The sequence below is a fragment of the Thiomonas sp. UBA7699 genome, assembly GCF_002482605.1.
Lineage (GTDB): Bacteria > Pseudomonadota > Gammaproteobacteria > Burkholderiales > Burkholderiaceae_C > Thiomonas > Thiomonas arsenitoxydans.
In genome coordinates this window covers 56,732-113,652 of the sequence record NZ_DLGH01000021.1, presented here as the reverse complement: position 1 = coordinate 113,652, position 56,921 = coordinate 56,732, and the positions used below count along the sequence as shown (strand labels likewise).

50 protein-coding genes, 4 tRNA genes and 1 riboswitch (2 of these 55 running past the window's edge) are annotated in these 56,921 nt (G+C 63.9%); of the genes, 38 read left to right on the top strand and 16 right to left on the bottom strand.

Going from position 1 to position 56,921, the window contains the following annotated elements; translation table 11 throughout:
• Both B3H47_RS09770 and B3H47_RS09765 read right to left on the bottom strand, forming a co-directional pair.
• Nucleotides 1–589, bottom strand: the 5' portion of a protein-coding gene (locus tag B3H47_RS09770; RefSeq protein ID WP_286986854.1) for a hydrogenase. 92 nt of this gene lie to the left of the window's left edge; 589 of the gene's 681 nt are visible here — the first part of the coding sequence; the start codon lies at nt 587–589; its stop codon lies beyond the left edge, outside the window.
• Nucleotides 590–599: 10 nt separating this feature from the next.
• Nucleotides 600–1,544 carry a respiratory chain complex I subunit 1 family protein gene (locus tag B3H47_RS09765; protein WP_286986853.1) on the bottom strand — a complete coding sequence of 315 codons (945 nt, stop codon included), beginning with the start codon at nt 1,542–1,544 and terminating at the stop codon, nt 600–602.
• 41 nt (nt 1,545–1,585) lie between these two features.
• Nucleotides 1,586–1,655, bottom strand: a riboswitch (Fluoride riboswitch).
• A gap of 178 nt (nt 1,656–1,833) precedes the next feature.
• Between B3H47_RS09765 and fumC the strand changes: the two genes are divergently transcribed.
• Nucleotides 1,834–3,267, top strand: a complete 1,434-nt coding sequence (gene fumC, locus B3H47_RS09760) for a class II fumarate hydratase (RefSeq protein WP_156055126.1) — start codon at nt 1,834–1,836, stop codon at nt 3,265–3,267.
• An 8-nt stretch (nt 3,268–3,275) separates the two neighbouring features.
• On the opposite strand, the gene B3H47_RS09755 is transcribed toward fumC, so the two are convergent.
• The 4 genes from B3H47_RS09755 to B3H47_RS09740 form a co-directional block, all read right to left on the bottom strand.
• Nucleotides 3,276–4,073 carry a GNAT family N-acetyltransferase gene (locus tag B3H47_RS09755; RefSeq protein WP_276731602.1) on the bottom strand — a complete coding sequence of 266 codons (798 nt, stop codon included), beginning with the start codon at nt 4,071–4,073 and terminating at the stop codon, nt 3,276–3,278.
• Nucleotides 4,074–4,267: 194 nt separating this feature from the next.
• Nucleotides 4,268–4,783, bottom strand: coding sequence for a SixA phosphatase family protein (locus tag B3H47_RS09750; protein ID WP_156055129.1), 516 nt, complete (start codon nt 4,781–4,783; stop codon nt 4,268–4,270).
• 101 nt (nt 4,784–4,884) lie between these two features.
• Nucleotides 4,885–5,784: an AEC family transporter gene (locus B3H47_RS09745; protein WP_286986852.1), complete on the bottom strand. Its 900-nt coding sequence runs from the start codon at nt 5,782–5,784 to the stop codon at nt 4,885–4,887.
• A gap of 60 nt (nt 5,785–5,844) precedes the next feature.
• Complete coding sequence (locus B3H47_RS09740) at nt 5,845–7,182, bottom strand: hemolysin family protein (protein WP_013106074.1); 1,338 nt, start codon at nt 7,180–7,182, stop codon at nt 5,845–5,847.
• Nucleotides 7,183–7,507: 325 nt separating this feature from the next.
• Between B3H47_RS09740 and B3H47_RS09735 the strand changes: the two genes are divergently transcribed.
• Nucleotides 7,508–8,731 (top strand): cystathionine beta-lyase, encoded by a 1,224-nt coding sequence (locus B3H47_RS09735; protein WP_286986851.1) that lies wholly within the window; start codon nt 7,508–7,510, stop codon nt 8,729–8,731.
• A 67-nt stretch (nt 8,732–8,798) separates the two neighbouring features.
• On the top strand, nt 8,799–9,380 hold the full coding sequence (locus B3H47_RS09730; protein ID WP_286986850.1) for a glycine zipper 2TM domain-containing protein: 582 nt from the start codon (nt 8,799–8,801) through the stop codon (nt 9,378–9,380).
• Nucleotides 9,381–9,409: 29 nt separating this feature from the next.
• Here B3H47_RS09730 and serB read toward each other — a convergent pair whose 3' ends face one another.
• Both serB and mfd read right to left on the bottom strand, forming a co-directional pair.
• The gene (gene serB, locus B3H47_RS09725) at nt 9,410–10,291 is read right to left on the bottom strand and encodes a phosphoserine phosphatase SerB (RefSeq protein WP_286986849.1); all 882 of its coding nucleotides are present in this window, start codon (nt 10,289–10,291) and stop codon (nt 9,410–9,412) included.
• 59 nt (nt 10,292–10,350) lie between these two features.
• Complete coding sequence (mfd, locus tag B3H47_RS09720) at nt 10,351–13,833, bottom strand: transcription-repair coupling factor (protein WP_286986848.1); 3,483 nt, start codon at nt 13,831–13,833, stop codon at nt 10,351–10,353.
• A gap of 43 nt (nt 13,834–13,876) precedes the next feature.
• On the opposite strand from mfd, the gene ispD reads away from it, so the two are divergent.
• The 6 genes from ispD to B3H47_RS09690 all read left to right on the top strand — a co-directional run bounded on the left by ispD (nt 13,877) and on the right by B3H47_RS09690 (nt 19,306).
• A complete protein-coding gene (gene ispD, locus B3H47_RS09715) occupies nt 13,877–14,614 on the top strand; it encodes a 2-C-methyl-D-erythritol 4-phosphate cytidylyltransferase (RefSeq protein WP_286986847.1) in 738 nt (245 codons plus the stop codon).
• Nucleotides 14,611–15,093, top strand: coding sequence for a 2-C-methyl-D-erythritol 2,4-cyclodiphosphate synthase (gene ispF / locus B3H47_RS09710; RefSeq protein ID WP_286986846.1), 483 nt, complete (start codon nt 14,611–14,613; stop codon nt 15,091–15,093). Before ispD ends, ispF begins: the two co-directional genes overlap by 4 nt.
• A 27-nt stretch (nt 15,094–15,120) precedes the next feature.
• The gene (locus tag B3H47_RS09705) at nt 15,121–15,585 is read left to right on the top strand and encodes a DUF192 domain-containing protein (RefSeq protein ID WP_286986845.1); all 465 of its coding nucleotides are present in this window, start codon (nt 15,121–15,123) and stop codon (nt 15,583–15,585) included.
• A 113-nt stretch (nt 15,586–15,698) separates the two neighbouring features.
• Complete coding sequence (locus B3H47_RS09700; RefSeq protein ID WP_286986844.1) at nt 15,699–16,064, top strand: hypothetical protein; 366 nt, start codon at nt 15,699–15,701, stop codon at nt 16,062–16,064.
• Between the two features lie 245 nt (nt 16,065–16,309).
• Nucleotides 16,310–18,001, top strand: a complete 1,692-nt coding sequence (locus tag B3H47_RS09695; RefSeq protein ID WP_286986843.1) for a DUF1800 domain-containing protein — start codon at nt 16,310–16,312, stop codon at nt 17,999–18,001.
• Between the two features lie 90 nt (nt 18,002–18,091).
• Nucleotides 18,092–19,306, top strand: coding sequence for a DUF1501 domain-containing protein (locus B3H47_RS09690; RefSeq protein WP_276707841.1), 1,215 nt, complete (start codon nt 18,092–18,094; stop codon nt 19,304–19,306).
• 68 nt (nt 19,307–19,374) lie between these two features.
• Here B3H47_RS09690 and B3H47_RS09685 read toward each other — a convergent pair whose 3' ends face one another.
• On the bottom strand, nt 19,375–19,956 hold the full coding sequence (locus B3H47_RS09685) for a superoxide dismutase (protein WP_156055143.1): 582 nt from the start codon (nt 19,954–19,956) through the stop codon (nt 19,375–19,377).
• Between the two features lie 232 nt (nt 19,957–20,188).
• Nucleotides 20,189–21,562 carry an exodeoxyribonuclease VII large subunit gene (xseA, locus tag B3H47_RS09680; RefSeq protein WP_286986842.1) on the bottom strand — a complete coding sequence of 458 codons (1,374 nt, stop codon included), beginning with the start codon at nt 21,560–21,562 and terminating at the stop codon, nt 20,189–20,191.
• 396 nt (nt 21,563–21,958) lie between these two features.
• Here xseA and B3H47_RS09675 point away from each other — a divergent pair, with 396 nt between their 5' ends.
• From B3H47_RS09675 to hemH, 11 genes are all read left to right on the top strand, one after another.
• A complete protein-coding gene (locus B3H47_RS09675) occupies nt 21,959–22,579 on the top strand; it encodes a MotA/TolQ/ExbB proton channel family protein (protein ID WP_013106061.1) in 621 nt (206 codons plus the stop codon).
• Nucleotides 22,580–22,612: 33 nt separating this feature from the next.
• Complete coding sequence (locus B3H47_RS09670; protein ID WP_013106060.1) at nt 22,613–23,032, top strand: ExbD/TolR family protein; 420 nt, start codon at nt 22,613–22,615, stop codon at nt 23,030–23,032.
• Nucleotides 23,032–24,078: a tetraacyldisaccharide 4'-kinase gene (gene lpxK / locus B3H47_RS09665; RefSeq protein ID WP_286986841.1), complete on the top strand. Its 1,047-nt coding sequence runs from the start codon at nt 23,032–23,034 to the stop codon at nt 24,076–24,078. The genes B3H47_RS09670 and lpxK overlap by 1 nt, the downstream gene beginning before the upstream one ends.
• Nucleotides 24,059–24,280, top strand: coding sequence for a Trm112 family protein (locus B3H47_RS09660; RefSeq protein ID WP_013106058.1), 222 nt, complete (start codon nt 24,059–24,061; stop codon nt 24,278–24,280). Before lpxK ends, B3H47_RS09660 begins: the two co-directional genes overlap by 20 nt.
• Before the next feature lie 2 nt (nt 24,281–24,282).
• The gene (kdsB, locus tag B3H47_RS09655; protein ID WP_286986840.1) at nt 24,283–25,062 is read left to right on the top strand and encodes a 3-deoxy-manno-octulosonate cytidylyltransferase; all 780 of its coding nucleotides are present in this window, start codon (nt 24,283–24,285) and stop codon (nt 25,060–25,062) included.
• A gap of 76 nt (nt 25,063–25,138) precedes the next feature.
• Nucleotides 25,139–25,789: an adenylate kinase gene (gene adk, locus B3H47_RS09650; protein WP_156055153.1), complete on the top strand. Its 651-nt coding sequence runs from the start codon at nt 25,139–25,141 to the stop codon at nt 25,787–25,789.
• Nucleotides 25,790–25,805: 16 nt separating this feature from the next.
• Complete coding sequence (locus tag B3H47_RS09645; protein ID WP_286986839.1) at nt 25,806–26,564, top strand: SDR family NAD(P)-dependent oxidoreductase; 759 nt, start codon at nt 25,806–25,808, stop codon at nt 26,562–26,564.
• 63 nt (nt 26,565–26,627) lie between these two features.
• Nucleotides 26,628–28,508, top strand: coding sequence for a DNA primase (gene dnaG / locus B3H47_RS09640; RefSeq protein ID WP_286986838.1), 1,881 nt, complete (start codon nt 26,628–26,630; stop codon nt 28,506–28,508).
• 417 nt (nt 28,509–28,925) lie between these two features.
• Nucleotides 28,926–31,262, top strand: a complete 2,337-nt coding sequence (gene rpoD, locus B3H47_RS09635) for an RNA polymerase sigma factor RpoD (protein ID WP_286986837.1) — start codon at nt 28,926–28,928, stop codon at nt 31,260–31,262.
• A gap of 217 nt (nt 31,263–31,479) precedes the next feature.
• The gene (locus tag B3H47_RS09630) at nt 31,480–32,400 is read left to right on the top strand and encodes an adenylate/guanylate cyclase domain-containing protein (RefSeq protein WP_013106052.1); all 921 of its coding nucleotides are present in this window, start codon (nt 31,480–31,482) and stop codon (nt 32,398–32,400) included.
• Between the two features lie 12 nt (nt 32,401–32,412).
• Nucleotides 32,413–33,507, top strand: a complete 1,095-nt coding sequence (gene hemH / locus B3H47_RS09625) for a ferrochelatase (protein WP_286986836.1) — start codon at nt 32,413–32,415, stop codon at nt 33,505–33,507.
• Nucleotides 33,508–33,798: 291 nt separating this feature from the next.
• On the opposite strand, the gene B3H47_RS09620 is transcribed toward hemH, so the two are convergent.
• Genes B3H47_RS09620 through B3H47_RS09605 form a run of 4 tightly spaced genes read right to left on the bottom strand, consistent with a single transcriptional unit; the run spans nt 33,799 to nt 38,545 of the window.
• The gene (locus B3H47_RS09620; RefSeq protein ID WP_286728490.1) at nt 33,799–34,854 is read right to left on the bottom strand and encodes a GNAT family N-acetyltransferase; all 1,056 of its coding nucleotides are present in this window, start codon (nt 34,852–34,854) and stop codon (nt 33,799–33,801) included.
• 24 nt (nt 34,855–34,878) lie between these two features.
• Nucleotides 34,879–36,795 (bottom strand): asparagine synthase (glutamine-hydrolyzing), encoded by a 1,917-nt coding sequence (gene asnB, locus B3H47_RS09615; RefSeq protein WP_286986835.1) that lies wholly within the window; start codon nt 36,793–36,795, stop codon nt 34,879–34,881.
• A gap of 8 nt (nt 36,796–36,803) precedes the next feature.
• Complete coding sequence (moaA, locus tag B3H47_RS09610) at nt 36,804–37,940, bottom strand: GTP 3',8-cyclase MoaA (RefSeq protein ID WP_286728488.1); 1,137 nt, start codon at nt 37,938–37,940, stop codon at nt 36,804–36,806.
• A gap of 56 nt (nt 37,941–37,996) precedes the next feature.
• Complete coding sequence (locus B3H47_RS09605; protein WP_276707819.1) at nt 37,997–38,545, bottom strand: phosphatase PAP2 family protein; 549 nt, start codon at nt 38,543–38,545, stop codon at nt 37,997–37,999.
• Between the two features lie 177 nt (nt 38,546–38,722).
• Here B3H47_RS09605 and B3H47_RS09600 point away from each other — a divergent pair, with 177 nt between their 5' ends.
• Genes B3H47_RS09600 through B3H47_RS09590 form a run of 3 tightly spaced genes read left to right on the top strand, consistent with a single transcriptional unit; the run spans nt 38,723 to nt 41,989 of the window.
• Complete coding sequence (locus B3H47_RS09600; RefSeq protein ID WP_286728487.1) at nt 38,723–39,505, top strand: SDR family oxidoreductase; 783 nt, start codon at nt 38,723–38,725, stop codon at nt 39,503–39,505.
• A gap of 11 nt (nt 39,506–39,516) precedes the next feature.
• A complete protein-coding gene (locus B3H47_RS09595) occupies nt 39,517–39,954 on the top strand; it encodes an acyl-CoA thioesterase (protein ID WP_286986834.1) in 438 nt (145 codons plus the stop codon).
• Nucleotides 39,955–39,976: 22 nt separating this feature from the next.
• A complete protein-coding gene (locus B3H47_RS09590) occupies nt 39,977–41,989 on the top strand; it encodes an acetoacetate--CoA ligase (protein ID WP_286986833.1) in 2,013 nt (670 codons plus the stop codon).
• 4 nt (nt 41,990–41,993) lie between these two features.
• Here B3H47_RS09590 and B3H47_RS09585 read toward each other — a convergent pair whose 3' ends face one another.
• The gene (locus B3H47_RS09585; protein ID WP_286986832.1) at nt 41,994–42,836 is read right to left on the bottom strand and encodes a squalene/phytoene synthase family protein; all 843 of its coding nucleotides are present in this window, start codon (nt 42,834–42,836) and stop codon (nt 41,994–41,996) included.
• Between the two features lie 170 nt (nt 42,837–43,006).
• Between B3H47_RS09585 and B3H47_RS09580 the strand changes: the two genes are divergently transcribed.
• The 14 genes from B3H47_RS09580 to B3H47_RS09515 all read left to right on the top strand — a co-directional run bounded on the left by B3H47_RS09580 (nt 43,007) and on the right by B3H47_RS09515 (nt 55,501).
• Nucleotides 43,007–43,093, top strand: a tRNA-Leu gene (locus B3H47_RS09580).
• A gap of 58 nt (nt 43,094–43,151) precedes the next feature.
• Entirely contained in the window at nt 43,152–44,486 is a 1,335-nt protein-coding gene (gene tig / locus B3H47_RS09575) for a trigger factor (RefSeq protein WP_276708797.1), read from the top strand.
• 251 nt (nt 44,487–44,737) lie between these two features.
• Nucleotides 44,738–45,346, top strand: a complete 609-nt coding sequence (gene clpP, locus B3H47_RS09570; protein ID WP_013106041.1) for an ATP-dependent Clp endopeptidase proteolytic subunit ClpP — start codon at nt 44,738–44,740, stop codon at nt 45,344–45,346.
• A gap of 28 nt (nt 45,347–45,374) precedes the next feature.
• Complete coding sequence (gene clpX, locus B3H47_RS09565; RefSeq protein WP_286986831.1) at nt 45,375–46,637, top strand: ATP-dependent Clp protease ATP-binding subunit ClpX; 1,263 nt, start codon at nt 45,375–45,377, stop codon at nt 46,635–46,637.
• A gap of 112 nt (nt 46,638–46,749) precedes the next feature.
• Entirely contained in the window at nt 46,750–49,170 is a 2,421-nt protein-coding gene (lon, locus tag B3H47_RS09560) for an endopeptidase La (protein WP_286986830.1), read from the top strand.
• A gap of 75 nt (nt 49,171–49,245) precedes the next feature.
• Nucleotides 49,246–49,321: transfer RNA gene (locus tag B3H47_RS09555), tRNA-Ala, on the top strand.
• 29 nt (nt 49,322–49,350) lie between these two features.
• Nucleotides 49,351–49,426: transfer RNA gene (locus B3H47_RS09550), tRNA-Glu, on the top strand.
• A gap of 23 nt (nt 49,427–49,449) precedes the next feature.
• Nucleotides 49,450–49,526, top strand: a tRNA-Asp gene (locus B3H47_RS09545).
• Between the two features lie 261 nt (nt 49,527–49,787).
• Complete coding sequence (locus tag B3H47_RS09540) at nt 49,788–50,285, top strand: hypothetical protein (protein WP_286986829.1); 498 nt, start codon at nt 49,788–49,790, stop codon at nt 50,283–50,285.
• 140 nt (nt 50,286–50,425) lie between these two features.
• Entirely contained in the window at nt 50,426–50,734 is a 309-nt protein-coding gene (locus B3H47_RS09535) for a hypothetical protein (RefSeq protein ID WP_286986828.1), read from the top strand.
• A gap of 370 nt (nt 50,735–51,104) precedes the next feature.
• Nucleotides 51,105–53,990: a hypothetical protein gene (locus B3H47_RS09530; RefSeq protein ID WP_286986827.1), complete on the top strand. Its 2,886-nt coding sequence runs from the start codon at nt 51,105–51,107 to the stop codon at nt 53,988–53,990.
• Nucleotides 53,991–54,016: 26 nt separating this feature from the next.
• Nucleotides 54,017–54,493 (top strand): hypothetical protein, encoded by a 477-nt coding sequence (locus tag B3H47_RS09525; protein ID WP_286986826.1) that lies wholly within the window; start codon nt 54,017–54,019, stop codon nt 54,491–54,493.
• A 97-nt stretch (nt 54,494–54,590) separates the two neighbouring features.
• Nucleotides 54,591–54,917: a hypothetical protein gene (locus B3H47_RS09520; RefSeq protein ID WP_286986825.1), complete on the top strand. Its 327-nt coding sequence runs from the start codon at nt 54,591–54,593 to the stop codon at nt 54,915–54,917.
• Nucleotides 54,914–55,501: a DUF6036 family nucleotidyltransferase gene (locus tag B3H47_RS09515; RefSeq protein ID WP_286986824.1), complete on the top strand. Its 588-nt coding sequence runs from the start codon at nt 54,914–54,916 to the stop codon at nt 55,499–55,501. Before B3H47_RS09520 ends, B3H47_RS09515 begins: the two co-directional genes overlap by 4 nt.
• Here B3H47_RS09515 and B3H47_RS09510 read toward each other — a convergent pair.
• Entirely contained in the window at nt 55,498–56,751 is a 1,254-nt protein-coding gene (locus tag B3H47_RS09510; RefSeq protein WP_286986823.1) for a hypothetical protein, read from the bottom strand. The genes B3H47_RS09515 and B3H47_RS09510 overlap by 4 nt on opposite strands.
• A 105-nt stretch (nt 56,752–56,856) precedes the next feature.
• Here B3H47_RS09510 and B3H47_RS09505 point away from each other — a divergent pair, with 105 nt between their 5' ends.
• On the top strand, nt 56,857–56,921 hold the 5' portion of the coding sequence (locus B3H47_RS09505; RefSeq protein WP_286986822.1) for a type II toxin-antitoxin system HicA family toxin. 190 nt of this gene lie beyond the right edge of the window; 65 of the gene's 255 nt are visible here — the first part of the coding sequence; the start codon lies at nt 56,857–56,859; its stop codon lies off the right edge, out of view.

Genomic DNA, 56,921 nt, shown 5'->3' with positions numbered 1-56,921 from the left:
TCAGCAAGTCGAACAGAATCACCATTTCCAGTAGCAAGGGCATGCCCGGCACCAGAATCTGCGAGCCTAGAAAGATGCCGTTCTCGATCACCAGCAGCCCGAGGATGGAACTCACCGCCTCTGCCCGCAGCACCAGCATGAGAAAGCCGATGAGCTTGAGCGAGAACATGGCGGTGAGCGCCAGCACCGCGATGTTGTCCACCAGATTCATACGCACGCCCAGCTTGTGCGCAAGCGCATAGGAAAACAGCACCAGAAAGCCGCCCAGCACGATGCTCGACGCCGGTTGCAGCAGCGGGGTGAATTCGCGGTTCTGCCCCAGCCCGTTGACGATGCGCACCAGCAGATAAGGCAGCAACGTGCCGCGAAACAAAGCGGTGAGCGCGGCGATGAACACCAGCTCGGGGTAATGCCCGCTGATACCGATGGCCGCCGACAGCGCCGCGATCACCCACGACTCTGCGGCGAACGCCAGAATGTGGTTCTTGATCCAGTGCGAGCCCAGCATGACGAACGCCAGGATGAGCGCGACGATGGTCAGCAGGCTGAAGAGTGAAGCCTGCACGCCGCCGAGGTGGAAGATCAGCATGGTTGGCCCCTCACACCTGCCGCGCCACGATGGCGAGAATCGCCATCAGGAAAGACAGCGCCAGCGGCTCCTGATAGCGGTAGAAGCGCAGGCGCGACTGCGCGGTATCGACAAACACCATGATGAGCGCGACCGCCGCCCATTTGGCCAGCAGCGCAAGGGTGGCGCCCAGAATGCCCAGCGCCGTGCCTTTGATGGACAGCCCCCAGGGAATGGTGAGCACGTTGAGAAAAATGGTGTAGAGAATGGCCTGCTTCATCCACGACGCCCACTTCAGTAGCGCAAGCAGCGGGCCGGAGTATTCGAGGATGCGGGCCTCGCCGATCATGTAGATCTCGTAGTGGATGCTCGAATGGATGGGCAGGCGCTCGGTTTCCACCGTCAGCAAAATGAAAAAAGCCGCAACCAGGAACAAATGCGCCGGGCTCCAGAACACCGCCGCGCTGGCCACCAGCAGATGGTTGACCACGAAGGGCAGCATGGCCTGCGCCAGCAGGGTGATGCCGACGAACACCATGATCAGCGTGGGCTCGGCCAGAATGGAGAGCATGGCCTCGCGGCTCGACCCCAGTCCGCCGTAGGGATGGCCGCTGTCCAGCCCGGCGAGCATGATGGCGAAGCCACCCAAGGTGAGAATGAGACCGCCGCCGAGAATGTCGCCCATGTCGGAGAGCGGCAGCGGATAGTTGGTCAGCACCGGAATGAGAATGGGCACCGTGAGCATGGCCGAGAACGCCACGATGGGCGCGGCCCAGAAAATCCACGAAGCCGTCTGCGGCACCACGATCTCTTTGCGCAGCAGCTTGAACAGATCGCGGTAAGGCTGAAAGAGGCTGGGGCCGCGGCCGCGCTGCACCTTCTCTTCCATCGTGACGATGAAACCGTGCAGCAAAGGCGAGAGCAACACAATGGCCAGTAACTGGCACACTTGCTGCAAGATGACGTCACCGCGCATAGCTCCTCCCTGTCGTGAAACGCAAGCGATTGCATGGCTTGCGGCAGGTAGGAGTCATTAGCTTGGGGGCAGCCCCACGCGGTTTTGGCGAACTCCATCGCCTTAATGGTTGCTGTGCAGTCTAGGAGTTCAAACCGAAAAGGGTCAAGCTGACATCCGTTTCAAAACGCAAATCGGACGACCAAACTTTACCCCAGCGAGATGGCTGAATGATGCGGTCACAACCTCGCCACTGGCAATGCTGGGCCGCAGGCGCTACAAACTTAGAAATACACGCGGGAGACGACGCATGAACCGTAACGGCAACACTACCCAGCAGTTGATCGAACCCAGCGAGGGCAACCGGATCGAGACCGACTCGTTCGGTCCCATCGAAGTCTCCGAGGCGCATCTGTGGGGGGCGCAGACGCAGCGTTCGCTGCAGCATTTCGCCATTTCCACCGAGCAGATGCCGCGCGAGTTCATCCGCGCGTTGGCGCTGGTCAAGCGGGCCTGCGCTGGCGTGAATGCCGAGTTGGGCAAACTCGATCTGCGTACCGCGCAGGCCATCATCGAGGCGGCCGATGAGGTCATTGCCGAGCGCTATCCCGACGAGTTTCCGCTGGCGGTCTGGCAGACCGGCTCGGGCACGCAGACCAATATGAACATGAACGAGGTGCTGGCCAACCGCGCCTCGGTGCTGCTGGGCGGTGGCGTGGGTCTGGCGCGCAGCGTGCATCCCAACGATCAGGTCAATATGGGGCAGTCGTCGAATGACATTTTCCCCACGGCCATGCATGTGGCCGCCGCTGCGCAGACCGTGCAATATCTGCTGCCCGCACTCATCGCCTTGCGCACCACCCTGCAGACCAAGGCGGAATCTTTCGCCGACATCGTCAAAATCGGCCGCACCCATTTGCAGGACGCCACGCCGCTCACCCTCGGGCAGGAATTTTCGGGCTACGTCGCCCAACTCGATCTGGCAAGGCGCGCCGTCGACGCCGCGCTGGGGCCGGTCTATGCACTGGCCGTGGGTGGCACCGCGGTGGGCACCGGGCTCAACACCCATGCGTCTTTCGGCGTGCGCGTGGCCACCGAGTTGGCGCGGCAGACCGGGCTGCCGTTCACCAGCGCCGAGAACAAGTTCGCCGCGCTCGCCGGGCATGAGGCGCTGGTGTTCCTGCACGGTGCGCTCAAAACGCTCGCGACGGCACTGATGAAAATCGCCAATGATGTGCGTTGGCTGGCGTCTGGGCCGCGCAGCGGGTTGGGCGAGATTCGCATTCCCGAGAACGAGCCGGGCAGTTCCATCATGCCGGGAAAGGTTAACCCCACGCAGTGCGAGGCGCTCACCATGGTGTGCGCGCAGGTGTTCGGCAACGATGTGGCGATCAATATCGGCGGGGCTTCCGGCAATTTCGAGCTCAATGTATTCAAGCCGCTGATCGCGCACAACGTGCTGCAAAGCCTGCGGCTGCTGGCCGATGCGATGAACAGCTTCGATCATCATCTGGCGCGCGGCATCGAGGCCGACCGGGCGCGCATCACCGAGTTGATGCAGCGTTCGCTGATGCTTGTTACCGCGCTGGCGCCGCACATCGGCTACGACCAGGCGGCGGCCATTGCCAAGTCGGCCCACCACAGCGGCAGCACCCTGCGCGAAGCAGCGCTGGCCTCGGGGCTGGTGAGTGCGGAAGACTATGACCGCTGGGTGCGGCCGCAGGACATGGTGAGAACGAGTTGACGCGGCGCTTACTCGCCGAGGAAATGCCGCGCGTAGCGCCGGTTGACCTGGCTCAGACGCAGCAGTAAGGCGAAATCGGCCACGCCGAAGTCCGGATCCCAAGCGGGCGCGCCGCACACTTTGGCGCCGACACGCAGATAACCCTTGAGCAGCGGCGGCGGCTCCACCGCGAGGTCTTGCCGCAGGTGCTGCACCGGCAGGGCAAGTCGCGGGTGCACCCGGTCTTCGATCGCGGCCAGATGGCTTTTCTGCAGTTGCGCCCAGAGGCTGGCGGCGGTATGTCCGCCGCAACGCATCGACATGCTGGCGCAGCCGATCAGCGCATCGAGCCCGTGGCGTTGCATATAGTTGGCGATGCCGCCCCAAAGCGCCATGATGACGGCGCCGCTGCGATAGTCGCGGTGCACGCAGGAGCGACCGATTTCAAGCAGGCGGGGCTTGAGGTGATACAGGCGGGTGAGATCGAATTCGGTTTCGGTGTAGAGCGTACCCACGCGTTTGGCCTGATGCGGGGGCAGGGCGCGGTAGGTGCCGATCAGGCGTCCGTCGCCGTCGCGTACCAGCAGGTGGTCGCAGTAGGCGTCGAACAGATCGATGTCGAGGCCGGGCTCGGGCGTTTTGATCTGCGCGCCCATTTCTTCGACGAACACCTTGTAGCGCAGGCGCTGCGCCTCGCGCACTTCGTCGCCATGACGCGCCCAGGCGACGCTGAGACTCTGCGAGGCTTGTCCGGCTGCGGCGTTCAGGCCCGCCGCGTTGTGCTCAGTGCGCCTGTCCAGCGGACGCGCGTGTTCGTCGTCGAACATGGTCTTTCCTCCATATCGGATAGGAGCCCCCAGGGCAGGGCTAGGCCCAGCCCGCCCCCCGTGGGGGTCAAGAAAACTTGGGTCGGCCCTGCGCTTTCTTGAGTGAAAGATAAGAACGTGCCGTGACAGTTCAGTGAAGGTCTCGTGAATTTGGTGTGACAGTGCAAGCAAGCTGACGAGTTGTGAGCAGGGCCTCAATCGCCCAGCAAATCCGCGCTGACGCAGGCGCGCAGACTGCGCTGGATGCCGACTTCGCGGCTGCGTTCCACCGCCCAGAGCAGGCCGCTTTTGCGCAATGAGAACTGCTGGTCGCAGCCGGTGATCCAGTAAAGCCCGGCGCGGCCGAGGATGGGTTGATGGCCCACAAGCACCAGCGCACCGCCTTCGCGCGGAAATTCGGACACCACCGAGAGCAGTTCCTCCATCGACGATTCCGGGCGCAGGCGCGGGTCGATCACCGGATAGTCGTTGAGATGTTGCGCAGTCTGGCGCGCGCGCTGGGCGGGGCTGGAAATCACCGTCCAGGGTTTGGGTAACTGCGATTTGATCCAGCCGGCGACCTGGGCCGCGTCGCGTCGGCCTTGCTTGGTGAGGTTGCGGCGCAGATCGACCTCGTCGCCCTGCGCAGAGCCCGCGGCGTCTTCGGCCTCGGCGTGTCTCCAGAAAATAACGTGGAAATTCGGCATGTTAGACAGGGAAGTGAGTGTCATTTCAATCCTTGAAGGATACATGGCAAAAATGTCATCTCACTGTAAACCACACTGAAACACTCAGTATGCGTTACATCACAAGGCTGAAAATCGGAAATAAATCAATGCTGCATCACGGCGAGAAAGACCGGAATGGAGAAGGCGCCGAGTACGGTGGACAGGCTGACCAGGCCGGCCACGTAGGGGCCGTCACCGCCCATGCGGGCCGCCAGCACGTAGGCGCTCGACGCGGTGGGCATGGCGGCGAACAGCACCAGCACCAAGGCCTGCAGCGGCGGCAGTGCAAACGCCCAAGCCAGCGCCATCGCAGACAGGGGCAGCAGCAGGTGCCGGATGCTCAAAAACCACAGGCCCACCGGCAATTCCCGGTGCAGGCCGCGCCATTGCAGACCGGCGCCCACGGTCATCAGCCCTAGTGCGATGGAGGCATGGCCGAGCCGATCCAGCGCGGGCACGATGGGCTCGGGCAGCGACAGGCCGAGGCTGTGCACCGTCAGCCCGGCCACGGTGGCGATGAGCAGGGGGTTGCGCAACAGTTCGCGCCAGACATTGCTTTGCGCATGACGCGCCAGCGCCCACACCGCCGCGACATTGCACAGCGGCACCCCCACGGCGATGAGCACCGCGACCAAAGACACCGCGGGCGGGCCGCCCACCCGATCGGCGACGGCCAGGGCAATGTAGGAATTGAAGCGAAAGGCGGTCTGCACACCGCTGGCCACGCAACGCCGGTCGGCCTTGCGCGACCAGAAGGCCAGATACGACAGGCCGATGCCGATGAGCAGCATGGCCGCTCCCGCGATGACGAAGTCCCGCGTGTCGCCCAGACTGGCATGGCCGCGGCTGGTGGTGGAAAACAGCAGCGCTGGAAACAGCACGAAATACACCAGCCGTTCCACCCCGTCCCACACGTTGCGGTTGAGCGCGGTGAAGCGCACGAGCAGCAGCCCCAGCACGATCAGGATGAAGTCCGGCAGCAGGAGCAGGGCGTCGTGCAGCATGGGGTGAGATCAGAAGCAGCACGGGTGCGGTGTCCGCGGTGGCGGGAGCCGCACCTATATTCAAAGCCGCGAGTCGCGTCCTTCGCCGGGGTCGGAGAATTCGTCTGCGGCTTCGGTGGGGCGGCGCTGCACCAGCACCTTGTCGATGCGCTTGCCGTCCATATCGACGATCTCGAAAGTCCAGTCGCCCCACTGCACGATGTCGCCAGTGGCCGGCAGCCGTGCGAGCAGTAGCATGAGCATGCCCGATAGGGTGTTGTAGCGCTGCTTTTCCTCGTCGGGCAGACGGGCCAGGCCCAGGCGGGTCTTGAGGTCTTCCACGGTGATGAGGCCGTCCATCAGCCAAGAGCCGTCTTCGCGCTGTATCGCCCAGGGTTCTTCGGACGGATGCGACTTGAACTCGCCTGCAATGGCCTCCATCAAGTCCTGCACGGTCACGATGCCCATGGTCTGACCGTATTCGTCGATCACCACGGCGGTGTGCTCGGGACTCTGGCGGAAGGTCTGCAGCAGCTCCAGCCCGGTCAGGCTTTCGGGCACGAAGGTCGCGGGTACGGCGGCCTTGCTCAGATCGTCGATACCCTCGCGGCGGATGAAACGGCCCAGCAAATCCTTGGTCGAGACGATGCCGACCACTTCCTCCAGCCCGCGTTTGACCAGCGGAAAGCGCGAATGCGTCGACTGCGCGATTTTGTTCAGGTTTTCGCTCAGCGGCTGATCGACGTCGAGATATTCGATCTCGTTGCGCGGCGTCATCAGCGAGGCGATCTGCCGGTCGTCGAGGCGGAACACATTGCGCACCATCTCGTGCTCCTGCTCCTCGATCACCCCGGCGTCCGAGCCTTCTTCGAGCACCTCGTTGATCTCGGCCTCGGTCATCTGCGGCATGGTGTTGTGGCGCACGCGCAGCAAGGTCAGCAGCAGGTCGGTGGAAATGGACAGCAGCTTGACGAAGGGCGCCGCGCCGCGGGCGATCCAGGTCATGGGCCGCGCCATCACCATGGCGATGCGCTCGGGCGCGAGTTGCCCCAGCCGCTTGGGCACCAGCTCGCCAATGACGATGGAGGCGAAGGTGATGATGAGCACCACGATGGCCGTGGCCGACACCCCGGCAAACTTGGGCAGCAGACCCAGCGAGATCAGCCAGTTGGCCACCGGCTCGGAAAACGCCGCCTCGCCCAAAATACCGTTGAGCACACTGATGGAGGTGATGCCGATCTGCACCGTGGACAGCAGCCTCGTGGGTTGCTCGGACAGATGCAGCGCGGTGCGGGCGTTTTCATTGCCGGCCTCCGCCAGCGCGGTCAGGCGAGCACGGCGCGCCGTGACCAGCGCGATCTCCGACATGGCGAACAGACCATTGAGCAGAATCAGACCGAACAGAATCAGCACTTCCATGACGGGCGCTCCAGAGCGGACGAAACACGGAAAAAAGCAGTCGCCTGTGCTGCGGCCCAGCGAAGATGCAAAGAGGCACAGGGCAAGATCGGGCAGGCGGGGCGGCGGGTGCGCAAGGGCTGCGCAGAGCGCTGGGCGGTGGTTGCAAACCCGGCACAGAGCTTAGGGAACAAAGGGCCGGGTAACAAAGACGCAGGGTCAGGATCCAAGGAGTGGGTGTCGGAGCGGGCTGGCATTCGGCCTATGCTTCACGTTGGTTTGCGCCGCGGGCTTATCGCCTACGCAAACCCGCAAAACAAGATCCAAACATCGCGGAGCCCATTCCATGTCGAGTCAACAAGAGCCCCAATTAGACCAAAAACCCCAGTCGCCCTCCGAAATGCAACATTTGTCCACCCGTTTGCAACATCACCCGTATCAACCTCCAGCCGGTTTTGGTGCGGTGGAGCCCGGCGTGCACCATGCCTCCACCGTGATCTTCCCGGATGTGGCGACGATGCGCGCGCGCGACTGGCGCAGCAAGGCCGGTTATACCTACGGGCTGCACGGCACCCCCACCACGTTCATCCTGGAAGAGCGTCTGGCCGCGCTCGATGGCGGGCGCCACTGCGTACTCTGCCCCTCGGGTCTTTCGGCCATCGCCTTGGTCGATCTCGCTTTGTTGAAGCAAGGCGACACGGTGCTGTTGCCGGGCAATGTGTACGGCCCGAGCCGCGAACTGGCCGAGCGCTTTCTCGGGGCTTGGGGCATTCAGCACCAACTCTACGAAGCCACTTGCACCCCTGAAGAACTCGCCAAGCTGATCACGCCGCAAACCCGGCTTCTCTGGCTGGAAGCGCCGGGTTCGGTCACGATGGAAATGCCCGATCTGCGCGGACTCATTGCCGTGGCACGGCAGTACGGCATCCTCACCGCCATCGACGCCACCTGGGCTGCCGGCATCGCGCTGCAGCCCTTCGATCTCGGCGTGGACGTGGTGATGCAGGCCCTCACCAAATACCAGAGCGGCGGCGCCGACCTGCTCATGGGCAGCGTGACCACCCGCGACGATGCCCTGCACGAGCGCCTGCTGCTCACCCACATGCGGCTCGGCTTGGGCGTGGGCGCAGACGACGTCGCCCGGGTGCTGCGCGGCCTGCATACCCTGCCGCTGCGCTATGCCGCGCACGACGCCAGCGCGCGGCGCATCGCGTTGTGGATGCAAGACCAGCCCCAGGTGGCGCAGGTGCTCCACCCGGCGCTGCCCGGCAGCCCCGGCCACGCGCACTGGCAGCGCGACTGCACCGCCGCAGCCGGGTTGTTCAGCGTGGTGTTCGATGCGCGCTACACCGCCGCTCAGGTCGATGCCTTCGTCGACGCCTTGCAGCTCTTCAAGATCGGCTATTCCTGGGGCGGCCCGGTCAGCCTGGCCGTGCCCTACGACGTGCAACTGATGCGCCCGTCGACCCACTGGTCACACGCTGGCGGTCTGGTGCGACTGGCCATCGGCCTCGAAGACCCGCAAGACCTGATCGACGACTTGCGGCAAGCGATGCAACAAATGTTCTAAGCGTTGTCACCCAACAGCGCCCAAACTCCGTTGAGGCTGCATAACCTAACTTTACGGGGAACCCATCATGTTTCGGCCAAGTCTGTTGATGAGCGGCGCAGTGTTGTTGTCACTACTGGGCGGTTGCGCTGTCGTACCGCCGTCCTATTCCACGGCGTATGCGCCTGCGCAGCAGCCGAGCTATCAGCAACCTGTTTATCAGCAGCCGGGTTATGTGCCTTATGCCCAGCCGGGGTATGCCGGCGGGTACGCGGCGGCGCCGCCCGAGTATGTGCAGCAACCGGCCTATGTGCAGCAACCCGCCTACACGGCGCAGCCGGGCTACGCACCCGCACCGGTGGCGCAATCGGCCTTGCCGGGGGCGGCGCTGGGGGCAGTGGCGGGCGGGTTGATCGGTTCGCGCTTCGGTGCGGGCAACGGCCGCACGGCCATGGCGGCCACGGGCGCGGCGCTGGGCGCGGTGGTGGGGGCCAATGCGGCCAATCCCTATGCCACGCAGATCACGCCGGGTACGGTGATCGGCGGGGTGGTCGGCGGGCTGGTTGGATCACGCTTCGGCCACGGCAATGGCAAGACTGCAGCGGCAGCGCTGGGCGCGGCCGTGGGGGCGATGGCGGGATCGCAGTATCCGGCAATCAGCCTGCCGTGATGCTGCCGTAATGCGGCTTTGAGGCGCGTTTATTCAAACCAGTGCAGCAGGCTGTCGAGGCCGCCATGGTCGATGGCAGCGGTGGCCGCTTCGCGCACCTTGGGTTTGGCGTGGTAGGCCACGCTGATGCCCACCGCGTTCATCATGGGCAGGTCGTTGGCGCCGTCGCCTATCACCAGCACTTCGCCGGGATCGCAGCCCAGGTCGTCGCAGAAGGCGAGCACGGCCTTTTTCTTGGCTTCGCCGTCGATGATGTCGCCGATGAGTGTGCCGTCGAGTGCCTCGCCCTTCACGCCCAGCACATTGGCGGCCACGCGGTCGAAGCCCAGGCGCTGTTTCAGCCGGTCGGTGAAGTGGGTGAAGCCGCCGGTGACGAGCTGGGTTTTCAGCCCGGCCGCCTGGGCTGCGGCCAGCAGAGTTTCGGCGCCGGGGTTCAGGCGCAGGGTGTCGGTGTAGAGCTTGTCGAGTGAGGCAAGCGGCACCCCGGAGAGCAGGGCGACGCGCTGGCGCAGGCTGGTGGCGTAGTCGGCGATCTCGCCGCGCATGGCGGCCGCGGTGATGGCGGCGATCTCGTCTTTCTTGCCGACGGCGGCGCCGATTTCGTCGACGGTCTCGATGTTGATCAGCGTGGAGTCCATGTCCATGGCCAGCAGCTTGAAGTCGCCCAGATGCAGCCCGGCGGGGATGATGGCCCAGTCGATATGGTGCTCGCGGCAGTAGCTGTCGAGGGTGCGGCGCATGCCGGGGCCGGCGCTGCGGATGTCGCGCAGCCGGGCGCCGTTATGGCCGCGGTTGGGGCCGCGGTCGTCGGCAAATTTTTCCAGACTGATTGGCGCGGCGATGTGGCAGAGATGGTCGAGGTTGTCTTGCGAGAGCGGGGCGGTGTGGCGCTGAATGACGAGGTGGTACATGGTGTGTGCGGATGCGATAGGGCTGTTGGGAGGTTTACGTCGGACTTTACGCCAGCGCCTCAGGCAATCGCCACCTCGGCCCGCGGCGCGCCGAGTTGCTTGAGCGTGTCGCGGATGAGCTGGGCGCGCTGCGTGGCGTCTTTGGTCGGGCGTTCGATGCGTAGGCGGTCGTTGCCGGTGAGCTTGATGTGGCGGTTTTTCTGGATGAGGTCAATGATGCGGGCGGCGTCCACCGGGGCGTCCTTGCGGAAGTGCAGGATGGCCACTTCTTCGGCAGCGTCGATCTTGGTGATGCCGTAGCCCTGCGCGATCAGCCGCAGACGGTGCGTGTCCACCAGCGCCTGCGCGGGTGGCGGCAGGCGGCCGAAGCGATCGACGATTTCCTCGGCCACGCTGTCGAGCTGGGCGCTGGTGGCGGCGCTGGCCAGACGCTTGTAGAGCGAAAGCCGGGCATGCACGTCGCCGCAATAGTCGTTCGGCAGCAGGGCGGGCACATGCAGATTGATCTCGGTGGTCACGCCCAGCGGGTTGAGCAGGTCGGGCTCGCGGCCTGCGCGCAGCGCCTTCACGGCCTCGCTCAGCATGTCGTTGTAGAGCTGGAAGCCGATCTCCTGCATATTGCCCGATTGCTGCTCGCCCAGCACTTCGCCGGCGCCGCGAATCTCCAGGTCGTGCATGGCCAGATAGAAGCCCGAGCCCAGTTCTTCCATCTGTTGAATGGCTTCGAGCCGTTGTCCGGCCTGCTTGGTCAGGCTCTGCACATCGGGCACCAGCAGATAGGCGTAGGCCTGGTGATGCGAACGCCCGACGCGGCCGCGCAACTGGTGCAGCTGCGCCAGGCCGAACTTGTCGGCCCGCGCCATAACGATGGTGTTGGCGCTGGGCACGTCGATGCCGGTTTCGATAATGGTGGTGCACAGCAGAATGTTGAAACGCTGGGCGTGGAAGTCGCGCATCACCCGTTCCAGATCGCGCTCGTGCATCTGGCCGTGGGCGATTTCGATGCGCGCTTCGGGCACCAGTTCTTCGAGCTGGCGACGGCGGTTTTCGATGGTCTCGACTTCGTTGTGCAGAAAGTACACCTGACCGCCGCGCTTAATTTCGCGCAGGATGGCCTCGCGCATCACCGCGCCGCTTTCGCTGCGCACGAAGGTCTTGATCGCCAGGCGCTTTTGCGGCGCGGTGGCGATCACGCTCAGATCGCGCAGCCCTTCGAGCGCCATGCCCAGGGTGCGCGGAATGGGCGTGGCGGTGAGGGTGAGCAAATCGACCGAGGCGCGCATGGCATTGAGCGCCTCTTTGTGACGCACGCCGAAGCGGTGCTCCTCATCGACGATGACCAGGCCGAGCCGGTGGAACTTGACCGTGGGCGACAGCAGCTTATGGGTGCCGATGACGATGTCCAACGTGCCGCGCGCCAAGCCGTCGAGCGCGGCGCTGATCTCCTTGGTGCTGCGAAAGCGCGACATCTCGGCAATGCGCACAGGCCAGTCGGCGAAGCGGTTGCGAAAGGTCTCGCAGTGCTGCTCGGCGAGCAGGGTGGTGGGCGCGAGCACGGCCACCTGCTTGCCGCCCATCACCGCCACGAACGCGGCGCGCAGCGCGACTTCGGTCTTGCCGAAGCCGACGTCGCCGCAGACCAGGCGATCCATCGGCTTGGGAGAGATCATGTCCTGCACCACCGCATGGATGGCCGCGGCCTGATCGGGCGTCTCCTCGAAACCGAAACTCGCGGCGAAGGCCTCGTAGTCTTGCGGCGAATAGCGGAAGGCATGGCCCTGATGTGCGGCGCGGCGGGCGTAGATGTTGAGCAGCTCGGCGGCGGCGTCGCGTACCTGTTCGGCAGCTTTGCGCCGGGCCTTGTCCCACTGGCCCGAGCCGAGGGTGTGCAGCGGTGCGTCTTCCTGCGCCGCGCCGCTGTAGCGGCCGATGAGATGCAGTTGCGACACAGGCACGTACAGCACCGCATCGTTCGCATAGACCAGATGCAGAAACTCCGCGGGGCCGTCGCCCAGATCGAGCTCGGCCAGGCCCTGATAGCGGCCGATGCCGTGGTTGGCATGCACCACCGGGTCGCCGGGCTGCAGCTCGGCGAGGTCGTGGATCAGGGCATCGACATTGCTGGCCTGCTCTTGCTTGCGGCGCCTGCGCTGGGCCGGGTTGAGGGCGAACAGCTCGGTCTCGGTGAGCACGGCCAAGCGGTCGGCGGGCAGCGCGAAGCCCCGCGCCAGCGGCCCGACGGCCAGGGCGAAGCCGGTGGTGCCCTGTACGAATTCGTCCCAGCTTTCCGCAGGCTGGGCCGACAAGCCGGACTCCTGCAACAGCTCGCGCAGGGTTTCCCGGCGGCCGGCGGATTCGGCCAGCAGCAGCGCGCGCCGGTGTTGCGGGCGGCCCTCTTCCAACCATTGCGCCAGGCGCGCCAGCGGGCGGGTGGCGCGGCGGTCGGCGCTGATGTCGGGTAGCTCGGCGCTGGTGGGTTTGTCGGTCTGCGGCGCATCGGCCTTGGGCCGCAGCGCAAGCTGGGCGAGGGGCTTGATGCGGCTGAAGAACGCCTCTTCACTGAGGAAGAGCTGGTCGGGAGCGAGGGCGGGGCGCTCCGGGTCGTGCCGCAACAGACGGTGGCGCTCCTGCGTATCGGCCCAGAACTTCTGGATGGCGGTGGAAATTTCGCCATGCAGCACGACGCGGGTACGTTCGCCCAGATAGTCGGGCAGGGTGGCGGTGTGCTCGAAGAACAGCGGCAGGTAGTACTCGATGCCGGGCCCGGCTACGCCGCTTCCCATGTCTTTGTAAAGCGGGCTGCGGCTGGGGTCGCCCTCGAACACCTCGCGCCAGCGGGCGCGAAAGCGCTTCTGCGCCGCATCGTCGAGCGGAAATTCGCGGCCCGGCAGCAGTCGCACTTCCTTGACCGGGTAGAGGCTGCGCTGGGTGTCGGGGTCGAAGGCCTGGATGGCGTCGATGGTGTCGCCGAACAGATCGACGCGGTAGGGCACGGGCGAGCCCATGGGATGCAGGTCGATGAGGCCGCCGCGCACCGCGTATTCGCCCGGGGCCATCACCTGGCTGACGTGGTTGTACCCGGCCAGAACGAGCTGGGCGCGCAGCGCGGCTTCGTTGAGCGCCTCACCTTGGCGGAAATCGAAGGTGTAGGCCGCGAGGAACTCGGGCGGGGCCAGCCGCTGGATGGCGGTATTGGCCGGGGCGATGACCACGTCGATCTGCTGGTTGTGGATGGCCCAGAGCGTAGCTAGCCGCTCGGAGATCAAATCTTGGTGCGGCGAAAAGCTGTCGTAAGGCAGGGTTTCCCAGTCGGGCAGCAAGCCGACGCGCAACTGCGGGGCGAACCACTGCAACTCGCCGAGCAGACGCTGGGCATCGGCTGCGCCTGCGGTGACGACGAGCCAGGGCGCGGCGTCATCGCGCGGCGCGCACAACTCGGCCAGCAGCAGGGCATCGGCACTTCCGGCGGGAAGCGGCCAGCTCACACGCTGGCCGGGCTTGAGCGCGGGCACTTGCGCGCGCAGGGCATGGACAATAGACATTGTTCAAATTTTCGCCCAAAGTCGTGGGCGCCCGTGTGTCTTGATGCAAATATCGCCCGCCTCCCCCGCCCGACCCTCCCGTTGCCATGCCGTTATTCCGAGCGCCGGCAGCGGTTCGCGCCTGCCTGGCGATGCGCCCAAGCAATACCGGCGTCTGCTGGGCGAGTCGGTGGTGCAGCACACGGTGCGGGCTATTCTGCAGACGCCGCGCATCGCCTCGGTATCGGTGGTGGTGCAGGAGGGCGACGTTTGGGCGGCCGACGCCCTGCAGCCCGATCCCCGGCTGCATCTGTTGCCACGCGGCGGCGCGACTCGGGCGCACAGCGTGCTCGGCGGGCTGGAGGCCTTGCTCGCTTCCGGCGCCGACGTGAGCGACTGGGCGCTGGTGCACGACGCCGCGCGCTGCTGCATCACCCCCGAGCTGATCGACCGCCTGATCGATGCCTGCCTGGAGGATGACGTCGGCGGCCTGCTGGCGCTGCCCCTGCCCGATACCCTCAAGGCCGCCGATTCCGCAGGCCGCGTGGCCTGCACCGAGCCGCGCGAGGGCCGTTGGCTGGCACAGACGCCGCAGATGTTTCGCATCGGCGCGCTGCGCGAGGCGCTGCGGGCGGCGATCATTGTCAACGCGCCACCTACGGACGAATCCGGTGCGATGGAGCGCCAGGGCGCGCATCCGTTGCTGGTCACCGGCGCGTCGTGGAATTTCAAGATCACCTATTCCCCCGACCTCGAACTCGCGCAGGCCTTGCTCGCCGCGCGCGCAGGAGCCAACCCATGACGCAAATCCGTATCGGCGAGGGCTATGACGTCCACGCTCTCGTTCCCGGCCGCAAACTCATCATCGGCGGCGTGACCATCCCCCATCCCCTCGGCCTGCTCGGCCATTCCGATGCCGACGTGTTGCTGCACGCCATCACCGATGCCTTGCTGGGCGCGGCCGGGCTGGGCGACATCGGCCAGCATTTCCCCGATACCGACGCGCGCTACCAGGGCGCAGATTCGGGCGAACTGCTGCGGCAGGCGCGCCAGAGCGTGCTGGCACAAGGCTGGGCGATCAGCAATGTGGACTGCACCGTCATTGCACAGGCACCCAAGCTTGCGCCCTACCGCGACGCCATCCGCCAGCGCATCGCCGCGCTGCTGGAACTGGACGCGGCGCAGGTCAACGTCAAAGGCAAGACCACCGAGCGTCTGGGCTTTGTCGGCCGGGGCGAAGGCATCTCCGCCAGCGCGGTGTGCCTGTTGCAGCGCGATTGACGAACGCCACCGAACAAGGACCGAACCATGCACAAGTCTCGTTTCATTCACCGCATCGCCTTGGCTTTTGTACTGGCCAGTTCCAGCGCGGCCTGGGCCGCGCAGCCCGAGGTCAATACCGGGCTGCCGCTGGTGCGCCTGCAGATCGGCGGCCACACCCTCACCGCCGAAGTGGCTTCTACCCCCGAGCAGCAGCAGACCGGGCTGATGAACCGCCGCAGCCTGCCCACGAATCGCGGCATGGTGTTTGTGTTTGCCGAGTCTCAGCCGGTTTGCATGTGGATGAAAAACACGCTCATTCCCCTTTCGGTCGCCTTCATCGCCACGGACGGCCGCATTGTCAACCTCGCCGACATGCAGCCCCAGACCGAAGACGTGCACTGCGGCCAGACCGATGTGCGCTATGCGCTGGAAACCCCGCTGCACTGGTTTGCGCAGCACGGCATCCGGCCGGGTGCGCGCGTGCTGGGGCTGCCCGCAGCAAGCCGCTGACGCGATACAAGCGGTGACAACTGCGTGCGGTGCAGTTGTCACCGGGCAGGCAGGACTTTCGTTGATTCGACACGGCCGCCATCCTTCTCGTCGAATTTCAAAGGAAGTCCATCATGCATTCTTTTCTGCATCATTCCCAACAAAACGCCGGGCACTGGAAGCCGTTGGCGCTCGGTCTGCTGGCTGCCAGCGCTTTGCTCACTGCGCCGTTGGCCATGGCCGAAACACCCTGGCAGGCCGCCCATCCGGCGCGTGCCGAAGTGCTCCAACGCGCCAATCATCTCGATCAGCGCATTGCCTACGCAAGATGGACCGGCGCCCTCACACCCTGGCGGGCCGCCGCGCTGCAGCATCAGGTGGCGCAGGTGCGCTGGCGGCAGGACGTGCTGGCGCGAGCTCAGGGCGGCGCGCTGGTGCGTTCCCAGTATTGGGCGCTGAACCGTCAGGAAGACGCCATCAGCCGGGAGATCACACCATGACGCGCGCCATGAAAGCCTTGGGGCGCGCCGTACGCTCGCGCCGCCTGCAACTGGTTTCAGTGGCGGTCGCAGGGAGTCTGCTGCTCGGTGGGTGTTATGTGGCGCCTCTTGCCCCGGCGAGGGTTTCAGGGGCGGTAATCGTTCGGCCGGAAGGCGGCGGCTGTTGGCACCCCGGCTGGCGCGGCCCTTATGGCGCTTGGCATCCGGGCCATTGGGGCGTGTGCGGCTGAACGGGAGCGCTGATCATGGAACATCGTTTGCACGCTGCCGGGCGGCTTTCGCGCCGCCGTTTCATCGGGGGGCTTGGCGCTGCGGGACTGGGCTTGTGGGGTTTGGCGCCGGCTGCGCTGTCGCAAACCTTGCAGACCGCAAGCGAGGCTGGCCCTGCTGCGCTGGACGCCGCTGCGCAAGCCGATCCGGTGACCTTTCTCGACCGGGTGAGCTGGGGCGCCAGCGCGGAGCAACTGCAGGCGTTGTCCCGCCTGGGCGCCACGGCCTATCTGGACCTGCAACTGCGCGTTCAGCCCGGTACTGCGCTGCCATCCGAGCTGGCGGCGCGGCTTGCCGCCTTGCCGGTGAATCAGCCGCTCGAAGCGCTCATTCCGCCCATCGTGCGTGAACAACGCGCCTTGTTCCAGGCCCGCAAGAATGACCCGCAGGCCGCTGCCGATACCGAGGCCCGGCTGAAGGCGCTCAACCGCTTCAAATATGCGCTGGCGCAACAGGCCGCGGCGCAACAGGTGTGGCTCGGTCTGTACGCCCCCAATGCCCTGCAGCAGCGGCTGAGCTGGTTCTGGCTGAATCACTTTAATGTGTTCCGCAGTGGCAATATCGGCCCGATGATGGGCGATTACACCCAGCGCGTCATCGCTCCGCACGCGCTGGGGCGCTTTCGTGATTTGCTGCGCGCCACGATGTTTTCGCCGCAGATGCTGCTGTACTTGAACAACGCGCAAAACGCCCGCGGCCATGTGAACGAAAACTATGCGCGCGAAGTCATGGAGTTGCACACCCTGGGCGTGGGCAGCGGCTACACCCAGACCGATGTGACCAACCTCGCCCGCGCACTCACCGGCCTGGGCGTCGACCTGATGGATCAGCCGGTGCGGGTGCGCCCGGCCCTGCGCGCCGATGTGTGGCGGCAAGGGCTGGTGGTGTTCAACCCCGCGCGGCACGACCCCGACCCCAAGACGGTGCTGGGCTACACCCTGCAAGGCCACGGCCTGGAAGAGATCGACGAGGTCATCACCCTGCTGGCCGACCACCCCGCCACCGCGCGGCATGTCAGCACGCAACTGGCGCAGTACTTCGTCGCCGACCCCGTTCCGCCCGCTTTGGTCGATGACATGGTGCGGCGCTGGCAGACCAGCGGCGGGCAGATGGCCGAAGTGCTGCGCGCGATGTTCACCAGCGCGGCATTCGCCGCCAGTCTGGGCCAGCCGCAGTTCAAAGACCCGATGCGCTATGTGCTGTCGGCGCTGCGCGCCAGCCTGGGCGACGAACCGATCCGCAACCCGCAGCCGGTGCTCGGCATGCTGGCCCGCCTGGGCGAGCCGCTGTTCGGACGCCAGACGCCCGACGGCTACCCGCTGAACGCGAGCGCCTGGGACGGCTCGGGCCAGCTCACCGCGCGCTTCGAAGTGGCGCGGCAGATCGGCAGTGGCGCGCCGGCGATGTTCGAGCCGCCGCCTGCCCTCCTGCGGCAGAGCGCGCCGCTGGTGACCGCAGAACCTGACGAAGCAATGGCGGCGATGACGGCTCCCCAAACCGCGGCCAAGCCACCCCACCGTCCCCCGCCCGATCTCGCGCGCAGCCCGGTCTATCTCGCCCAGCAAGGCCAGCTCAGCATCGCCACCTTGCGCGCGCTGGCGCAGGCCGACAACCGCCTGCGCTGGAACACGCTGTGGCTCTCATCGCCCGAATTCATGAACGCGTGAATGCCCCCCGAAGCCTCGCCGCACTCGGCTCTCCCCCCAGGGGCGAGAAATTCTTGGTGCGGCCCGGTGAATTTCTCAGGAGAAACTGCCATGCAACGCCGCCATTTCTTGCAAACCGCCACCGCCGCCGCGCTGGCCACGCCGATGACCCGCCTGTGGGCCGCGCCCGCTGCACAGGGGCAGCCCAAGTTCGTGCTGGTGTTCCTGCGCGGCGCGTATGACGCCACCAATCTGCTCGTGCCCCATGCCAACAGCTTCTATTACGAGTCGCGCCCGCATATCGCCGTGCCCCGGCCGGGCGAGGGCGCCGACGCGTCCATCGCGCTGAATGCCGACTGGGCGCTGCATCCGGCGCTGCGCGAATCCCTGCTGCCGCTGTGGCAGGCCGGGCAACTGGCTTTCGTGCCCTTTGCCGGCACGCGCGACCTGACCCGCAGCCACTTCGAAACGCAAGATCACATCGAACTCGGCCAGGGCCCGCAGACGCACAATTTCAACGACGGTTTTCTCAACCGTCTGGTGCAGCAGCTCGGCGCGCGCGCCCAGCCCATGGCCTTCACCGCGCAGCTGCCGCTTTCGCTGCGCGGCGCCCAGCGCGTGCCCAATCTCGCCATTGCCCAAGCCGGGCACACCGGCATAGACGACCGCCAGCGCGCGCTGATCGAAAGCATGTGGAACGGCTCGTCGCAGGGCGCGGCGGTGCGTGAAGGCTTCGCCGTGCACCAGACCGTCGCCGACGATATGCAGGCCTCCGGCTGGCAGGCCGAGATGGTGGCCGCCAGCCGCGGCGCGGTCGCGCCCAAGGGCTTCGTCGCCGAGGCCGTGCGCATCGGCGGATTGATGCGCGACAGCTTCAACGTCGGCTTCATCGACGTGGGCGGCTGGGACACGCATGTCAACGAAGCCACCGACAACGGCGCAAAAGGCCAGCTTGCCGACAAACTCGCCGCGCTCGGCCAGGGGCTGGCCGGCATGGCGCAGGCGCTGGGCCCGGCCTGGCAGCAGACCACCGTGGTCGTACTCAGCGAGTTTGGCCGCACCTTCCGCGAAAACGGCAATCGCGGCACCGATCACGGCCACGGCACCGTGTACTGGGTGTTGGGCGGCGCAGTGCGGGGCGGGCGCATCGCGGGTGAGCAGATCGTGCAATCGCCCTCTACCCTCAACCAGAACCGCGACGACCCGGTGCTGACCGACTACCGCGACTTGCTCGGCGGCCTGTTCCAGCGGCAGTGGGGGTTGAGGTCATCGCAAATTCAGACCATTTTTCCGGGGGCTCGGCCAGTCGATCTGCGGCTGGTGTGAGGCGCGCGCGTCGCCCAAAAAGAAAAGCCCGCACTGCGGGCTTTTCTGCGACACGGGTTCTGGCGCGATCAGCCGAAGTTCTTTTCGGCGAAGTCCCAGTTGGCCAGGTGGTCGAGGAAGGTGGTGACAAAGTCGGGGCGACGGTTGCGGAAGTCGATGTAGTAGGCATGTTCCCACACGTCGATGGTCAGCAGGGCCTTGTCGGCGGTGGTCAGCGGGGTCTGACCGTTGGCGGTGTTGACAATGTCCACGCTGCCGTCGGCCTTTTTCACCAGCCAGGTCCAGCCCGAGCCGAAGTTGCCGACGGCGGATTTGTGAAAGGCTTCCTTGAACGCGGCGTAGCTGCCCCATTTGGCGTTGATGGCCGCAGCCAGCGCGCCCTTGGGTTCACCGCCGCCGCCTGCTTTCAGACAGTTCCAGAAGAAGGTGTGGTTCCACACCTGGGCGCTGTTGTTGAACAGGCCGCCGCTGGATTTTTTGATGATGTCTTCCAGCGACATGTTCTCGAACTCGGTGCCCTTGATCAGGTTGTTGGTGTTGTTGACATAAGCCTGATGGTGCTTGCCGTGGTGGTATTCCAGCGTTTCGCGCGACATATGCGGCGCGAGCGCGTCGGGGGCAAAGGGCAGGGGGGGGAGTTCGTGTTGCATGGGCTTCTCCTTGAGTGAGTGGCGGTTGCATAAATCAAACCAAGGCCATTCTAGGAACAGCCGTTTGACTTTGCTCACTCAAGGAAACGCAGGGCCGCCCCAAGTTTTCTTGTCCACCTCGCAGCTTGCAAGCTGCTCGGATTCGGCTCCGTCCAAGCTGCCGCAGGGCAGCTTGGAGCCGCGGGCCTCATCCCCCACGGGGGGCGGGTCGGCGAGCCGACCTTGGGGGCGCTCAATTCGGCGGGATGTCCGCTTCGAGAGGATGGGGCTGCGCGTCGATGCGGCTGATGTCGATCCGCACCGCGCGTTGCGCGTCGGCCAGCAGCAGGGGCTGCTGTGGCGCGAGTTGCGTGAGGTCGCGCAGCACTTGGCCGTTCGCGTTCATGCCCAGCAGGTAGCCGCGCGCGAGGGTGGCGCGCGGGCTGAGGAGTTGCAGGTGCTGCGCAGCGCGGTCGAGCCGGAGTTGGGCGTTTGAGATTTGGCGCGACAGCGTTTCTGGCAGGCTGCGCTCGTATCGGTTCAGGCGCTCGCGCTCCCGCGGCGCGCGCTGGCGCAGCGCATGGGCCAGGCGGTGCTGTAAGAGTTGCAGCCGTTGCGCGTGCAGCCTCGGCAGGTCGTTCAAGGCCTGCCGCAGTCGCCACTGCAACTGCGCGAGGTGGCGCTGCGGTGCGGCCAGCAGCGCGGCAGGTTGCGGCCAGCGCAGGGCGAGGCGGTCGCAGCGCTGCTGTTCGCGCTGCAGATGGCGGCTGAGTGCACTGCTGGCGCGGTGCGCGGTATGGGTGAGCGCGTCGAGCAACGCGGCCTGGGCGGGCACGCCGAGTTCGGCGGCGGCGGTGGGGGTGGGCGCACGCAGATCGGCGACGAAATCGGCCAGGGTGAAGTCGGTCTCGTGGCCCACGCCGCTGATCACCGGTAGGGTGCTGGCGGCAATCGCCCGGGTCAGCGCCTCGTCGTTGAAGGCCCAGAGGTCGTCGAGGCTGCCGCCACCGCGTACCAGCAGAATGAGATCGACTTCGCGCCGCGCCTGTGCGCGCCGCAGGGCGGCGAGCAGCTCGCCGGGCGCCGCGGCCCCCTGCACGCTGGCGGGATAGACCACGACGCGCACCTGCGGGCTGCGCCGCCGCAGGGTGGTGAGCACGTCGCGCAGGGCTGCGGCCTGTAGCGAGGTGATCACGCCGACGGCTTGCGGCAGGGCCGGGAGCGGGCGTTTGCGCTCGGGGTCGAACAGGCCCTCGATCTGCAGTTTGGCCTTGAGGCGCAAAAACGCTTCGAGCAGCGCACCCTCGCCGTCGGGCTGCACGCTCTCAACAATGAGTTGCAGGTCGCCGCGGGGTTCGTAAATCGCCACGGTGGCGCGCAGCCGCACGCTCATGCCGTCGCGCAGCGCGATGGCAGCAGAGCCTGCGCGCTGGCGGAACCAGACGCAGCGCAGTTGCGCCGCGCCGTCCTTGAGGTTGAAGTACTGGTGGCCGCTTGCGGCCCGAACCAGGCCCGAGATTTCGCCACGCACGCTCAGGCTGTTGAAGCGGGCGTTGAGGGCGTCCGAGAAGGCCTGAACCAGCGCGGAAACTGTCCACACCAGGACGCCGTTAGTTGAAGTTTTCAAGGTGGATATCGAGTTGCCAGGTGCGAAACGTCAAGAGGATGTGCACACTTTGCCTGCAGATGCTTTCGCCGCCAGAATGCGCCCGAAGGTAACGTGATTGCATGCCAAGTTATTGAAAAACAATGAGAAGTTATTGATTAAAAAAGCGTCACATTAAGCCGGGTGCTTGATTTTGCGCGATTTGGCGCTGCCGTTCAGCGCTTTCCCACAGAGTTGTCCACAGAAAGGCGGGATAACTTTCGAAGCCCGCGATCTTGACTCTTGACCGGCGCCCGCTGTTTCATTGTCCGCCACTTCTCTGACCCGGCATAATGCGGCGCTGAAGGCTCGTGCGTGGCGGGTTGGGCACGCACGGCGACTGATTTTGCAGCGCAAAGACGCAAAGGAAAAAGACCCATGTTGCAGATGGTGGAAGCCGCAGGCTGGCCGATCTGGCCGTTGATTCTGTGCTCGATTGTGGCCCTTGCGGTGATTTTCGAACGGCTGGCCTCGCTGCGTCGCGCCCGCATTCTCCCGACCAAATTGCTGGACGAGGCGCTGAATGTGTCGGCCAAGCAACTGCCGGCGGCCGATGTGATCGACAAGCTCGAACAGAACTCGCCGCTGGGCGCCGTGCTGGCCAGCGGGTTCCGATCGGTGGCGCGGCCGCATGCCAGCGCGGCGGGGCTGCAGGAAGACTTGGAAAACGCCGGGAGGAATCAGGTCTATCGGCTGCAGAAGTATCTCAACGCGCTGGCCACCGTGGCCTCTGCGGCGCCTTTGCTCGGTCTGCTGGGCACGGTGGTGGGCATGATCGAGATTTTCGGCTCGCAGTCCACCGCCGGAACCGATCCGACAGTGCTGGCGCATGGCATTTCGGTGGCGCTCTACAACACGGCGCTTGGGCTGATCGTGGCGGTGCCCTCGCTGATTTTCTACCGTTACTTCCGCAGCCGCGTGGACGACTACACGGTCGAACTCGAGCAGGCCGCGCGGCGTCTGGCCACGCATCTGCAAAGCTATCTGCCGCGCCGCTGAAATGAACCGCGCCTCCGACCTGCGCCGCTTGCCATGAATTTCAAACGCCAGACCACGGAAGATCCCGAGGTCAACCTCATTCCGCTGATCGATGTGTTGCTGGTCATCCTGATTTTTCTGATGATCAGCACCACCTATTCCAAGTTCACCGAGCTGAAGATCACCCTGCCCACGGCCGACGCCGAGAAGTTGCAGAACCATCCTCAGGAAATCATCGTGGCCGTGAGCAGCGGCGGCGAGTATGCGGTGAACAAGCAGTTGCTCCCCAGCCGCACCGTGAGTGCGCTGACCCAGTCGCTGCTCGATGCGTCCAAAGGCAAGGCCGACACCATGGTGGTGATCAGCGCCGACGCACAGGCCACGCAGCAATCGGTGGTGAATGTGATGGAGGCCGCGCGCGCCGCAGGCTTGAGCCGCCTGACCTTCGCCACGCAGAAGTCTCCCGGTTCCTGATGGCGCAACCCGCTGGGCCGAGCGGCTGGCCGGACTGGTGGCTGCGCCGCAGCCTGCTGAGTTGGGCGCTGTGGCCGCTCTCCCGGTTGTTCGCGCTGCTGAGCGCCGGGCGCCGCAGCTTGTATCGCGCGGGTGTGCTGCGTGCTGAACGCGTGGGCGTGCCGGTGGTCGTGGTGGGCAACCTCACTGTGGGCGGCGCGGGCAAGACGCCGCTGATCGCCGAGCTGGCGCGCGGCTTGCAGCAGGCGGGCTGGCGGCCAGGGATCGTTTCTCGCGGGTATGGTCGCCGCTCAGCCGACGACACTCCCTTGCGCGTGGACGCGCAGAGCGATCCGGCGGAGTGTGGCGACGAGCCCGTGCTGCTGGCCCGGTTGACGGGCTGCCCGGTGATGGTCGGACGGCGGCGCGCTCAGGCCGCGCTCGCCCTAAGGGCCGCCTGGCCCGATGTGGATGTGATTCTGAGCGACGACGGCCTGCAGCATTTGGCGCTGGCTCGCGATATCGAACTGGTAGTGGTCGATCAGCGACTTTGGGGCAATGGCTGGCTGCTGCCTGCCGGCCCGCTGCGCGAATCGCCCGGCAGAGGGCGCGACGCTACGCTCGGCCCCGAGGCGGTGCTGCGGCAGGTGTCCGGCGGGGGGCTGCACTTCGCGCTGGTGCGCAGCCCGGGCGACATCACGCATCTGGTCAGTGGGCAAACGCTCAGTGCTGCGCAGTTCGTGCAGCGTTTTGGTGCAAAACCGCTGGGCGCGGTAGCCGGAATCGGCCATCCGGGGCAGTTTTTTGCCATGCTGCAAGCTCTCGGGCTGACGGTGCAGACCCGGGCGCTGGGCGACCATCAGCCTCTGAGCACCGACGCACTGGCCGGTCTGCCGCCAGACGGCCCCATTCTGCTGACGGAAAAGGACGCCATAAAATCGGCGCATCTGCCGCCTGTTTTGCGCGAGCGTCTCTGGGTTGTCGGCCTGCGGCTGCAACTGCCCGCCGACTTGCTGCCCTGGTTGCACCAACAATTGGAGAAAGCCCGTGGACTCCCGACTTCTTGACCTGCTCGTCTGCCCCATCTGCAAAGGGTCGCTGCAATTCGACGCCGCCGCGCAGGAGCTGATCTGCCCGCGCGACAAGCTGGCTTACCCGGTGCGCGACGACATTCCGCTGATGCTGGTCGATCTCGCCCGCGACATGACCCTGCCCGCCGACGCAACGCCGAGTCCGTCCCACGCCGCCACTGCCGAACCGGCGGCCTGAGCATGGCGGCTGCGTTCTGGGTGCTGATACCGGCCCGGCTGGCTTCCACGCGCCTGCCCAACAAGCCCCTGGCGGACATTGCCGGGGCGCCGATGGTGGTGCGCGTGGCGCAGCGCGTGGCGCATAGCGGCGCGCAGCAGGTGGTGGTGGCCTGTGACAGCCCGTTGATTGCGCAGGCCTGTGCGGCGCACGGCGTTCGCGCCGTTCTCACCCGCGAAGATCACGCCAGCGGCACCGACCGGCTGGCCGAGGCCGCCGAGTCGCTGGGTCTGCCCGAAGACGCCATCTTGGTCAATGTGCAGGGCGACGAGCCGCTGATCGACCCCAAGTTGCCCGCGGCCTGCGCGGCCTTGCTGCAGCGCACTCCGCAAATCCCGATGGCGACCTGCGCGCATGCCATCACCGAAGCGGCCGAGATTTTCAACCCGAATGTGGTGAAAGTCGTGCTCGATGCGCAGGGCAGGGCCCTGTATTTTTCGCGCGCGCCGATTCCGTGGCAGCGCGACGCCTACACGGCGGGTTCAGGCGGATGGACGATGCAGGGGCAGCCCCCGCATCCGATCTATCGTCACATCGGGCTGTACGCCTATCGCCACCGTTTTCTGCGCGATTACGCCAAGCTGGCCCCGGCGCCGCTGGAACAGGCCGAAGCGCTGGAGCAATTGCGCGTACTCTGGCACGGGCACTCCATTGCGGTGCATGTGACCGAACAGGCGCCCGGCCCCGGTGTCGACACGCTGGCCGATCTGGAGCGCGTGCGGGTGATGTGGCTTGAGCGCTGAACAGGACGCCGAGTCAGCGTCGTGGCAGAGCGGTCTGCTATTCTGAAATGTGCGTTTTTACGATTGAGAGACCTTCATGCGATTGATACTTTTGGGTGCACCGGGCGCGGGCAAGGGCACGCAAGCCGCCTTCATCACCGAGCGCTTCGGCATTCCCCAGATTTCCACCGGAGACATGCTGCGCGCCGCGGTGAAGGCCGGTACGCCGCTGGGCCAGCAGGCGCAGAAAATCATGGAGGCGGGCGCCTTGGTACCCGACGAGATCATGCTGGGCGTAGTGCGCGAGCGCCTGTCGGCGCCCGACTGCGCCAAGGGTTTTCTGCTCGACGGCTTTCCGCGCACCATCGCTCAGGCCGAAGGTCTGGAGAAAGCGGGGATCGGTATCGACGTAGTGCTTGAATTCGACGTGCCCGACGCCGACATCATCGAGCGGCTGAGCGGCCGCCGGGTTCACCCGGCCTCAGGACGTACCTATCACCTGACCTTCAATCCCCCCAAGACGGCCGGTGTGGACGACCTCACCGGCGAGCCGTTGGTGCAGCGCGCCGACGATCAGGAAGACACCGTGCGCAAACGCCTGGACGTCTATCACGCCCAGACCCTGCCGCTGGTGAAGTTCTACGCCGAGCGCATGGCCCAGCCCGGTGCGCCGCGTCTGGTCACCATTTCCGGGGTCGGGCCGGTGGCCGAAGTGCAGCAGCGCATCTTCGCCGCATTGCAGGGCTGAACGGACGGGGCGCCTTATGCAACTCTCTGGTCACAGTGCGATCATCAGCGGCGGCGCATCAGGTCTGGGCCGCGCCACCGCCGCCTTGCTCGCGTCACGGGGCATGCGGGTGGTCATCGCCGATCTGCAAGAAGACGCCGGGCGAGCAACCGCAGCAGACATCGGCTGCCAGTTCATGCGCTGCGATGTGACGCAGGCAAGCGACGTGGAAGCGGCGGTGCAAGCCGCCAACGCGCTGGCCCCGCTGCGGGTGGCGGTGAGTTGCGCCGGCATCGCCCCGGCTGCGCGCACGCTGGGCAAGCAAGGCCCCCATGCCCTGGAGCTTTTCCAGCGGGTGATCAACATCAATCTGGTTGGCAGCTTCAACCTCGCCCGCCTTGCCGCCGCCGCGATGGCGCAGCAGCCGCCGCTGGAAGATGGCGAGCGCGGCGTGATCGTCAACACCGCTTCGGTGGCGGCGTTCGACGGGCAGATCGGGCAAGTGGCCTACGCCGCGTCCAAGGCCGGCATCGCTGGCATGACCCTGCCGCTGGCGCGCGATCTCTCGCGGGACGGTATCCGCGTCATGACCATCGCGCCCGGCATTTTCGAGACGCCGATGCTCATGGGCATGCCTGCCGAGGTGCAGGCGGCGCTGGGACAGATGGTGCCGTTTCCGCAGCGTCTGGGACGGCCCGAGGAATACGCGGCCCTGGTCGAATCCATCCTCACCAACCGCATGCTCAATGGCGAAGTCATCCGGCTCGATGGCGCCATTCGCATGCAGCCCAAGTAGTCTCGCCCGATCCAGCCGTTTCGCGGCCGCCGCCCCAGCCGCCACGATGACGACGACCGATCCATGCAGCAACGCATTCCGCCCGGTTTCATCCAGGATCTGCTCGCCCGCGCCGACATCGTCGAGGTCGTGGGCCAGTATGTCGAGCTGAAAAAGACCGGTACCAACTACAAGGGCCTGTGCCCCTTCCACGGCGAGAAGACGCCCTCGTTCACCGTGAGCGCGAGCAAGCAGTTCTATCACTGCTTCGGTTGCGGCGCGCATGGCACGGCTATCGGCTTCCTGATGGAGCATGCGGGCATGGGCTTCGTCGATGCGGTCAAGGAACTGGCCGGGCGCTACGGCATGACCGTGCCCGAGCCCGATCTCGACCCGCAGCAACTCCGACAAATCCAACAGCAGCGTAGTCTGCAGGCCACGCTCGTCGACGCCCTGCAGACGGCTGACGGCTTTTATCAGCACCGCCTGCGGCATAGCGAACGGGCGAAGAACTACCTCATCGCCCGTGGCTTGCAAGGCCAGGTCGCCAAGAAATTTGGCCTGGGCTACGCCCCGGACGATTGGCAGCCTTTGGCCGACGCGTTCGCGAATTACAACGCCGATGCCCTGGTGCAATCCGGCCTGGTGGTGGCCCGTGACGCGGCCGGCGACACCCTCGATCCGCAAGCCGAGTCGTTTGCCTCGGCGCACCGTCGATACGACCGGCTGCGCGACCGCATCACCTTTCCGATTCGCAATCTGCGCGGCGAAGTCATCGGCTTTGGCGGACGCATCATCGACCAGGGTGAACCGAAATACCTCAACTCGCCGGAAACCGCGGTGTTCCACAAGGGCGAGGAGTTGTACGGCCTGTTCGAAGCCCGCAGCGCCATTTCGCGCGCGGGTTATGCGCTGGTGGTCGAAGGCTATATGGACGTCGTGGCGCTCGCCCAATTCGGGGTGGAACAGGCCGTGGCCACGCTGGGTACCGCCTGTACGGCACAGCAACTGCAAAAGCTGTTTCGGCATACCGGCCAGGTGGTGTTCAGCTTCGACGGCGATACCGCGGGCCGCCGCGCCGCGCGCCGGGCGATGGAGCAGGCCCTGCCTCTGCTCAGCGATACGCGGGTGGTGAAGTTCCTGTTCCTGCCCGCCGAGCACGACCCGGATTCTTATGTGCGCGAAAAAGGCGCGGAAGCTTTCGAGCGCGAGATCGGCCGGGCGCAGCCCTTGTCGGAATTTCTGTTTTCCAGCCTGTTCGATGGCGTGGCGATGACCACCGCCGAGGGGCGCGCGCAGGCCATCCACGAGGCCGGGCCGTTGTTGTCGCAAATCACGGCGCCTGCTTTGCTCGGTCAGTTGGTGGCCGATCTGGCACGCCGCCTGGAGATGCCCGCCACCGAGTTGCGCGAGGTGCTTCGCCTGTCTTCGCCCTCGCGCAAGCCATCCGCTCCGGCGGAGTCGTTCGGCACGCGTGGCATGAAGACGGCGCCGCGCGTGCGCGGCGGTCGCGAGGCGCTGCGGGCCTTTGCCGCAGTGCCGAAAGATCCCCTGCGGCAATTGCTTCCTTTGCTGCTGTCGCAACCCGAGTTGTGGTGGAGCATCAACCCGGCGCAGCATGCGCTGCTCTCGCTGGAGCCCGGGCCGCTGCAGGGGCTGGTGCTGACGCTCGAATCCATTCTGGAAGATCAGCCCGAACTGTCTGCCGCAGCGCTATGGGAAGCCTTGCGCGCGGCCGGGCACGCGCCTGAGGAGGTGCTGGCCGAGTCGCCTGATCCGCTGGAACTGGACGAAGCCGCAGCCAAACAGGATTTGCTGGCCATTCTGTCGCGCCTAGAGCGCGCCGCGCTGAAAAGACGGCAGGACGAACTGGTTGCCGGTGGCCTGGTGGCAGACGCCGACCGGACGGAATACCGCAGTCTGGCGCTACGACTCAAAGAGATCGACCAAGCGCCACGAGGTTGACGGTTTTGGCGCACAGGCAGACAATACTCGGTTTTTTGTAAAATCCACCGCTTCGGGGTGATATCTGCCAAAACAGACTACCGGGCATGAGTTCCGGGGCGCAGGTTCAGGGGCGCAGATTCAAGGGCATGGGTTCGGCAGCAAGGCATAAGCGCCGTGGGGGCGCGGTCATCAAGGAAAACCCAATCGAACCGAGGCTACGAATTTGGGTCGAAGCGATGCGGGTCAAAGCGATTAAACCTTCTTGGAGCTGCCAAGACGTTTGCTGATTCGGCTCGGTATCGCCCTGGCCGTGCGGGCTTGGTGCGAAATGGCCGTTTCGCTCGGGCTCTTTGAATTTTGGCGATTCACCCTACATACTGTCAGCAATCCCCCTTCTATATTTCCTTCCGAACCAACGGTCGGTTGAGGTCCACCATGACAAAAGCATCATCCAAAACGCAGACTCCCACCCCGCGGGGCGCATCCCGCAAAGAGACCGCGGTCGCCGAGGTGAGTCCCGCCGAGGTGCGTCCCGTTGTGGACGCACCGCGTGGCAAGGTCCATCGTGTGGCGGCAAAAGAAGGGGGTGCTGTGGAGGTCAATGCGGTCAAGGCAGCGACCAAGTCGGCCGCATCGGTTACCAGCCCAGCGCCCAAGCGGGGTCGTCCGCCCAAGGCGGGCGTTGTGACGGCCGAGGCCGATACGTCTGCCGCGCGCCGTGGCCGCAAGAGCAAGTTGGAAGAGCCGACCGATGATTTGTCGGATGACCTGAGTGAAGAGGTCGAAGCAGTCGAGGTTGATGCCGAAGTCGCTGAAGTCGAGGTGGTGGAAGAAGTAGCCGCCGCGCCCGTGCCCAAAACACGCAAGGCCTCGCGCGCCCGTGAGAAGCAACTGCTCAAGGAGTTCGGCTATGACGACTCCAACATCACCGACGAAGAGTTGGGCCGTCGGCGCGCTCGACTCAAGAGCCTGATCAAAATGGGCAAGACCCGCGGGTTCCTGACCTACGGGGAAATCAACGATCACATTCCGGACAATCTGGCCGATCCCGAGTTGATGGAAACCATTGTTTCCATGCTGAACGACGTGGGCATCGCGGTGTACGAAACCACGCCCGATGCGCAAACCCTGCTGCTCAACCAGCACGGCCCGACCGCGTCGAGCGAAGAGGAAGCGGAGGAAGAGGCCGAAGCGGCGCTGTCCAACGTCGACTCTGAATTCGGCCGCACCACCGACCCGGTGCGCATGTATATGCGCGAAATGGGCACCGTGGAGCTGCTCACGCGAGAAGGCGAAATCGTTATCGCCAAGCGCATTGAAGACGGCCTGCGCCAGATGATGCTGGCCATTTCGGCTTCGCCCTCGACAGTGGCCGAGATCCTGGCCATGGCCGCGCGTATTCATAACGGTGAATTGCCGGTCGATGAAGTGGTGGACGGCATGGTGTCGGACGACGAATCCGACGACTACGTGGCCGAAGAAGACGTCGACTACTCGCTCGACGAGAGCGGCGAAGAAGACGAAGACGGCGGTGCCGGCGCCACCTCCATGAAGCTCGAAGAACTCAAGGGCAAAGCCTTGGAAGCCTTTGCCGACGTGCACGACGCCTTCATGAAAATGCGCCGCGCCTACGACAAGGACGGCTACCGTTCTGCCAGCTATTTGAAGGCGCAGGAGGCGATTTCCGCCGCGCTGATGGAAGTGCGCTTCACCGCGCGGACCGTCGAGAAACTCTGCAATCTGCTGCGTGCCCAGGTGGACGAAGTGCGGCGCTACGAGCGTGAGATTCGGCGCTATGCGGTGGATCGCTGCGGTATGCCGCAGGAGGAGTTCATCAAGTCCTTCCCCGGTCATCAGCTCGATCTGAAGTGGGTGGACAAGCATGTGGCTTCTGGCAAGCCGTATTCCGTCATCCTCAGCCGCAATGTGCCGGCCATCAAGGAGCTGCAGCAAAAGCTCATCGATATCCAGACCCGGGTCGTGGTGCCGCTCGACGACCTCAAGGAAATCAACACCCAGATGAGCCTGGGCGAGCAGGCCGCGCGTGAAGCCAAGCGCGAAATGATCGAGGCCAACCTCCGTCTGGTCATCTCCATCGCGAAAAAGTACACCAATCGCGGCCTGCAGTTCCTCGACCTGATTCAGGAGGGCAACGTCGGCCTGATGAAGGCGGTGGACAAGTTTGAATACAGGCGCGGCTACAAATTCTCGACCTACGCCACTTGGTGGATCCGTCAGGCCATTACCCGCTCGATTGCCGATCAGGCGCGCACCATCCGGATTCCGGTGCACATGATCGAGACCATCAACAAGGTCAACCGCATCTCGCGTCAACATCTGCAGGAGACGGGCACCGAGCCCGACGCCGCCGTGCTGGCCGAGAAGATGGAAATGCCCGAGGACAAGGTGCGCAAGATCCTCAAGATCGCGCGCGAGCCGATCTCCATGGAAACGCCCATCGGCGACGATGACGATTCACACCTGGGCGATTTCATCGAAGACTCGGGCACGCTGGCGCCGACCGAAGCGGCGATGCAGGCAGGTTTGCGCGACGTGGTCAAGGAGATTCTCGATTCGCTCACGCCGCGCGAGGCCAAGGTGCTGCGCATGCGCTTCGGCATCGAGATGGCCAACGACCACACGCTCGAAGAAGTGGGAAAACAGTTCGACGTCACCCGCGAGCGCATCCGCCAGATCGAGGCCAAGGCGCTGCGCAAGCTCAAGCACCCCACTCGCTCGGACAAGCTGCGCAGCTTTCTCGACACGCTTTGATCCGGATGCTCCTGCCCGCCACGCGGCGGGCGGGTGCACGCGCGGGTGCAGTGGTTCATGCTTGATGGAACAAACAAAAACGATGGATTTGGCGTTGGGGCAAGGCGCAAACCACAGCGATACCCGTAGGTATCGCGCGGATTTGCAACGCCGCCCTGGCGCCAAAGACGCGTTTTTGTGTTCCAGATAGCGTGAAGCACTGCGCTAGACTTCGGGCATGACCAACGCGCGAAAAACGGCTGTCCGTACCATCGTGTTTGCCGATGTCGTCGGCAGCACGGCATTGTTCCAATCTCTTGGCAATACCGAAGCCACGGCGCTGGTCACACAGGTCGTGTCGAACATGGCCCGCAGCTTCAAGGCGGCGGGCGGCGATGTGGTGAAAACGCTGGGGGACGGCATACTCGCCACCTTCGAGCACAACACCCCAGCGCTCAACGCCTGCATCGACATTCAGCGCACCTGCTCCACCTCAGGCGCGGTCGATGCCACGGGCGCCCGACAAAAACTACCTCTGAAAATCGGCATTGCTCGCGGCGTGGTCGTGCTGGCGCCGGGCGACTGTTTTGGCGATCCGGTCAATGCGGCCTCGCGCCTGTCCGACTCGGCCGGAACCGGACAAATTCTCATCGGCGACGCCGTGATGGAAGCGCTGCCGCTGGAGTTGCTGGCCCGGCTGCGCAGCCTCGGCGCCATTTTTCTGCGCGGCTACGACGTGCCGGTTCCGGTGCATCAGGTCGATTGGGAGGCGCAGGTCGATATGGGCCAGACCATGCCGCAAGTGCCCTCGCGCATCGACTACAGCAGCCAGTTGCTCAATCTCGCCTGGCTCGATACCAGCGTGGACTATGCCGCCGATCAGATGCCCATCGTGATCGGGCGCACGAACGGTGCGGACTTTCCGGTCAACGATCTGCGGGTATCGCGCCAGCACGCGCGCATCGACTGGCGCGGCAGCTATTTCATGCTGACTGACCTCAGCAGCAACGGCACCTGGGTGCGCTACACGGGCAATGACACCACGCTGGCCCTGCGGCGCAACGAGTGCGTGCTGCATGGCCAAGGCGAAATCACCCTGGGCGCCAAGCCGTCCGACCCGACCGCACCCACGGTGATGTTCCAGATCCATCCTCACTGAACTCAGGTTCTCATGCCCTTGTCCGATCCTACGGCGTATTCGCACGGTTCCGCACCGAAAACTGCCATCCTTCTCGTCAATCTGGGCACGCCCGATGCGCCGACCGCATCGGCCTTGCGTCGCTACCTCGGTGAGTTTCTCAGCGACCCTCGGGTGGTCGAAATTCCCAAGCCGGTTTGGTGGTTGATCCTCAACGGCATCATTCTGCCGATTCGTTCCTCCAAATCCGCGGCCAAGTACGCCTCGGTCTGGACCGAGCGCGGCTCGCCCCTGCAGTCGGGCACGGCCGACCTCACGCAAGCCATTGCAGCCGAAATGGCTCGGCTGGGTCATCATGTGCAAGTGCGTTATGCCATGCGCTACGGCAACCCGTCTGTGGCCAGTGTGCTCGACGAGATGGCCAAGCAAAACGTCACTCGCATCCTGCTGGTGCCGCTCTATCCGCAATATTGCGCGGCCACCACGGCCTCCACGCTGGACGCAGTGACGGCCTGGATGCGGCGCAGCCGGCGCATGCCCGAACTCCGGGTGCTCAATCACTTTCACGACGAGCCGCTTTACATCGAGGCCCTGGCGCGAAAAATCGAGGCGCACTGGCAGCAGCAGGGTCGGCCTGACAAATTCGTCATGAGCTTTCACGGCATGCCGGCGCGCACGCTCAAGCTGGGCGATCCGTACCACTGCGAGTGTCACAAGACCGGGCGCCTGCTCGCCGAGCGCCTGGGGTTGGCCGCTGCTGATTACGCGGTGACGTTTCAGTCGCGCTTCGGCAAGCAGGAGTGGTTGCAGCCCTACACCGAACCCACCTTGCGCCAACTGGCCAAAGAAGGTGTGGCTCGGGTCGATGTGACCTGCCCGGGCTTCAGCGTCGATTGCCTGGAAACGCTGGAAGAAATCGCCATGGAGGGCAAGGAAGCGTTTCTGTCCAGTGGTGGCAAGGTCTTTCATTACATCGACTGCCTGAACGCCGAGACGCACTGGGCGCAGGGTTTCAGCCGTCTGCTGACCTCTCATCTGCAGGGCTGGAATACAACCGCGCCCGCCGATCCTAAAGAACTCGCGCAAACTCGCGAACGGGCCAAGGCCCTGGGTGCGGAAAATCTGTGAGTTAAATCTGTGAGTTCACAGGGATGAATCGCGGGGCGTCGAGCGCGCCTCCCGCCAGAACTGCACCAGCAGCCCGACGCCGAGCCCGATCACACCTATCGCCAAGAGGTAGAGCACCAGTTCAGCCAGAGACATCTTCTCTCTCCTTCAAGAGCGCCCAAAGCGCACAAGTCTTGAAGAGTGAGTGCTCAACATGAGCAGACAGTTCCGTGGGATTGGGTGTGGAGTGTGCCGTGCGTGTGACTAAAGTTTTCTCTGTGCGGGCGGTTGCAGCGGCCTGCGCGATACGGCTCAATAATCTTCGTCGGCGCTGGTGAGATACCACTGCACCTGCTCAAGCGCCTGGGCTTGTTCGGGTGTCATGGTGCAGAACACACTGCGGGCATCACGCGCCAACATGCCCAACTGATGCAGCTTGCTCTGGATGTCGGCAGGGCCGAGGAATTCAAACGATACGCTGCTGCGACCGTCGGCATAGGCGTCGCGAAACAGGGTGTCAAAGAGCAAATTCAGGCTGTCCGGATGCTCTGGGTGACAGAGCAGATCGCGCACATGCAACACCTTGCCGACGACCTCACAGACGGCATAGCCGATAAGTCCGTCGTTTTGGGCGCTCAAGGTCAGGAAGCGGAATTTTCTCCAGGGCTTCGGCTCGAAACGCCAGGCCAGGTAACGGCGATCACGCACGCCGATGAGCAAAGCCGGGTCTTTCTGCGCGGCCCACAGCGCATCGAAGCGGGTATCGGGCTGGTCCATCCATTGAGCCCGTCGGCCACGAAAGTCGTGGGTGTACCGGGTTCTGCGCAGGGTATGCCGCCACCAGTCTGCGGTGCGCCCCACGGCGCGGCGCACCAAGTGGGGGATTTGCGCGGGCAGATAGTTGGCGCTGCGCAGCACGCGAACGTAGCGCACCATGCGCCCCGCCACCTTGTAGCCCAGGCGCTTGACCACGGGTTCCGACTTCGGGTTGGGAAAGCCGTAGATCAGCCCGCACTGCGGCAAAAACCGGTCGCGCAGCGACGTTTGCAGCAGCATCGCCGGATAGAGCGTGCGATGTTCCGCCGTCACGCCGAAGTCAGCCAGAAGTCCCGCGTTCAAGGCTTGGCCAGCCAAACGCATCTGCCGGGTTGCAAGGCCAATGACGCCCACGGCTGTTCCGTTTTCGGCCGGAGAATGGGCGAGCAACACCTGCGGTAAACCGGTCGGGTTGCGCAGGTAGAACCAGTCGTATTTGTCCTGGCGACGCTCTGGATGCCCGAGATTGGTCACCCAGAGCGACACGATGATGCTGCGATCGGTCTGCAGATCGGCGGGCAACGCGGCGTAACTGGACGGTGCGGCGGTCATGGAGGAGCGCGGGTTCGCGAAGGGTCAGCGCCGGATGAACTGGTCGTGCAGAAGCAGGGTGGAGAGCATGCCGACAAAGGCCATATTGTCACCAAAGCCGATGACTTTTCCAGCGCGTGCCTTGTCGAACAGGCGGATCGCCGCCTGCGGGTCGAAGTAGCCCGCATTTTTGAGGCGCGCCACGCTGAACAGGTCGGCCACGTAATCGACGGGTTCGCCATTGTGAAAAAAACTCTGGCTGTCGGGGGCGCGGTAAGGTTGCTTGGTGCGATGGCGCAGCGCGTCGGGCAGCAGGCCGTCCATACTGCGTTTGAGCAGGTATTTCTCCACCAGTCCCATGAGTTTGTAGCGCGGAGGAAGCTGGCTGGCGAAGGCGATCAGCCGGTGATCGAGGAAGGGAAAACGGGTCTCGATGGACTGCGCCATGGCCATGCGATCGCCCTGCGAACACAGCAGATAGCCCGACATTAGGGTATGCGCCTCGATGTACTGATCCTGGCAGAGCGGCTCCCAGCGGGAGATGTCGGCGGGGAGTTGCGCGGCGAGGGTGGCGATGGGGTCGGCCGCCGTGGCCGCGGCGCGCCATTCCGGCGACAGAAAACCGGTGATGCGTCGCGTGGTGGTCCAGCGCGGCAGGTGGGCGAACCAGGGCTCGCGGAAATGCGCTTCGCCTTCGCGGAAAAAACGCTCGGTCATCGCGCGGCCGGCGGCCGGGGAGTGTTTGAGATAGGGGTAGAGGCGTTCGAGCAGGCGAGGGCGCCAGCGCGACGCGGGCTGCCGGGCCATGAAGCGGCGCACCCGGGCTTCTTTGAATAGGTCGTAGCCGCCGAAGACTTCGTCGGCGCCTTCGCCGGTAAGCGCCACCTTGTAGCCCGCGGCGCGCACCCCGGCAGCCAGCAGCATCATGGGCGCGGGGGCCGTGCGCACGATGGGTGTCTCAGTGTGGGCGATGGTGCGAGGGAAGGCGGCGGCGATGTCGGCGCGGGTGCAGTGCACCGTGGTGTGATCGGTGCCCAGGTGGCGCACGAGTTGCTGCTGCCAGGGGCTTTCGTCGAATTCGGCGTCGTCGAAAGTGAGGGAAAAAGTGCGCAGCGGCGTGTCGGTGTAATGGCGGATCAGGGTGGTGATGATGGATGAATCGAGGCCGCCGCTGAGATAGGCGGCCACGGGCACATCGGCGCGCAGTTGCAGCCGCACCGCGTCGATCAGCAGGTCGCGCAGCTCGTCGGCGCAGGCGGCGGCCGAGCGCCCGTCTTCGATCGGGGCTGGGGGAAAGCTCCAATCCCAATAGCGGCGCGTCTGCGTGCCGCGTGCGTCGACCGACATCACATGGCCGGGCGGCAGAGACTCGATGCCCTCGAATACGGCGTGCGGCGGCAGGGGCGCCCAGTAGGTGAAGACTTCGCCCAGCGCTTTCGCATCCAGACGGCGCGGCACTTCGGGCAGGGCGAACAAGGCCTTGACCTCGGAGGCAAAGGCCAGGCCGCCCGGCACGCGAGTGTGAAACAGCGGCCGGATGCCGGTGCGGTCGCGCGCCAGCAGCAGGCGCTGACGCGGCACGTCCCATAGGGCGAAGGCGAACTGGCCGTTGAGCTGATCGACCAGCGCATCACCGTGGTCTTCATACAGGTGCACCAGCACTTCGGTATCGGACTGCGTGGCGAAGCGATGGCCGCGCCGCTGCAGCTCGGCGCGCAGCTCGATGTAATTGAAAATCTCGCCGTTGAAGACCACCCACACCGTGCCGTCTTCGTTGCACATCGGCTGATCGCCGCCGGACAGGTCGATGATGCTCAGGCGGGCGTGGGCCAGACCGATCGGCCCTTTGTTGTAGAACCCCTGCTGATCAGGCCCGCGGTGGTGCAGCTGGCCGATCATCGCCGCAAGCTGCGCGGGATCGATGGGCGCGTTCCAGTTCAGACGTCCGGCGATGCCGCACATGGCCGCTTTCAGCCGCCGATGTAAGACATCTCAACCCTGCGCTCGGCGCGCTGGGCCAGGCCTGCCGCCGTGCCGCGCAGCAGGGAATATCGGTCATCGCGCGCCGTCCAGACCTGCGCCAGCGCGGCGCGCAGCTGCTCGTCGCTGACCGGGGCCAGGCCGCTGCGCGGATCGCCGCGCAGCAGGGCGCGCACGTCGTGGCCGTGGGTGGCGAACAGGCAGAGGTAGAGCTTGCCTTCCATCGACAGCCGGGCGCGGTTGCAGTCGCCGCAAAAGGCGCGGGTCACGCTGGAAATCACGCCGATCTCACCCGCGCCATCGTCATAGGCCCAGCGCTGGGCGGTTTCGCCGGCGCTGTGCGGCTCCAGCGGGTGCAGCGCATGGGCGGCGTGAATGCGGTCGATGACCTGTTGCGACGGCAGCACTTCGTCCATGCGCCAGCCGTTGGTGTTGCCCACATCCATGTATTCGATGAAACGCAGCACCACGCCGGTGCCGCGGAAATGTTCGGCCATCGGTAGTATCTGCGCGTCGTTGGTACCGCGCTTGACCACCATGTTGACTTTCACCGGCCCGAGGCCCGCGGCTAGGGCGGCGTCGATGCCTCGCAGCACTTCGGCCACGGGGAAGTCGACATCGTTCATCTGACGGAAGGCCGCATCATCCAGCGCGTCGAGGCTGACGGTAACGCGATCGAGCCCCGCCTCCTTGAGCAAGGTCGCCTTGCGGGCGAGGATGGAGCCGTTGGTCGTCAGCGTCAGTTCGGGCGCCAGACCCTCCGGGGTGCGCAGGCCGTGCAGCATCTTCACCAGTCGTTCGAGGTTTTTGCGCAGCAGCGGTTCACCGCCAGTGAGCCGGATTTTGCGCACGCCAAGGGACATGAAAATCCGGGCCGAGCGGGTGATTTCCTCGAAACTCAGCAAGTCGGCATGCGACAGGAATTCATAGTGCTTGTCGAATATCTCTTTCGGCATGCAGTAGGTGCAGCGAAAGTTGCAGCGGTCGGTCACCGAGATCCGCAAATCGTGCAGAGGGCGGTGAAAACGGTCGGTCGGCTGCTGCGGCGTACTGCCGGTGTCGGCAGGGACGGACGGCACGCTTGTCGCGTAATGATGGTCGACGATGGGAATGATGCGTTCGGACATATCGCCATTATCGACAAAGCGGGCGGGCGCCGCGCTGTTTCGGCCCCCGGGCCTGTTCACATCACGGAAATTCGCAAGGCGAGGGCGAAGGTGGCGAGCAGCATGCCGAGCACCGCGCCGACGAGGACATCGGAGAGGTAATGCAGCCCCAGAATCAGCCGCGAAGCAGCGATCAACAGGGCAAACGGCACAGCAATCCAGCCCAGTATCGGGGCGAAAAACAGGATCTGCAGGGTGAAGTTCACCGCATGCAGGGTGTGGCCGGAGGGAAAGCTGAACTGATCGAGCGGGGGTTCGCTGAGCACGATGCGATGGCAATGTTCACTCGGGCGCGGACGGGCCGCCAGACGCTTGATCGACCAGTACAGGCCGGTGCCGATGAACGTGGTCACGATCATCCAGAGAATCGGCGAGATCGCCTCGCGCCCATCGAGCCAGAGCAGCAAACACAAAATGGCCGCCCAGCCCCAGCCGTTGCCAAGGCGGCTGATGGCGGAAAAGAAGCGGCGCACCCAGGCCTGCCGACTCAAACGATTGGCCGCAAGGGTCAAGCCTTCTTCCCATTGCAGATAACGCTGAAGCAAGCTGGGCTGTCGCTGTTGCATGGTTGATCTGGGGCGCGGTTGCGGGATGGAGGAGGCGTGGCAAGATTGTTGCACTGCAGACTTAGCCACGGTCGAGCCGACGCGCATCTCGGCTGCCTCTACCATTGTGTCATCAGCGCAAGGCAGTCAGCCAGGAATCGACGGACGGCCTGCTGCGCTTTATTCTCAAGGATAGACATGGCATACACCATCGAACTTTCGGGCCGCGTCGCCCTGGTCACCGGAGCATCGAGCGGGCTCGGCTGGCGATTTGCCGAGGTACTGGCGCAGGCGGGAGCCGCCGTGGTGCTCAGCGGTCGGCGCATGGAGCGGCTCAAGGAGCTGCGGGCCCGCATCGAAGGGCAGGGGGGCGACGCCCATGTGGTCGAACTCGATGTCACCGATACCGCCAGCATCCGCGCGGCGGTGGCGCATGCCGAGACCGAGATGGGGCCGATCGACATTTTGGTGAACAACGCGGGCATTTCTGCGCAGCAAAAACTGCTCGACGCCACGCCCGAAGATTTCGATGACGTTTTCGGCACCAATGTGCGCGGAGCCTTTTTTGTGGCGCAGGAAGTGGCGCGGCGCATGGTGGCGCGTTCGCTGGGCGTGACGCCGGGCACCTGGGCCGGCGGGCGCATCATCAACGTGGCCTCGGTGGCCGGGCTGCGAGTCATACCCAAGCTGGGGGTCTATGCCATGAGCAAGGCCGCCGTGATTCACATGACGCGGGCGATGGCGGTGGAGTGGGGCAAGTACGGCATCAATGTCAACGCCATCTGTCCCGGCTATATCGATACCGAGATGAACCACCATCACTGGCAGACCGAGGCGGGCCAGCGTCTGATGCAGATGCTGCCGCGCAAACGCCTGGGCAAGCCCGAAGATCTCGACGCCATGCTGGTCATGCTCGCCAGCGGGCAAAGCAGCCTGGTCAACGGCGCCATCCTGACGGCTGATGATGGCTTTGGCATCTGAGGAAAAGCCCGATGCGATTCGAAATCCCTGAACAAAAACAACTGGTTCACACCCTGACCCTGCCCATACGCTGGGGCGATATGGATGTGATGGGCCATGTGAACAACACGATCTATTTCCGCTACATGGAAATCATCCGCCTGGAGTGGCTGCGCGAAACCGGCGTACCCGCCAACCCCGCAGGCCTGGGGCCAGTGATCGTCAACGCGTTCTGCAATTTTCAGATCAAATTGAAGTACCCCGGCGAGGTGCTGGCGCGGCTCTACACCACCGATGTGGGGCGTACCAGCTTTGACACCTACACCTTGCTCAGCCGCACCGACGATCCCGACACGATCTACGCCAGTGGCGGTTCGCGCGTGGTCTGGGTGGATTTTCCGCGGCGCAAGAGCGCGCCCTTGCCCGATAGGCTGCGCGAATTGCTCACGCAGCATGCCGACTCAAACTGACCTCTATTCGAGAGATTGCGTCATGCCAGATTCCGAAACCAACCAGCCGCTTTGGTTGCCCTCGCCGCAGCGCATCGCCGCTTCGCACGTCGAGGCATTTCGTCATTGGGTAAATGAGCGCCACGGCCTGCATTTGCAGACTTACCAAGACTTGCTCGATTGGTCGATCGCCGAGCAGGCCCATTTCTGGGACGCGGTGTGGGAAACCTCCGGCGTGATCGCCGAGCACAAAGGCGAGCGGGTGCTGATCGACGCCGAGCGCATGCCCGGCGCGCGATTCTTCCCGGACGCCCGCCTCAACTTCGCCCAGAACCTGCTGCGCCGCAATGACGATGCCATAGCGCTGCATTTCTGGGGCGAAGATCAAGTGCAACGCCGCCTGAGCTGGCGCGAATTGCACGCCGAAGTCTCTCGGCTGCAGCAAGCCTTGAAGCATTGGGGCGTCCAGCCCGGAGACCGGGTTGCGGCCTATATGCCCAATATGCCCGAGACGGTGATTGCCATGCTCGCGGCCACCAGCCTCGGCGCCACCTTCACCTCCGCTTCGCCCGACTTCGGGGTGCAAGGCGTGCTCGATCGTTTCGGCCAGACCCTGCCCAAGGTGCTGATTGCCTGCGACGGCTATTTCTACAACGGCAAAACCTTTTCCAACCTGGAGAAGCTGGCCGAACTCGTGCCGCAATTGCCCTCGCTGGTGAAAACCGTCATCGTGCCCTATGTGGCACAGGCGCGCGGGCAAAGCTTGAGCGTGGCGGCGATTGCCGGCGCTCAGGTGTGGGAGGATGCGCTCGCGCCATTGACCCCGCAGGCGGTGCAATATGCGGCGCAGCCCTTCGATCATCCGGTCTACATCCTGTATTCGAGCGGCACCACCGGGGCGCCGAAATGCATCGTGCACCGCGCGGGCGGGGTGCTGCTCAAGCATCTGGCCGAGATGCGGTTGCAGGCCGATATTCATCCCGAAGACCGCGTGTTCTTTTTCACCACCTGCGGCTGGATGATGTGGAATTGGCTGATGTCTGCGCTCAGCCAGGGGGCGACGGTTTGCCTTTACGACGGCTCGCCCGGTGTGCGCGACAACGCCATTTTGTTCGACTACGCCGATGCGGTGGGCTTCACGCATCTCGGCACCTCGGCCAAGTTCATCGAGGCGCTGGGCAAGTCGGGTATCGCGCCGATGCACACGCACCGCCTCACCGATCTTCGCACCCTCATGTCGACCGGCTCGCCGCTGGCGCCCGAAGGCTTCGACTACATCTACGGCAAGGTGAAGGCCGACATCTGCCTCAGTTCCCTGTCGGGCGGCACTGATCTGGTGGCCTGTTTCATTGCCGGGTCGCCCATGAACCCGGTCTGGCGCGGCGAGATTCAGGCCTGCGCTCTGGGCATGGCGGTGATCGTGGCGGGCGACGACGGCAAGCCCCTGCCGGACGGGCAAAAAGGCGAGTTGGTCTGCACCAAGCCCTTTCCCTCCATGCCGCTGGGTTTTCTGGTGGACGGCAGTCTGGAAAAAGGCGCCCAAAAATACTTTGACGCCTACTTCGCGCAGTTCCCGAATGTATGGTGGCATGGCGACTACATTCAGCGCACGTCGCATGGCGGCTACATCATTTTTGGCCGCTCGGATGCAACGCTCAATCCCGGCGGCGTGCGCATCGGCACGGCGGAGATTTACCGCCAGGTCGAGCGCATCGACGCGGTGCTCGAATCGATCGTGATCGGCCAGAACTGGCCACCCGGTACTTACGGCGATGTGCGCGTGGTGCTGTTCGTGCGTCTGCGCGACGGCTTGGTGCTCGACGAGGCGCTGATCGACGCGATCAAGCGTGAGATTCGCAACAACACCACGCCGCGCCATGTGCCCGCGCGGATCGTGCAGGTGCACGATATTCCGCGCACCAAGAGCAACAAGATTGTGGAAATCGCGGTGCGCAACCTGATTCACGGCGACCCGGTGAAAAACGTCTCGGCGCTGGCCAATCCCGAAGCGCTCGACGAATACCGCGCCTTGCGTGCCGAACTTGAGCGGGCTTGAACGGCTAATTTCTGCGCCGTAAGGTGCTGGTGCGGCTGATCCAGAGCTTGCGCAATGGCGTCAGGCTGATGCGCTGGTGTAGTACCGCAAAGTCGGCCCGCTCGATTTCGATCAGCAGCGCCTCCGTCATGGCGCCCAGAGCCAGTAGAGGTGCGGTCTGTGCGGCAGGGTAGGGTGTGAGCGCGCCGCGAGCTGTGCTCAAAGCCGTGCGGGCCAGTGTGGTTTGTTCCTGCAGCAAGGCACGAATGGGCGGGCTGACCACGCGCTGCTGCAAGTCCACCGCCTTGACCCCGTGCCGCTGCAGGGCATCGAGCGGCAGATACACCCGGCCCTGCGCGACATCGCGCCCCAGATGCCGGATGTGACTGGTCATTTTCAGCGCCACGCCCAGTTCCTCCGCTGCGTCCAGGGCGGGGGGTGCGGTCAGCCCCAGCAGCGCTGCCGCATTGCGCAGCGTCTGCCCGCTGCCCGCCCGGCAATAGTGCACGAGCGCGGCCCGATCCATCCACCGGTTCTGTCGCAGGTCGATGTCCACGCTTTCAATCAGGCCGAGCAGCGCCTGTGGCCGCAGACCCTGATCCCGAAAACATCTCCCGAGAGCACGCAGGGAAGGGTGCTCTGCCCGATCTTGATCGAGCGCCAGCATCTGCGCATGCCACCAGGCCAGCTTGGCTTGTGCGACAGCCGGGTCGCTGACCGTGGTGACGATGCTGCGCACCTGCACATGCACGTCCAGCAACAGCGTCAGCGCCGCACGGCGCGCGGGCGGGCAGCGTTGCAGCGCGTAATAAGTCGACGAGCCGGGGGGCGGTTTGGCGCAGGAATCAGGGATTTGAGGCGGGGGCATGTTGAGCACTGCATCAGGCAGGCTGGAGGCAGCTAGAATAGCCGATTGCCCAAGAATCAATGCCGCAGTGAATAGGCCGCACTGAATAGCCGCCTTCCGAGGTGAGCCCCAGTTGAGACCGAGTTGAAACATAAGGCGCGAGCGTAAAGTTTTTGGCGACAGATCACCCCGCGAGGGTGGCGAAATTGGTAGACGCACCAGGTTTAGGTCCTGACGCCTTCACGGGCGTGGGGGTTCGAGTCCCCCCCCTCGCACCAACCGGCAAGCGCAGGCTTGGCGGTCTTTGATCCCTTTTTTGAACACTGGACTTTCCCCATGACTGTCGAAACCCTGGACAAACTGCAGCGCCGTGTGACCGTGACCGTGCCCAAGGCCGCTGTGCAGAACGAAATCAATTCCCGCCTGAAGAATCTGAGCCGCACGCTGCGCCTGCCCGGCTTCCGCCCGGGCAAAGTGCCGATGTCCATGGTGACGCAGCGCTACGCGCCGTCCGTCGAGATGGAAGTGCTGCAAGACAAGATCGGCAACGCGTTTTACGACATCGCCACCAGCGCCCGTCTGCGCGTGGCGGGGGCGCCGGAATTCAGCCCCAAGACCGAAGGGATCGAAGCGGACGTGATGGCGTTCGATGCTGTGTTCGAGGTCTATCCCGACGTGCAGATCCCGGATCTCTCCACCCAGGCTATCGAACGCGTGACCGCCGAAGTGGACGAGGCCGCCATCGACAAAACCATCGAAGTGTTGCGCAAGCAGCGCACCCAGTTTGTGACGCGTGGCGAAGCCGCGCCGAACGGTCAAACGTCCGAAGGGCTGGAAGTGCAAGATGGAGATCGCGTCACCGTCGATTTTGAAGGTCGCATCGACGGCACCGCTTTCGAAGGCGGCAAGGCCGAAGGTTTCACTTTCGTTCAGGGCGAAGGCCGCATGCTGCCCGAGTTCGAAGCCGCCACCAAAGGGCTGCAAGCCGGGCAAAGCAAGATTTTTGAACTGCACTTCCCTGAGGACTATCAGGGGCGCGCCGTTGCCGGCAAGACGGCGCAATTCACCCTGAAAGTCACCCAGATCGAATGGCCGCTGCTGCCCGAAGTCGATGCCGATTTCGCCCGGGCCTTGGGCGTTGAAGATGGCGACGTGCAGCGTCTGCGCGACGATATCCGCAGTAACCTGAGCCGCGAAGTCAAATCGCGTCTGACGCAGCGCAACAAGCTGGCCGTCATGGATCTGCTGCAAAAAGCCGTTGCGGTCGATCTGCCCAGCGCGCTGGTGCAAAACGAAGTGAATGAGTTGATGGCCAGCGCCCGTCAGGATCTGGCCGAGCGCGGTATGAAAGATGCCGACAAAGCTCCGCTGCCGCCCGAATTGTTCAAGGAGCAGGCTGAACGTCGCGTGCGTCTGGGCCTGATCGTTTCCGAGTTGGTCAAGCACCACGATCTGCAAGCCAAGCCCGAACAGGTGCGCGCCTACGTCGAAGAACTCGCCGCCAGTTACGAGCAGCCACAGGATTTGGTGCGCTGGTACTACGCCGATCAGGAGCGCATGGCACAGGCCGAAGCTATCGTCATGGAAAACAACGTGACCGACTTCGTTTTCGCACAGGCGCAGACGACGGACAAATCGCTCGGTTTCGATGAGCTGATGGGCCAGAACTGAGCCCGTTGGTCATATTGATGAGCGCCCCAGGGCCGGGCTGCGCCCAGCCCGCGCCCGCAGGCAGGGGTCAAGGAAACTTGGGGCGGCCCTACGTTTCCTTGAGAGCCGCTGTGCGCCCAGGCGTGCAGCGGCTTTTGTGTTTTAAGGACGCTGTTGCGCCCACCGCAAACCCGGTGCGGAAATCCCCCACGCTGGCATCGGCAGGGCAAAGTGCGTGCTAATCTGTGTCCACCTTCACGTTTTTTTCTTCCATGAGCGCTACTGACATTCAAAACCTGGGCCTGGTGCCCATGGTCATCGAGCAAAGCGGCCGCGGTGAACGCGCCTATGACATTTACTCGCGGCTGCTGCGCGAGCGGGTGATTTTTCTGGTCGGCCCCATCAACGATCAGATGGCCAATCTGGTCGTGGCGCAATTGCTGTTTCTCGAGTCGGAAAATCCCGACAAGGATATTTCGCTCTATATCAATTCGCCCGGCGGCTCGGTGTCTGCCGGCATGGCGATTTTCGACACCATGCAGTTCATCAAACCCGACGTGTCCACCTTGTGCACCGGCATTGCCGCCAGCATGGGCGCCTTCCTGATGGCGGCTGGCGCAAAGGGTAAGCGCTACTCGCTGCCCAATTCGCGCATCATGATTCATCAACCCTCTGGCGGAGCGCAGGGCCAGGCGACGGACATCGAGATTCAGGCGCGCGAAATTCTCTATCTGCGCGAAAGACTCAACGGCATTCTTGCCGAGCGCACGGGCCAGACCCTTGAAAAAATTGGCATCGACACGGAACGCGACTTTTTCATGTCGGCCGACGAGGCCAAGGACTATGGCCTGATCGACGAAGTCATCTCCAAGCGCTCCTGATCCTCACCCTCCAAGTAGATACACGCCCATGGCTGAGAAAAAATCATCTTCCGGTGAAAAGACCCTGTACTGCTCGTTCTGCGGAAAGAGCCAGCACGAGGTCAAGAAACTCATCGCCGGCCCTTCGGTCTTCATCTGCGATGAGTGCATCGACCTGTGCAACGAGATCATTCGCGATGAAGTGACTGCAACGGACGCCAATGGCAAGGTGGTGAACTCCGATTTGCCGACGCCGACTGAAATCAAGGCCATTCTCGATCAGTATGTGATCGGGCAGGAGGCGGCCAAACGCATTCTGGCAGTCGCGGTATACAACCACTACAAACGGCTCAAGCACATCGGCCAGACCAGCGATGTCGAGCTGGCCAAGAGCAACATTCTTCTGGTGGGCCCTACGGGTTCCGGCAAGACACTGCTGGCGCAGACGCTGGCCCGGTTGCTCAACGTGCCCTTTGTTATCGCCGACGCCACCACGCTGACCGAAGCCGGTTATGTGGGCGAAGACGTCGAGAACATCATTCAAAAGCTGCTGCAGAACTGCAACTACGAAATCGAGCGGGCGCAGCGCGGCATTGTCTACATCGACGAGATTGACAAGATCTCCCGCAAATCGGACAACCCCAGCATCACGCGGGATGTGTCGGGCGAGGGCGTGCAGCAGGCTTTGCTCAAGCTCATCGAAGGCACGATGGCTTCGGTGCCGCCGCAAGGCGGGCGCAAGCATCCCAATCAAGATTTCATTCAGGTCGATACGACCAATATTCTGTTCATCTGCGGCGGAGCGTTCGACGGTCTGGAAAAGGTGATCCGCAATCGTTCCGAGAAGTCGGGCATCGGATTTTCGGCCACGGTCAAGACTCAGTCTGAGCGCAGTGTCTCCGAGACTTTCCTTCAGGCTCAGCCGGACGATCTCGTCAAGTTCGGCCTGATTCCCGAACTGGTGGGGCGTCTGCCGGTGGTGGCTGCACTCGAAGAACTTGACGAGCCCGCGCTGATCGAAATTCTCACGGCGCCCAAGAATTCGCTGGTCAAGCAGTACCAGAAGCTGTTCGAGATGGATGGCATCAAGCTGGAGTTTCGCCCGGCCGCGCTCGATGCGATTGCGCACAAAGCGCTTGAGCGCAAGACCGGTGCGCGCGGGCTGCGCTCCATCGTTGAACAGGCGTTGCTTGACCTCATGTTCGACCTGCCCAATGCGCAAGGCGTGGCGAGCGTCGTCGTTGACGAAAACGTGATCACGTCAGGCGCCAAGCCGCTGCTCATCTACCAGGATGCGGCGAAGGCGTCCTGAGCCTGACGACAGCCAGCAGGCGGTTGCAAGCGCAGCAGGTCGCCAGTATCGCCGGCTTGCAAATTCAGCCTGAGTCCCCATCTGCACACCAACTTATTTTCGGGTGACCTACATGTCAGATACCCCTGAGCAAAACACCGACCTCACTGCGCTGCCGCTGCTGCCTCTGCGCGATGTGGTCGTTTTTCCCCATATGGTGATCCCCTTGTTTGTAGGGCGTCCCAAGTCGATCAAGGCGCTGGAATCGGCCATGGAAAGCGGCAAGCAGATCATGCTGGTCGCGCAGAAGGCCGCGGCCAAAGATGAGCCCAAGCCCGACGATTTGTTCGATGTGGGTTGTCTTTCGAGCATTTTGCAGATGCTCAAGCTGCCCGACGGCACGGTCAAGGTGCTGGTTGAAGGCGCGCAGCGGGCCAGCGCCCTGAACATCCGGGACAACGGCGACTATTTCGCCTGCGAAGCTGTGCCTATCGAATCCAGCTCGGAAACCAGCGCGGAATCCGAAGCGATGCGGCGTGCGGTGGTGGCGCAGTTCGACCAGTATGTGAAGCTGAACAAAAAAATCCCGCCTGAAATTCTCACCTCGATTTCCGGCATCGACGATCCGGGCCGTCTGGCCGACACCATCGCCGCGCATCTTCCGCTCAAGCTGGAACAGAAACAGTCTGTGCTCGATCTGCACGATGTACATGCGCGTCTGGAAAATTTGCTTGAACAACTCGAACGTGAAGTCGGCATTCTTCAAGTCGAAAAGCGCATCCGTGGTCGGGTGCGCCGCCAGATGGAAAAAAGCCAACGCGAGTACTACCTGAACGAACAGGTCAAGGCCATCCAGAAGGAGTTGGGCGAGGGCGAAGACGGCGCGGACATCGAAGAGATCGAGAAAAAGATCAAGGCTGCGCGCATGCCCAAAGAGGCCAAGAAGAAAGCCGAAGGCGAGCTCAAAAAACTCAAGCTCATGTCCCCGATGTCGGCTGAAGCCACGGTGGTGCGCAATTACCTCGACGTGCTGATCAGCCTGCCCTGGTCCAAGAAGAGCAAGGTACGCCACGATCTGGCATTTGCCGAGGCGGTGCTGGAGGAAGATCACTACGGCCTTGAAAAGGTCAAGGAACGCATCCTGGAATATCTCGCGGTTCAACAGCGCGTGGACAAGGTCAAGGCGCCGATTCTTTGTCTGGTCGGCCCTCCGGGGGTGGGCAAGACCTCGCTGGGTCAATCCATCGCTCGCGCGACCGGGCGCAAGTTCGTGCGCATGGCCTTGGGCGGCGTGCGAGACGAGGCCGAGATTCGTGGCCATCGCCGCACCTACATCGGCGCCATGCCCGGCAAGATCCTGCAGAGCCTGAACAAAGTGGCGGTTCGCAACCCTCTGTTCCTGCTCGACGAGGTGGACAAACTCGGCATGGATTTCCGCGGCGATCCGTCCTCTGCCTTGCTGGAGGTGCTCGATCCCGAACAGAACCACACCTTCAGCGATCACTACGTCGAGGTTGATTTCGACCTGTCCGATGTGATGTTCGTCGCCACCTCGAATTCGCTCAACATTCCCCCGGCGCTGCTCGACCGGATGGAGGTCATTCGTCTGGCCGGCTACACCGAGGATGAGAAGGTCAGCATCGCCCAGCGCTATCTCCTGCCCAAGCAGATGAAGAACAACGGGGTAGAGAAAGACGAACTCGACGTCACGGAAAGTGCCATTCGAGGCCTGATTCGCTACTACACGCGCGAGGCCGGGGTGCGCTCGTTGGAGCGTGAGATTTCGCGCATCTGCCGCAAAGCCGTCAAAGGACGCTTGCTGAAAACCTACACCGATCAGGTTGTGGTCACCGAAGACAACCTTCACGACTTCATCGGCGTGAGGCGTTTCAACTTTGGCATCGCCGAAAAACAGAATCAAGTCGGTCAGGTGGTGGGCTTGGCCTGGACCGAAGTCGGCGGCGATTTGTTGACCATCGAGGCTACCGCTATGCCCGGAAAGGGTGCCATTTTGCGCACCGGATCTCTGGGCGATGTGATGAAGGAATCGGTCGAGGCCGCTCGCACGGTGGTGCGGGTTCGCTCACGACGCCTTGGCATCAAGGACGAGTTGTTCGAGAAACGCGATCTGCACATTCACGTTCCAGAAGGCGCGACGCCCAAGGATGGTCCGAGCGCCGGTATTGCCATGACGACTGCGATCGTCTCCGCGATGACGGGCATTCCCGTCAAGGCTGAAATTGCCATGACTGGAGAAATCACCCTGCGAGGTGAGGTGCTCGGAATCGGTGGCCTGAAGGAGAAACTCCTCGCGGCGCTGCGAGGAGGGATCAAGACGGTGCTGATTCCCGAAGAAAACGTCAAGGACCTGCAGGAGATGCCTGAAAACGTGAAAGCCAACCTGAGCATCATCCCGGTGAAATGGATTGATCAGGTCTTAGACCTGGCGCTTGAGCGCGTTCCCGTGGCCCTGGAAGACGAAATTCCCGCCAAGGCCGTTGAAGTGTCAGGCGCGCCTGTGGATGCGCCGGTTTCTGAGACCGCGCGTCACTGAGCGGGTCACCAAAAGCTCAACGAAATAGCGCTTGCAACGATGGAAAAAATCGGTATAGAATGCTGGTTTGCTTTCGGGGGTATAGCTCAGCTGGGAGAGCGCTTGCATGGCATGCAAGAGGTCAGCGGTTCGATCCCGCTTACCTCCACCAAGTAAATTCAAGCAATATTTGAAGGTTCAGTCCCCTTCGTCTAGAGGCCTAGGACACCGCCCTTTCACGGCGATAACACGAGTTCGAATCTCGTAGGGGACGCCAGATTCAACAAACCGAATCTGCATGGAGTGGTAGTTCAGTTGGTTAGAATACCGGCCTGTCACGCCGGGGGTCGCGGGTTCGAGTCCCGTCCACTCCGCCAATAAAATTAAGTAAATCAAGCACTTACAGAACAAGCCCGACCTAAACAGTCGGGCTTTTTTGCGCTTTGTGGGAGCGCATTCCCACTCAATTCCCATTTTTCGCGGCCTTTTGCTAGTTTTTGCATGTTTGGGCTTCCCACTGGATTCCCACAGGCTGCCAAATGGCCTTTGTTTTTATTTTTTTTCTGTTTTGTGTTCTTTGTCCCGTAGCCGAGCATAGACGCTTGACATTACGCCACTGGCAGGCTATATTTAATATTATGTGCAATCGTGACTTCCGCTTCGCTCGCAGGCAAGTCAGCCGGCCGCTAGCTCGGCTGGCGCGTGCGGCCCAGCTGCCGATTGTGTTCGTTGCACTGCTGGTTGGCATCGTGGGGCTAGACCTGCTGCTCACAGCCGGAAAGCTTGCGCACATGCACATTCACCTCGACCCCGTGGGGATTGCCCAGGCTATTGCGGTAGTTGCCGCAGTTGCGTTTGTCGGCGCTTTTGCTCTGCGCTTGCGCGGCGACCGCCTGCACCGCCTGGCGGAGCTTTCCGCCACAGCAGCCGCGCTGCAAACGTATGCCGCACAGCTGGCGCGCGCGCTGCGGCGCCACGCCGCCGCAGCACAGCACCACGCCGCCGCCGTGCTGCGCATCGCCCCCCACGAAGACCCGCAGGCCGCTGTGCTGGGCCTTGCCACCATCTGTATAGCACCGCGCCTCGTCGCGCAACGGCCCTATGCCGCCCGCGTCCGCGCGGGCATGCTGCATTGATCTGATCTAAACAAACGATCTCCCCCAGCCGCCCCGCGCACTCGCGCCGGGCGGCTTTTTTGCGCTCGCCCCGCCCACCCCCGCGCGATGGAGTGACGCCCTGAATCCGAATTGAGCGCCCCGGTTTTTTCGAGGCCAAAATGGATTCTGTAAAACTTTATACGCTTCGGGAGCTTGCTCCTGTTATTAAATTTGCCTACGCCGCGCTGCGCAACGCGGCACGGCCCGACCCGCACGACCCGTCACGCGGCACGCTGCACATGCGGTATGCGCAATTGCCGCTTTTCCGGCTCGGCGGCAAATCCTGGCTGGTTCGCGCCGCCGACGTGGACGCACTGATCAACCCGCCCGCCGACACCGCCGCCGCCGACGAGGCCCCAGCGGCCGCCGCCCGCAGGCCCGGACGCCCGCGCAAGGCGGCTGCCACCTCCACCGGAGGTGCGCAATGAACCCCGCCTTCGAAATTCACCGCGGCCTGCGGCAGATCGCGGCGGCGCTGAAACTGCCTACAGCGCCCGATTATTTGACAAACGCACAGGTCGCACGGGTCGCAGGGCTGAAAAACTCGCACACTCTCTCATCCAGCGTCGAGCGAGGCGTCCGGGCCGGCGATAAGCGCTGGACAGCGTATCGCGAGGTGATCAGGAAAGGCGCTCGCCGCGTCCCCGCCGTCGACGTCGCACGTTGGATGGCAATCTCCGCAGGCCGACTTCCAATGCCGCCTGCCGCGGCTTCGGGCACCCCCACCAGCGCGGGGTGCGCGTCCGTGCCTGGCCGCCTGTGGAGCGGACTGATCCACCGCTGCGAGGGGTGATCGCCATGCCCGCCGCCGACCAAGCGGCGGGCGTGGCCGTCGCCGCGCCTGCCGTGCCGCCCCCGCACATACCCATTCACCAACACGAGGTGAGCGGTATGTCGACCCCAACAAAAACCCAGATCGCCCGGCGCATCGCCGAGCTGCAGCCCACGCGCGCCACGATGTCCGCAGCGATGGCCGCTTATTTTCAGGCTCACGCATCGAAGATCGTCGAGATCGACGCTGTGCGCGAGGCGAACCGCAACGCGCGGGCTGAAGGCCGCGCAGGCGCCCCTATGCCTGCGCCACTGCCCCCGATGGGGGTGGCCGCGACCGTGGGTCTGGGCAAAAGCCACGCGGTCAAACAGATCGCCGATGCAGCCCGCGCGGCAGACCTGCCTGTCGTTATCCTCGTGCCGAACCACAAACTTGCCCAGGAGCACGCCGAGCGGTTGGCACACCTCGGCGCCGTGGTCTACCAAGGTCGGCGCGATCCCGCGGCAGGCAAGCCCAACGGCCCGCCCGTTGACCCAGGCGCGCACGCTTGCTACAGGCTGGTACAGGTCTCCAAGGCGGGCGATCAAAACCATCGGCCCGCCTTGGGGCTTTGCAGCAAATGCCCGAACGGGCAAGCTGCGGTTTTGCAGTACGTCACGCGCGACGAACTGCGCCGTCAGCGCGCAGAACAGTTTTTCAAGACGAATGGCATCGACCCGGCAGCGGTGCCGCCCTGTCAATTTTTGTACAAGGGACTGCCCGACCAGCTTGCCGCACCGATCCTGGTTGCGCCGGTGCAGGCATTTTCAGAGGCGATGGCCGCGTGGCGTGAAACCGACCCGGAAACCGGCTTTATCCTGCGCGAAGCCCAGCGGCTAACCATCGTCGATGAGCACATCGGCCTTTCGGCCGAAGTCGAAATCGGGGCGGGCGACATCAAAGTCTGGCGGAACCGTGTCGACGGCTTGGTCGAGCGGCTGGATCGCCAGATCGAATTCCTGCGAGGCAAGGACGCACTGAACGAGGCTGAGCAGGAAGAACTGGAGCAGGCGCGCGCCATGCGCGCCCTGACCCCTGAAATCGACGCGACGTTCCGTGACCTGGCGTCAAAAATCGCCGGGGACATCCCGCTGGGCGAGGATGCGCAGCACGTCATCAACCTGCAGAAAAAAGTCGCCAAGGTCGGGGCTTCAGTGGCTGGAACAGCGTCATGGGAAAAGGTCAGCTACCTGCGCGACGAAGACGACTTTTTCATCCCACTGCGCGCGCTTGCAACGTTGGCACGCAACCTTGCGGCAGGATCGGCCAGGCAGGAGAAGGGCGTGCTGTTCGCCTACGAAACCAGCCCGGTCATCGAGTGGGCGAGGGACAAAGGGAGCGTCATGTTTCTGGATGCGACCATGAGCCAGTCGATGCGGCGCCTCATTGAGTCCAGGGGTGGGTATATCCACGACGCCACGGACAGCCAGAACATGCGCGTAACCCGTGTCATGGGTCGGTTGTACAGCCGCGGCGGCGTGAAGAAGACCGACTATCCCATGAAGGCGAAGGCGCGGATGGAGGAAATCCGCGACCTGATCGCGCCGGGAATGGATAAGCCCGCAGCGATCATCACGCACAAGGCCTATCTCAAATATTCGCAGGAGGCCCACCAGTCCGACGATGCAGCCGACGTTGCGGCGATGGATTTCGAAGAGGGCACGGGCGTACCGATCGGGTGGTTTGGCAAGCACGACCGAGGTTTGGATAGCTGGGGTGGGCGACATTTGGCACTGGTCGGTATGCCCCTACTGTCGGAAGAATCGATTGCAGGCGCGTATGCCTGCACCCGCGCGGCCATGATTGACTGCGGCATTCCTATGCCCGAGTGGGACCGTGTGGTGGACAAGGACAAGCCCGACGCCGATGGCCCGCCAATGCCGGTCATGCCCGAGGTGCGGGCCTGGCTTTTGGACGAGTATGCCCAGGGTCTCGCGCAAGCGATCGGCCGCAACCGGGCGGTCAACCACCCGCGCGGCTGCAAGCCGCTGCAAGTCCACCTGTGGGGCGGACTGCAAACGCCAGAGATGGACGCGGCGCTGCAGCGGTACGGCGTCATGGTGCATGACCGGATGCGCAACCCGCATAGCGCGCCAGGGCCGAAGGTGGACGCGGGCGCGGTGGATGCAGCGGTCGAGATGGTGTTGGCGGCAGGCGGCCGTGTGAGTGAGCGCAGCGTGCGTGGCGCGTTGGTTGGACTGAGCCGCAGCGCATCGACCGAAGCGATCCGCGCACGCATCCGGGAACTCCGCGCCAGCGGTGCGATCCCAGCAGCAACCCGCGTGCGGCGAGACGATGCGTCCGACCCTGGTAAGGCCGACGGCGCGACGGAATCGGTTTGTGCCGCCTCTGCGCATATCCATGTAGAGGCGCTTGAATCCGACTCGCCCAAGATCGATGCCGCAGAGGCTTCTGCGCGCACCGAACCCCAAAAGCAGGGGCAAGAAAAGATCACCCACCCAACCTCAGTGACTGCGCCGAATTCCTATAAAGATACTAAGAGTGGGAACTCGGCGCAGTGCTGCGACAAACCAAACCACCAAAAACAGGGGCAAGAAAAGATTCTCTTTGCCCCTGCCTTTGACTTTGACTCTGGCGCGACAGCGCCAGGCTTGCTGCAGCTTCCGCCGACCGACGAGATCGCCGACGAGATCGCCGACATGCTGGCCGAAATCGCCGCCGAGATCGAGGCCGAACTGGCGGCGCAAGACGACGACGATCCAGACGACGACCCAGACGACCCCGGCCCAGGCGGACGGCGAGCGGGGCGAGATCAGCCCAGCGCCGACCCGCCGCCAAACCCGGCAGGCGCAGCTTTTGCCGCCTTGTCGCATATCCAGACAACAACGCGATCAACGGAGATATCCCCATGACTCAAGAACTAGACTACGCATCAAAATTGGCCGATGACGCCATCGAGGGGCGTCTGACGGCGCACGATGAGGCGCGGATGTTTGGACCGTGGGACGAGCCCGCTGAACGCGCGCCGGACTGGGCCTGCATGACCCAGGCTGAGATCAAGGCGGATCGCAAGAAAAAGGCGTCTGCGGCGATCAAGGCGCGGCATGCGCTCGTGAAGGCAGAATGGCTTCGACAAATCGGAGAGAAGCGCTGGGTCGATCCAGAGACCGCCAAGGCCTGCAAAGAAATGCGCGCCGAGATGATGGACGCGCGCGAGCCGACGGCGCAGGAAATGGGAATTTTCTTCTACCTGCGCGAGCCGATGCTGAAAGACCCGGCCTACCTGGTTGCCGCCTTTGATCGCTATGTTGAGGCCCCCATCCTCTTCGACCGGTGCGACACCATCGGCGCTGCACTGCACGCCATGCAACAGAAGTGGCGGGGCAAGCGCCTGGAAGAAATGACGGGCGGCTGAACCGCGAGGGCTTTTATGCGGAGTGGTGAGCGGCGCTGGCTCCGGCACTTGGTAGACATGTACAGCTAAAATCGCTCGCAGAAGGATGGGTTCAGCCATGAAATCGGACAGGGATGCGGAATTAGCTCTGCGGCGAGAAGCAAAAGCTGAAAAGGCTGTGATCGATGCGCGCTTGTTTGACATCCATCGCATTGCCTGCGAGCAATTTGCTTTGCCAGATGCACGCGAAGCTGTTCGTCATCGTGCGCAGTCGCAGGTCGATCAATGGGAGCAGGGCCATCTTTGCAGCCCCCGTTACATCGCCGCATGGAAGCGAATTCTTGGGTTGGATCCCAAAGATTTCCAAGCTGAAGTGCTGCGCACAGATGCCGAGGGCGTTGCCCTGCGGCAGAACACGCCTTTTGGCTTTCTTGCCAGGCGATGAATCGGCAAGACATTGAGTTGCTGCTGGAGCAGGCCAAGGCCGCAACGCGTCACAGCCACTACGTCATCATCGGCAGCTTGTCGATCTTGGGAGCGATAGATTCACCGCCGCCCTCGATGACTATGTCCGTTGATGTTGACCTCTACCCCAGAGACGATCCAGGGCGCGCTGGAGACATCGCCCGGCAATTGGGTCTTGGCAGTGATTTCGAGCAACTGCATGGCTTCTACGCAGACGCCGTATCTCCCCGCCTGCCTGCGTTGCCGACCGGATGGCAGAATCGCATGGTGCCTGTTGAATTCAAGTCAGGCGTAACGGCATGGTTTCTTGATCCCAACGACGCAGCGGTGTCGAAATACGCACGAAGCGATCCGCGTGATCGAGAATGGATCAGGGCCGGACTCGAAGCTGGCATTCTGTCCATGCCAACGATTGCCTATCGGCTTCCGTCCGCAGTGATGGATGACGACGAGGTGCGTATCGCAACACAAGCCATCCTCGAAGACAAAGCGTGGATGAAGTCAATCCAGCGACCGCCGAAAAGGTTCCGGCGAACAGACCGCGACCCCGGCGTCGAGCGTTAACCCCGATTCACCGCCGTCGCCACCGCAGCGCCCAAGAGCCTTGCCCAAGCCGCCGCCGTTGCAGCCTCCACACGCGGCGCTACAGCTCCGGCAGGCTCATACCAGAAGTTCGATACCCGCAGCACGACATCAGGCCGCTGCGCAAGCGCCTGCAGCCACGGCCAGGCGATCCCTTGGTCATAGCAAATCGCAGCCCAGGTGCGCACCCCGGCGATGGTCTGCACCGGCTCCCACCAGCGCGAAGCCGTGTAGGACTTCTCACCGTCCCACGGTTTCCACATCCCACCCGGCACCGGCGCTGGCGAAGCGAACAACACCGCATCGCCGCGCTGGCCAAGCCCGACCACCGCATCCAGATAGCGGCCATCCCAGTGCGGACGGTTTGAAATCACCGAAGCCCCGACCAACCACACATCGCCCGGGCGCATCGCAGCCCGAACCTGCGCCGCCGTACCCGGCCCCCAGGTTCCCGCCACATCCTCAGGCAGCACCACCACAAACCTTTGCTTTGCCCCTGCCTTTGACTTTGCTTTGGCGCGAACCACGGCAGACGCTTGATCGATCCACTGCTGATTGCGCGACACTTCGGTCATCACGTCGCCGGTTTCCCGCCCGACATGCGTATTCACCCCGAGCCAGCCGGCAGGCGGTTCGGGTGGCGTATAAGCGGCGTTCGCCCAGACGGACGCACCGGAAATCACGATAGACGCCACCATGGACAGCGTGAGGGCGTTGAGTGTTGAGGCCGGGCGCACCAGCACCGCCAGCGTCCACAGGATCGCCAGCCCAAGCGCAAAGCCGACAACGCCCAGGCCCGGAAACACCACACCGGCCACGGACAGCGGCGAAGCCCACCCCAAGAATCCGATAGGCGGCACCGCCTCGATCAGCAGCACCACGACGACGCGCCAGCCGCGGGACGCCCAAGCCCACGGCCCCGCCAGAATCAGGCTCGACAGCACCCAAAGACCGAGGCCAACCATCCATCCCGAACCAAAGAAACTCTGCACCTCGCCCGGCAGCGCCGAGCCGATGATGCCGAAGTAAGTCAGCGCGGACAGGAAGCGGCCCGCTGGACTCTCGGCCAGCAGGACGCCGACGATAAGCAGCGGCGAGCAGGCAGGCCCCAGTAGCGCGGGGCCAGGCAGCACCCAGGCCAGCGCGGCGACGGCGGGGAGTAATGCCGACAGCAGGCGGCGCAGGGCGGTGCGCCAAGGCAAAGTAGGGGCAAGGAAGAAGGTGGGCTTCACGGCAATATCCGATGCGGTGTGGACACAGGGATATACCGTGAGGCGGCAGGCTCTGTGATAGCAAATTAACTTGCGAATGCAATCCTTATGCGCTATCATTAAGCAATGAACAGCAAGCATAAAAAGACGCTTGAAGCGATCTTCGCCAACCCAGTCAACGGCAATCTGGA

Coding starts and splice junctions, on each gene's coding strand:
- B3H47_RS09700 (WP_286986844.1), top strand. CDS start 15,699: ATGCATTCTTTTCTGCATCATTCCCAACAAAACGCCGGGCACTGGAAG.
- B3H47_RS09645 (WP_286986839.1), top strand. CDS start 25,806: ATGCAACTCTCTGGTCACAGTGCGATCATCAGCGGCGGCGCATCAGGT.
- B3H47_RS09695 (WP_286986843.1), top strand. CDS start 16,310: ATGGAACATCGTTTGCACGCTGCCGGGCGGCTTTCGCGCCGCCGTTTC.
- B3H47_RS09765 (WP_286986853.1), bottom strand. CDS start 1,544: ATGCGCGGTGACGTCATCTTGCAGCAAGTGTGCCAGTTACTGGCCATT.
- B3H47_RS09540 (WP_286986829.1), top strand. CDS start 49,788: ATGTGCAATCGTGACTTCCGCTTCGCTCGCAGGCAAGTCAGCCGGCCG.
- B3H47_RS09535 (WP_286986828.1), top strand. CDS start 50,426: ATGGATTCTGTAAAACTTTATACGCTTCGGGAGCTTGCTCCTGTTATT.
- B3H47_RS09735 (WP_286986851.1), top strand. CDS start 7,508: ATGTCGAGTCAACAAGAGCCCCAATTAGACCAAAAACCCCAGTCGCCC.
- rpoD (WP_286986837.1), top strand. CDS start 28,926: ATGACAAAAGCATCATCCAAAACGCAGACTCCCACCCCGCGGGGCGCA.
- B3H47_RS09600 (WP_286728487.1), top strand. CDS start 38,723: ATGGCATACACCATCGAACTTTCGGGCCGCGTCGCCCTGGTCACCGGA.
- B3H47_RS09740 (WP_013106074.1), bottom strand. CDS start 7,182: ATGGAAGTGCTGATTCTGTTCGGTCTGATTCTGCTCAATGGTCTGTTC.
- B3H47_RS09750 (WP_156055129.1), bottom strand. CDS start 4,783: ATGACACTCACTTCCCTGTCTAACATGCCGAATTTCCACGTTATTTTC.
- B3H47_RS09530 (WP_286986827.1), top strand. CDS start 51,105: ATGCCCGCCGCCGACCAAGCGGCGGGCGTGGCCGTCGCCGCGCCTGCC.
- lpxK (WP_286986841.1), top strand. CDS start 23,032: ATGGCGCAACCCGCTGGGCCGAGCGGCTGGCCGGACTGGTGGCTGCGC.
- tig (WP_276708797.1), top strand. CDS start 43,152: ATGACTGTCGAAACCCTGGACAAACTGCAGCGCCGTGTGACCGTGACC.
- kdsB (WP_286986840.1), top strand. CDS start 24,283: ATGGCGGCTGCGTTCTGGGTGCTGATACCGGCCCGGCTGGCTTCCACG.
- B3H47_RS09595 (WP_286986834.1), top strand. CDS start 39,517: ATGCGATTCGAAATCCCTGAACAAAAACAACTGGTTCACACCCTGACC.
- clpP (WP_013106041.1), top strand. CDS start 44,738: ATGAGCGCTACTGACATTCAAAACCTGGGCCTGGTGCCCATGGTCATC.
- lon (WP_286986830.1), top strand. CDS start 46,750: ATGTCAGATACCCCTGAGCAAAACACCGACCTCACTGCGCTGCCGCTG.
- dnaG (WP_286986838.1), top strand. CDS start 26,628: ATGCAGCAACGCATTCCGCCCGGTTTCATCCAGGATCTGCTCGCCCGC.
- adk (WP_156055153.1), top strand. CDS start 25,139: ATGCGATTGATACTTTTGGGTGCACCGGGCGCGGGCAAGGGCACGCAA.
- B3H47_RS09520 (WP_286986825.1), top strand. CDS start 54,591: ATGAAATCGGACAGGGATGCGGAATTAGCTCTGCGGCGAGAAGCAAAA.
- B3H47_RS09515 (WP_286986824.1), top strand. CDS start 54,914: ATGAATCGGCAAGACATTGAGTTGCTGCTGGAGCAGGCCAAGGCCGCA.
- B3H47_RS09690 (WP_276707841.1), top strand. CDS start 18,092: ATGCAACGCCGCCATTTCTTGCAAACCGCCACCGCCGCCGCGCTGGCC.
- B3H47_RS09630 (WP_013106052.1), top strand. CDS start 31,480: ATGACCAACGCGCGAAAAACGGCTGTCCGTACCATCGTGTTTGCCGAT.
- mfd (WP_286986848.1), bottom strand. CDS start 13,833: ATGTCTATTGTCCATGCCCTGCGCGCGCAAGTGCCCGCGCTCAAGCCC.
- B3H47_RS09670 (WP_013106060.1), top strand. CDS start 22,613: ATGAATTTCAAACGCCAGACCACGGAAGATCCCGAGGTCAACCTCATT.
- B3H47_RS09730 (WP_286986850.1), top strand. CDS start 8,799: ATGTTTCGGCCAAGTCTGTTGATGAGCGGCGCAGTGTTGTTGTCACTA.
- clpX (WP_286986831.1), top strand. CDS start 45,375: ATGGCTGAGAAAAAATCATCTTCCGGTGAAAAGACCCTGTACTGCTCG.
- B3H47_RS09705 (WP_286986845.1), top strand. CDS start 15,121: ATGCACAAGTCTCGTTTCATTCACCGCATCGCCTTGGCTTTTGTACTG.
- B3H47_RS09755 (WP_276731602.1), bottom strand. CDS start 4,073: ATGTTCGACGACGAACACGCGCGTCCGCTGGACAGGCGCACTGAGCAC.
- B3H47_RS09675 (WP_013106061.1), top strand. CDS start 21,959: ATGTTGCAGATGGTGGAAGCCGCAGGCTGGCCGATCTGGCCGTTGATT.
- ispF (WP_286986846.1), top strand. CDS start 14,611: ATGACGCAAATCCGTATCGGCGAGGGCTATGACGTCCACGCTCTCGTT.
- serB (WP_286986849.1), bottom strand. CDS start 10,291: ATGTACCACCTCGTCATTCAGCGCCACACCGCCCCGCTCTCGCAAGAC.
- B3H47_RS09745 (WP_286986852.1), bottom strand. CDS start 5,784: ATGCTGCACGACGCCCTGCTCCTGCTGCCGGACTTCATCCTGATCGTG.
- fumC (WP_156055126.1), top strand. CDS start 1,834: ATGAACCGTAACGGCAACACTACCCAGCAGTTGATCGAACCCAGCGAG.
- B3H47_RS09620 (WP_286728490.1), bottom strand. CDS start 34,854: ATGACCGCCGCACCGTCCAGTTACGCCGCGTTGCCCGCCGATCTGCAG.
- B3H47_RS09590 (WP_286986833.1), top strand. CDS start 39,977: ATGCCAGATTCCGAAACCAACCAGCCGCTTTGGTTGCCCTCGCCGCAG.
- B3H47_RS09605 (WP_276707819.1), bottom strand. CDS start 38,545: ATGCAACAGCGACAGCCCAGCTTGCTTCAGCGTTATCTGCAATGGGAA.
- asnB (WP_286986835.1), bottom strand. CDS start 36,795: ATGTGCGGCATCGCCGGACGTCTGAACTGGAACGCGCCCATCGATCCC.
- B3H47_RS09585 (WP_286986832.1), bottom strand. CDS start 42,836: ATGCCCCCGCCTCAAATCCCTGATTCCTGCGCCAAACCGCCCCCCGGC.
- moaA (WP_286728488.1), bottom strand. CDS start 37,940: ATGTCCGAACGCATCATTCCCATCGTCGACCATCATTACGCGACAAGC.
- B3H47_RS09685 (WP_156055143.1), bottom strand. CDS start 19,956: ATGCAACACGAACTCCCCCCCCTGCCCTTTGCCCCCGACGCGCTCGCG.
- ispD (WP_286986847.1), top strand. CDS start 13,877: ATGCAAATATCGCCCGCCTCCCCCGCCCGACCCTCCCGTTGCCATGCC.
- hemH (WP_286986836.1), top strand. CDS start 32,413: ATGCCCTTGTCCGATCCTACGGCGTATTCGCACGGTTCCGCACCGAAA.